The 57,671-nt window shown below is 74.7% G+C and carries 41 protein-coding genes (2 of these 41 only partly in view); 18 read left to right on the top strand and 23 right to left on the bottom strand.

Going from position 1 to position 57,671, the window contains the following annotated elements; translation table 11 throughout:
• From ACWEJX_RS01625 to ACWEJX_RS01700, 16 genes are all read left to right on the top strand, one after another.
• Positions 1-562, top strand: partial view of a hypothetical protein gene (locus ACWEJX_RS01625; RefSeq protein ID WP_451605547.1) — the final stretch only. It extends 836 nt beyond the left edge of the window; only the last 562 of its 1,398 coding nucleotides appear in the window; its start codon lies off the left edge, out of view; its stop codon occupies positions 560-562.
• 3 nt (positions 563-565) lie between these two features.
• Positions 566-2,434 carry an asparagine synthase (glutamine-hydrolyzing) gene (gene asnB, locus ACWEJX_RS01630; protein ID WP_451605548.1) on the top strand — a complete coding sequence of 623 codons (1,869 nt, stop codon included), beginning with the start codon at positions 566-568 and terminating at the stop codon, positions 2,432-2,434.
• A 98-nt stretch (positions 2,435-2,532) separates the two neighbouring features.
• Positions 2,533-3,564 carry an aspartyl/asparaginyl beta-hydroxylase domain-containing protein gene (locus ACWEJX_RS01635; RefSeq protein ID WP_451605549.1) on the top strand — a complete coding sequence of 344 codons (1,032 nt, stop codon included), beginning with the start codon at positions 2,533-2,535 and terminating at the stop codon, positions 3,562-3,564.
• A gap of 4 nt (positions 3,565-3,568) precedes the next feature.
• Positions 3,569-4,936: an ATP-grasp domain-containing protein gene (locus tag ACWEJX_RS01640; RefSeq protein ID WP_451605550.1), complete on the top strand. Its 1,368-nt coding sequence runs from the start codon at positions 3,569-3,571 to the stop codon at positions 4,934-4,936.
• Positions 4,933-6,318 carry a DUF1116 domain-containing protein gene (locus ACWEJX_RS01645; protein WP_451605551.1) on the top strand — a complete coding sequence of 462 codons (1,386 nt, stop codon included), beginning with the start codon at positions 4,933-4,935 and terminating at the stop codon, positions 6,316-6,318. Before ACWEJX_RS01640 ends, ACWEJX_RS01645 begins: the two co-directional genes overlap by 4 nt.
• Positions 6,315-7,541 carry an MFS transporter gene (locus tag ACWEJX_RS01650; protein ID WP_451605552.1) on the top strand — a complete coding sequence of 409 codons (1,227 nt, stop codon included), beginning with the start codon at positions 6,315-6,317 and terminating at the stop codon, positions 7,539-7,541. Before ACWEJX_RS01645 ends, ACWEJX_RS01650 begins: the two co-directional genes overlap by 4 nt.
• On the top strand, positions 7,538-8,665 hold the full coding sequence (locus ACWEJX_RS01655) for a thiamine pyrophosphate-dependent enzyme (protein WP_451605553.1): 1,128 nt from the start codon (positions 7,538-7,540) through the stop codon (positions 8,663-8,665). The genes ACWEJX_RS01650 and ACWEJX_RS01655 overlap by 4 nt, the downstream gene beginning before the upstream one ends.
• A 95-nt stretch (positions 8,666-8,760) precedes the next feature.
• Positions 8,761-9,729 (top strand): alpha-ketoacid dehydrogenase subunit beta, encoded by a 969-nt coding sequence (locus ACWEJX_RS01660; RefSeq protein ID WP_451605645.1) that lies wholly within the window; start codon positions 8,761-8,763, stop codon positions 9,727-9,729.
• Positions 9,726-11,024: a dihydrolipoamide acetyltransferase family protein gene (locus ACWEJX_RS01665; protein WP_451605554.1), complete on the top strand. Its 1,299-nt coding sequence runs from the start codon at positions 9,726-9,728 to the stop codon at positions 11,022-11,024. The genes ACWEJX_RS01660 and ACWEJX_RS01665 overlap by 4 nt, the downstream gene beginning before the upstream one ends.
• A gap of 109 nt (positions 11,025-11,133) precedes the next feature.
• Entirely contained in the window at positions 11,134-12,492 is a 1,359-nt protein-coding gene (locus tag ACWEJX_RS01670) for a phenylacetate--CoA ligase family protein (RefSeq protein WP_451605555.1), read from the top strand.
• Complete coding sequence (locus ACWEJX_RS01675) at positions 12,489-13,136, top strand: TetR/AcrR family transcriptional regulator (RefSeq protein ID WP_451605556.1); 648 nt, start codon at positions 12,489-12,491, stop codon at positions 13,134-13,136. The genes ACWEJX_RS01670 and ACWEJX_RS01675 overlap by 4 nt, the downstream gene beginning before the upstream one ends.
• Positions 13,137-13,184: 48 nt before the next feature.
• On the top strand, positions 13,185-14,219 hold the full coding sequence (locus ACWEJX_RS01680) for an alpha/beta fold hydrolase (protein ID WP_451605557.1): 1,035 nt from the start codon (positions 13,185-13,187) through the stop codon (positions 14,217-14,219).
• Positions 14,216-15,259 (top strand): threonine aldolase family protein, encoded by a 1,044-nt coding sequence (locus ACWEJX_RS01685; RefSeq protein WP_451605558.1) that lies wholly within the window; start codon positions 14,216-14,218, stop codon positions 15,257-15,259. The genes ACWEJX_RS01680 and ACWEJX_RS01685 overlap by 4 nt, the downstream gene beginning before the upstream one ends.
• A gap of 19 nt (positions 15,260-15,278) precedes the next feature.
• A complete protein-coding gene (locus tag ACWEJX_RS01690; protein WP_451605559.1) occupies positions 15,279-16,376 on the top strand; it encodes a DMT family transporter in 1,098 nt (365 codons plus the stop codon).
• Positions 16,376-17,257 (top strand): prephenate dehydratase, encoded by an 882-nt coding sequence (gene pheA, locus ACWEJX_RS01695; protein ID WP_451605560.1) that lies wholly within the window; start codon positions 16,376-16,378, stop codon positions 17,255-17,257. Before ACWEJX_RS01690 ends, pheA begins: the two co-directional genes overlap by 1 nt.
• A 323-nt stretch (positions 17,258-17,580) precedes the next feature.
• Positions 17,581-18,978 carry an APC family permease gene (locus tag ACWEJX_RS01700; protein WP_451605561.1) on the top strand — a complete coding sequence of 466 codons (1,398 nt, stop codon included), beginning with the start codon at positions 17,581-17,583 and terminating at the stop codon, positions 18,976-18,978.
• Positions 18,979-19,112: 134 nt separating this feature from the next.
• Here the strand turns inward: ACWEJX_RS01700 and ACWEJX_RS01705 are convergent, their stop codons facing one another.
• The 16 genes from ACWEJX_RS01705 to ACWEJX_RS01780 form a co-directional block, all read right to left on the bottom strand.
• The gene (locus ACWEJX_RS01705; RefSeq protein WP_451605562.1) at positions 19,113-20,033 is read right to left on the bottom strand and encodes an NAD-dependent epimerase/dehydratase family protein; all 921 of its coding nucleotides are present in this window, start codon (positions 20,031-20,033) and stop codon (positions 19,113-19,115) included.
• A gap of 33 nt (positions 20,034-20,066) precedes the next feature.
• Positions 20,067-21,239 (bottom strand): hypothetical protein, encoded by a 1,173-nt coding sequence (locus ACWEJX_RS01710; RefSeq protein ID WP_451605563.1) that lies wholly within the window; start codon positions 21,237-21,239, stop codon positions 20,067-20,069.
• A complete protein-coding gene (locus tag ACWEJX_RS01715) occupies positions 21,236-21,982 on the bottom strand; it encodes an HAD family hydrolase (RefSeq protein WP_451605564.1) in 747 nt (248 codons plus the stop codon). Before ACWEJX_RS01715 ends, ACWEJX_RS01710 begins: the two co-directional genes overlap by 4 nt.
• Positions 21,975-23,228: an ATP-grasp domain-containing protein gene (locus tag ACWEJX_RS01720; protein WP_451605565.1), complete on the bottom strand. Its 1,254-nt coding sequence runs from the start codon at positions 23,226-23,228 to the stop codon at positions 21,975-21,977. Before ACWEJX_RS01720 ends, ACWEJX_RS01715 begins: the two co-directional genes overlap by 8 nt.
• 132 nt (positions 23,229-23,360) lie before the next feature.
• Positions 23,361-25,886, bottom strand: coding sequence for a non-ribosomal peptide synthetase (locus ACWEJX_RS01725; protein ID WP_451605566.1), 2,526 nt, complete (start codon positions 25,884-25,886; stop codon positions 23,361-23,363).
• Positions 25,883-27,493 carry an AMP-binding protein gene (locus ACWEJX_RS01730; RefSeq protein WP_451605567.1) on the bottom strand — a complete coding sequence of 537 codons (1,611 nt, stop codon included), beginning with the start codon at positions 27,491-27,493 and terminating at the stop codon, positions 25,883-25,885. The genes ACWEJX_RS01725 and ACWEJX_RS01730 overlap by 4 nt, the downstream gene beginning before the upstream one ends.
• A complete protein-coding gene (locus ACWEJX_RS01735) occupies positions 27,490-28,779 on the bottom strand; it encodes an enoyl-CoA hydratase/isomerase family protein (protein WP_451605568.1) in 1,290 nt (429 codons plus the stop codon). The genes ACWEJX_RS01730 and ACWEJX_RS01735 overlap by 4 nt, the downstream gene beginning before the upstream one ends.
• The gene (locus ACWEJX_RS01740) at positions 28,776-32,000 is read right to left on the bottom strand and encodes a non-ribosomal peptide synthetase (protein ID WP_451605569.1); all 3,225 of its coding nucleotides are present in this window, start codon (positions 31,998-32,000) and stop codon (positions 28,776-28,778) included. The genes ACWEJX_RS01735 and ACWEJX_RS01740 overlap by 4 nt, the downstream gene beginning before the upstream one ends.
• Positions 31,997-33,241: an MFS transporter gene (locus ACWEJX_RS01745; protein ID WP_451605570.1), complete on the bottom strand. Its 1,245-nt coding sequence runs from the start codon at positions 33,239-33,241 to the stop codon at positions 31,997-31,999. The genes ACWEJX_RS01740 and ACWEJX_RS01745 overlap by 4 nt, the downstream gene beginning before the upstream one ends.
• The gene (locus ACWEJX_RS01750) at positions 33,234-37,349 is read right to left on the bottom strand and encodes a non-ribosomal peptide synthetase (RefSeq protein WP_451605571.1); all 4,116 of its coding nucleotides are present in this window, start codon (positions 37,347-37,349) and stop codon (positions 33,234-33,236) included. Before ACWEJX_RS01750 ends, ACWEJX_RS01745 begins: the two co-directional genes overlap by 8 nt.
• Positions 37,346-38,605 (bottom strand): MupA/Atu3671 family FMN-dependent luciferase-like monooxygenase, encoded by a 1,260-nt coding sequence (locus ACWEJX_RS01755; RefSeq protein ID WP_451605572.1) that lies wholly within the window; start codon positions 38,603-38,605, stop codon positions 37,346-37,348. Before ACWEJX_RS01755 ends, ACWEJX_RS01750 begins: the two co-directional genes overlap by 4 nt.
• A 2-nt stretch (positions 38,606-38,607) precedes the next feature.
• Positions 38,608-43,149, bottom strand: a complete 4,542-nt coding sequence (locus tag ACWEJX_RS01760) for a beta-ketoacyl synthase N-terminal-like domain-containing protein (protein ID WP_451605573.1) — start codon at positions 43,147-43,149, stop codon at positions 38,608-38,610.
• Positions 43,146-45,005: an amino acid adenylation domain-containing protein gene (locus ACWEJX_RS01765; RefSeq protein ID WP_451605574.1), complete on the bottom strand. Its 1,860-nt coding sequence runs from the start codon at positions 45,003-45,005 to the stop codon at positions 43,146-43,148. Before ACWEJX_RS01765 ends, ACWEJX_RS01760 begins: the two co-directional genes overlap by 4 nt.
• The gene (locus tag ACWEJX_RS01770; protein WP_451605575.1) at positions 45,002-46,708 is read right to left on the bottom strand and encodes a condensation domain-containing protein; all 1,707 of its coding nucleotides are present in this window, start codon (positions 46,706-46,708) and stop codon (positions 45,002-45,004) included. The genes ACWEJX_RS01765 and ACWEJX_RS01770 overlap by 4 nt, the downstream gene beginning before the upstream one ends.
• The gene (locus tag ACWEJX_RS01775) at positions 46,705-47,499 is read right to left on the bottom strand and encodes a thioesterase II family protein (RefSeq protein WP_451605576.1); all 795 of its coding nucleotides are present in this window, start codon (positions 47,497-47,499) and stop codon (positions 46,705-46,707) included. The genes ACWEJX_RS01770 and ACWEJX_RS01775 overlap by 4 nt, the downstream gene beginning before the upstream one ends.
• A gap of 181 nt (positions 47,500-47,680) precedes the next feature.
• The gene (locus ACWEJX_RS01780) at positions 47,681-48,292 is read right to left on the bottom strand and encodes an NADPH-dependent FMN reductase (RefSeq protein WP_451605577.1); all 612 of its coding nucleotides are present in this window, start codon (positions 48,290-48,292) and stop codon (positions 47,681-47,683) included.
• A gap of 229 nt (positions 48,293-48,521) precedes the next feature.
• Here ACWEJX_RS01780 and ACWEJX_RS01785 point away from each other — a divergent pair, with 229 nt between their 5' ends.
• Positions 48,522-49,694 carry an aspartate-semialdehyde dehydrogenase gene (locus ACWEJX_RS01785; protein ID WP_451605578.1) on the top strand — a complete coding sequence of 391 codons (1,173 nt, stop codon included), beginning with the start codon at positions 48,522-48,524 and terminating at the stop codon, positions 49,692-49,694.
• A gap of 33 nt (positions 49,695-49,727) precedes the next feature.
• Here ACWEJX_RS01785 and ACWEJX_RS01790 read toward each other — a convergent pair whose 3' ends face one another.
• Together ACWEJX_RS01790 and ACWEJX_RS01795 are read right to left on the bottom strand one after the other, a co-directional pair.
• On the bottom strand, positions 49,728-50,717 hold the full coding sequence (locus ACWEJX_RS01790) for a LysR family transcriptional regulator (RefSeq protein WP_451605579.1): 990 nt from the start codon (positions 50,715-50,717) through the stop codon (positions 49,728-49,730).
• Positions 50,718-50,752: 35 nt separating this feature from the next.
• Complete coding sequence (locus ACWEJX_RS01795) at positions 50,753-50,941, bottom strand: hypothetical protein (protein WP_451605580.1); 189 nt, start codon at positions 50,939-50,941, stop codon at positions 50,753-50,755.
• 229 nt (positions 50,942-51,170) lie between these two features.
• On the opposite strand from ACWEJX_RS01795, the gene ACWEJX_RS01800 reads away from it, so the two are divergent.
• Positions 51,171-52,214 carry a helix-turn-helix domain-containing protein gene (locus tag ACWEJX_RS01800; protein WP_451605581.1) on the top strand — a complete coding sequence of 348 codons (1,044 nt, stop codon included), beginning with the start codon at positions 51,171-51,173 and terminating at the stop codon, positions 52,212-52,214.
• 54 nt (positions 52,215-52,268) lie between these two features.
• Here the strand turns inward: ACWEJX_RS01800 and ACWEJX_RS01805 are convergent, their stop codons facing one another.
• The 5 genes from ACWEJX_RS01805 to ACWEJX_RS01825 form a co-directional block, all read right to left on the bottom strand.
• A complete protein-coding gene (locus tag ACWEJX_RS01805) occupies positions 52,269-52,472 on the bottom strand; it encodes an MbtH family protein (RefSeq protein ID WP_451605582.1) in 204 nt (67 codons plus the stop codon).
• 161 nt (positions 52,473-52,633) lie between these two features.
• Positions 52,634-53,929: an MFS transporter gene (locus tag ACWEJX_RS01810; protein ID WP_451605583.1), complete on the bottom strand. Its 1,296-nt coding sequence runs from the start codon at positions 53,927-53,929 to the stop codon at positions 52,634-52,636.
• Positions 53,926-55,236: a condensation domain-containing protein gene (locus tag ACWEJX_RS01815; protein WP_451605584.1), complete on the bottom strand. Its 1,311-nt coding sequence runs from the start codon at positions 55,234-55,236 to the stop codon at positions 53,926-53,928. The genes ACWEJX_RS01810 and ACWEJX_RS01815 overlap by 4 nt, the downstream gene beginning before the upstream one ends.
• Complete coding sequence (locus ACWEJX_RS01820; protein WP_451605585.1) at positions 55,233-57,014, bottom strand: amino acid adenylation domain-containing protein; 1,782 nt, start codon at positions 57,012-57,014, stop codon at positions 55,233-55,235. The genes ACWEJX_RS01815 and ACWEJX_RS01820 overlap by 4 nt, the downstream gene beginning before the upstream one ends.
• A protein-coding gene (locus ACWEJX_RS01825) for a class I SAM-dependent methyltransferase (RefSeq protein ID WP_451605586.1) crosses the window boundary here: on the bottom strand, positions 57,011-57,671 show its 3' portion. Its footprint extends 197 nt past the window's final position; 661 of the gene's 858 nt are visible here — the last part of the coding sequence; its start codon lies off the right edge, out of view; it ends in the stop codon at positions 57,011-57,013. Before ACWEJX_RS01825 ends, ACWEJX_RS01820 begins: the two co-directional genes overlap by 4 nt.

Below are 57,671 nucleotides of genomic sequence, written 5' to 3' on the forward strand. Positions count from 1 at the left end.
CCACGACGCGCGCACCGGCCTCTACCACTTCCACGACCACATCCTCCCGGAGGTCGTGCCGCCCCACGAGCTGTACGCGGACGCCGGCGCGGGCGGCCCGGCCGCGGGCGGCGGCAGCGGCGCCCTGCTCCTCACCTCCTTCACCCGCGCCTACTTCCCCGCCCTGCGCTACGTCACCGGCGACGTGATCACCGGACTGCAGGAGATCACCCTCGACGGCCGCACCGTCCACGCCTTCCGGCGCATCGACGGCCGGCTCGGCGGCGACTTCAAGCACGGCGAGCGGATCAGCAACCACGACGTCTGCGCCGCCATGGCCGAGGTGTTCCCGCGCCGGCCCTTCGAGGTCGCCGACGACGACGGGCTGCGCATCCGGGTCGTCACGGACCGCGTCACCGACCGCGAACTCAGCGCCGTGCGACGCCTGTTGCGAGAGGCGGCGCCGGACGTCGCGCAGATGATCGACTCCGGCCTGGTCGGCGAGATCGAGGTCGTCGCCGTGCCCGCCGACGGCATCCGGACCGACCACGCGAAGCGCCGCTTCGACGTGAAGGAGGGCTGAGCCGTGTGCGGCATCGCCGGAACCGTCTCCTTCGGCACGAGCGAACCCCTCGGCGGCTTCCCGGCCGCCGCCTGCGCCGCCATGGCGCACCGCGGCCCCGACGAGGAGGGCTACCACCACGACGAACGGGCCGCGCTCGGCATGTGCCGGCTCAAGGTCATCGGCCTCGCCGACGGCTCCCAGCCCGCGTACAGCGAGGACCGCGGCATCGTCGTCGTCCTCAACGGCGAGATCTACAACCACCGGGCGCTGCGCCGCTTCCTCGCCGACCGGGGCCGCCCGGTGCGCGGCGGCAGCGACGCGCACATCCTGCCCGCGCTGTACGAGGTGCTCGGCGAGGACTTCGTCGACCGGCTGCACGGCATGTACTCGATCGCCGTGCACGACACCCGTACCGGCCGGCTGCTGCTCGTCACCGACCGGGTCGGCAAGAAGCCGCTGTTCTACAGCCGGCTCGCGGACGGCACCGTGGTGTTCGCGTCCGAGCTCAACGCGCTGATGCGCCACCCGGGCATCGACCGGGCGATCGACCCGCTCGCCGTCGACCAGTACCTCTCCTACCGGGTCGTGCCCGCCCCGCACACCATCTACCGGGACGTGCGCAAGGTCGAGCCCGGCACCGTCCTCGACTTCGAGGCCGGCCGGCCAGAGAAGCACCGCCGCTACTGGCGCTTCGAGTTCACCGCCGACCCGGCCGAGGCCGCCGACCCGCGCCGCGCCGCCGACACCGTCGACGCGCTGATCCAGCGGGCCGTCGCCGACCGCCTGGAGTCGGAGGTGCCGCTGGGCGCCATGCTCAGCGGCGGCCTCGACTCCAGCCTCGTCGTCGCCGTCGCCTCCCGCCGGCTGGGCCGCCGGCTGCACACCTTCTCCGTCGGCTTCGAGCACGACGCCTTCGACGAGTCCGCGTACGCCCGGCTGGTCGCCGACCACTGCGGCACCGAGCACCACACGTACCGCATCGGCGTCGCGGACGCCCGCAGGTCCGTCGACCGGATCCTCGCGCACATGGGCGAGCCGTACGCCTTCCCGTCCGCGATCGCCGCCGACTGCATGTACCGGCTGGCCCGCGAGCACGTCACGGTCGTCCTCACCGGCGACGGCTCCGACGAGATCTTCGCCGGCTACCGGCGCTACCGCACCTTCCAGCAACTGCCGCACCTCGACCCGGCGTCGGCCGCGAGGGTCGACACCGAGGCGCTGGCCGCGGGCGACGGCTCCATCGCCGACCGCTACCAGGCCGTTCTCGTCGACGGCGTGCGCGGCGGACTCAAGCACCGGCTGTACGACCCCGCCTTCACCGCGCGGCTTCCCGAGTACCCCGTCAACCACCTGCGCGACCGCTTCGCCCGCACCGCCGCGCACCGGCCCGACCTCGACCGCGTCATGGAGGTCGACTGCGGCTTCTGGCTGCCCGACGCACAGCTCGTCAAGATCGACCGGATGGCCATGGCCCACTCCGTCGAGCCGCGCAGCCCGCTCCTCGACCACCGGCTCATCGACTACGTCACCCGCATACCGGCGTCCGCCAAACTCGTCGACGGCAACGAGAAGCTCCTGCTCAAGCAGGTCGCCGCCCGCTACGTACCGGACTCGGTGATCCACCGCCCCAAGCAGGAGCTGGCCGTCCCGCTGGAGAGCTGGCTCGGCACCGCGCTGCGCCCCGACATCCAGACCACGCTGCTGTCCGAAGCCTCCCTGGATCGCGGCTATTTCGCCCCGGACGCGCTGCGCGCCTTCGTCACCGCCTTCCGCCCCGAGCACACCTACGCCCTGTGGACGCTCTACATGCTCGAGCGCTGGCACCAGCAGCACACCGACACCCAGGCGGCCCCGGCCCCCGCGGCCTCCCTGCGCACCGCCGGCCGCTGACCCGCCGGCCGCTGACCCGCCGGCCACTGACTCGCCATCCGCTGACCGCCCGCCATCGGCCGAACTGCCCGCCGGCCCCTCTACCGAAAGGATCCGCCATGACCAGCGCCCCCGACCTCGCCGCCCCGGCCCGCGGCACGGCCATGCCCGCCGAGGCCGCCCGGCTCGCCGCGAGCTACGATCCCGAGCGCCTCCTCGCCGAACTCGACGCCGCCCGCACCCGCACCTGGGAGAAGCAGCGCGTCTACTCCGAGTCCGGGGTCGGCGCCGCCACCGACGTCGACTGGCGCTGCCTCGCGCTGCGCAGCCCCGGCGGCGACGGCACCCGCACCGACCCCGGCGGCCCCGGCCCGCGGGACTTCGCGCCCACCGAGTGGCTCGACGGCATGCCGTACGTCCGCGAGGTGCTCGACTCCATCCCGGCGCCGCTGCACGCCGTCCGCTTCATGGCACTCGGCACCGACACCGTCGGCATCGACCACACCGACCCCAAGTACGGCCCGCGCTGGGGCGTCGCCCGGCTGCACGTCCCCGTCACCACCAACCCGAAGGCGCTGCTCGTCCTCGACGGCGTCACGCACCGCTGGCAGCCCGGCGAGTTCTGGTTCGGCGACTTCAGCCGGGTCCACCACGTCGAGAACACCGGCCCGGAGCCGCGCGTCCACCTCGTGATCGACGCGCTCGTCACGCCCGGCCTGGCCCGCGTCTTCCCCGCCGGGTGGCAGGAGTACTTCGACTCCGGCGAGGTCCTCTACAACCGCCCCAGCTGCGGCCAGCGCGCCGAGGAACGCGCCCGCCTGGAGTGCTCGTTCGAGATCCCGGCGAGCTTCCCGCTGTGGGAGGAGGACGGCACCCTCGACGATGACCAGCCCTGGACCGAGGTCACCGTCCGCGACGACGGCACCCAGCTCGTCCTCCACCAGGGCGACCGGGCCACCGGCCAGCCGTACGCCCTCGTCCACATCGACGCCAACGAGTACCGGCTCGCCGGCTGGAGCGAGGAGCGCACCCTCCAGCTCTTCCTCGACGGCATGCAGCCGCACGCCGTGCTGCGGATCCGCGAGGGCCGCACCGTCACCGAGCGTTCCGTGCCGGCGGTGCCCGGCCCGCGGAACGGGAACGGACGGTGACCCGGTGAGCGAGAACACGCAGCCGCCCTGTCGGCCCCCCGCCCTGCTCCTCATCACCGACCTCGTGGTGATCTGCCGCCACCTCCAGCTGCTCACCGACGCCGAGCGGCGCGGCCTCGCCGTCCTCGCCGTCGTCGGCCCGGAGACCCCGGCCGACCGGCTCGCCGCGCACCGCGCCGACCCGGCGCACCCGCTGTCCCGGGCCACCGAGGTCGTCCATGTCCCCGACTGCACCCTCGACACCCTCGTCGGCGCCGTCCACGGACTGCTGCGCGCCTACGACGTGAAGGCCCTGCTCAACTGCGGCGAGGTGTTCGCCGAACCCGCCGGCACGCTCGCCGAGGCGCTGGGGCTGCCCGGCCCCGGCGCCCACGCCGCCCGCGTCTCCCGCAACAAGGTGCTCCAGCGGCTCGCCGCGCCCGCCCTCGCCCCACGCTGGGCCCTGGTGGGCGCCGAGGCCCGGGTGGCCGCCCGCGAGAACGACGACGACGGCGGGGCCGCGGAAGCCCTCGGGCGCCTGCTCGGTGACGTACCGCTGCCCGCCGTGCTCAAGCCCGCCGGCCGGATGTCCAGCTCCGGCGTACGGGCCGTCGACACCCTCGCCGAACTCCGCGCCGAACTCGCCCACTACCCCGATCACGAGACGCTGCTCCTGGAGGAGCGGGCCCGCGGCGCCGAGTACTCCGTCGAGGCCCTCGTCCACGCCGGCGAGACCGTCTGGGCGGGCGTCACCGCCAAGGACACCAACGAGTGCGCCACCCGCTGGTTCACCGAGACCGGCCACACCTCGCCCGCCCCGGCGCTCGGCGCCGCCGACGAGGCCAGGCTCCTGGCGGCCAACGCCCGGCTCCTGGACGCCATCGGCTTCGGGACCGGGATGAGCCACGCCGAGTTCCGGCTCGGCCCCGACGGCGTCGTCCTGATGGAGATCGCCGTCCGCCCGCCCGGCGACGCCATCACCAAGCTCTGGCACCTCGCCTCCGGCCGCCCCCTGGAGCCCGCGCTCCTCGACCTGGCCCTCGGGGAGCGGCCGCTGGTCGCGCCCGCCCGCCGCCGCGCCCGGCAGCTCTACCTCGACCACCCGCACGGCGTACTCGCCGACGTGACCTGCGACGAGACCGCCGCCTCCTGGATCACCCGGGACGGCGCCTGGCCCGAGTTCGTCCCCACCACGCCCGACGCCCCGCCCCGGCTCTGCGCCGTGATCGTCACCCGGGAGCCCGGCGACCCGCTCGGCGACCTCACCGACTCCGGCGGCCGCGCCGTGTCGATCGTCGTGGACGCCCCCGAGGGCGAGGACATCCACGCCGTCGCCGAACGCTTCGCCAAGACCGTCCGTGTCCGCACCCAGCCGAACAGGAGCACCCCATGACGCCCACCACGGACGCCGTCGCCGGCCCCGGCCGGACCGAGCGGCGGCAGCGCGCCAACGCGGAGGCCGTCCGCCGGATCGTCGCCTCCGAGCCGGTCCTGGTGGACGTCCGTCCCGCGGGCGAGGTCCTGCCCGGCATGACCCCGCGCACCATCCTCACCTCCGGCGCCCCGATGGACTGGGCCTCCTACGAGGGCGGGCAGCGCACCGCCATCATCGGCGCCGTCCTCTTCGAGGGGCTCGCCGCCACCCCCGAGGAGGCCGACGCCCGCCTCGCCTCCGGCGACATCCGCGTCGAGCCCTGCCACGACCACGGCGCGGTGGGCTCGGTCAGCGGCGTCTGCTCGGCCTCCATGCCGGTCCTGGTCGTCGAGGACCGGGCCAACGGCACCACCGGGCACTGCCGGATGAACGAGGGCATCGCCCGGGAGTCGCTCACCTTCGGCGTCAGCAACGACGCCGTCCTCAAGCAGATGGCGTACGTACGGGACGTCATCGCACCCACCCTCGCCGAGGCCGTCCGCTCGGTCGGCGGGATCCCGCTCCAGCCCATCATCCGGCGCGCCCTCAACATGGGCGACGACCTGCACAGCCGCAACATCGCGGCCTCGCTGATCTTCCGGGCCCGGATCCAGGAGGCGCTGCTCGCCGCGCGGGACCTCGTCGACGACCGGCGGGCGCTCGACCTGTCGGTCTTCCTCACCGAGTCCGAGTACTTCTTCCTGCACCTGTCGATGGCCGCCGGCAAGGCCGCCGCGGACGCCGCCTCCGGCATCGCCGGCAGCAGCGTCGTCACCGCGATGACCGTCAGCGGCAAGGAGTTCGCGCTGCGGCTCTCCGGCACCGGCGACCGGTGGTTCCGGCACCCGCTGCCGCCCATCACGAGCCTGCCCATCAAGCTCTTCGACGGCTTCACGCCGGACGACCTGGCGTTCATGGGCGGCGAGTCCACCATCACCGAGACCATCGGCCTCGGCGGGATGGCCGCGGCGGCCGCCATGCCCATGCAGGACTACTCGGCCGGCTCGCCCGAGGGCATGGTCGAGCAGACCCACCGGATGTACCGGATCACGCTCGCCGAACACCCGGTCTACCGCATCCCGTTCCTCCGCTTCCGCGGCACGCCCACCGGCATCGACGCCCGCCTGGTCGCCGACACCGGCATCCCGCCCGTGATCCACATGGGCGCCTCGCACCGCGACGGCGGACACATCGGCGCCGGGCTCTTCCTGCCCCCGCTCGCCCCCTTCCAGGCCGCGCTCGACGCCCTGGACACGCTCGACACCGGCCCCGCCGACACCGACGCCACCCCCGACCCGTACGCCCCCCAGGCCACCCCCGACCCGTACGTCCCCCACACCACCCCCGAGGACCACGCATGACCCACTCGACCGACCACCGGTCCACGGCCGCCACCGAGCCCGCCGGAGCCGCGGCCGCCCCCGCCGGACGCACCCCGGCGCGCTACTGGCTGGCCACCGTCTCCCTCTCCCTGGCCGTCTTCGCGTTCACCACGACCGAGATGGTCCCGATCGGCCTGCTCACCGCCATCGGCCCCGACCTCGACGTCTCCACCGGCACCACCGGCCTCGCCGTCACGCTCTTCGGCGGCATCGCGGGCCTCGCCGCCCCGTTCATGACCAGCTTCACCCGCACCGTCGACCGCCGGCTGCTCATGCTGGTGCTCGCCCTCGTGCTCATCGCGGGCAACGAACTCACCGCGCTCGCGCCGAACTTCGCGGTCCTGATGACGGCCCGCGTGGTGCTCGGCTTCGCCCACGGCCTGATGTGGTCCATCGCCGCCAGCATCGCGCTGCGCCTGGTCGCGCCCAAGGACGCCGTCCGCGCCACCTCCGTGGTCTTCGGCGGCATCTCCGTCGCCTCCGTCATCGGCGTGCCGCTCGGCACGTTCATCGGCGAACACACCGACTGGCGCACCGTGTTCCACGCCATCGCCGGCCTCGGCGTCGTCTTCCTGGTCGCCGCCGCCGTGCTGCTGCCCAAGCTGCCGTCCACCAACGCCGCCCGCGTCGCCGACCTGCCGCGGCTGCTGAAGAACGGCAACATCCTCACCGCCGTCGTCATCACCGTCCTGGTCGTCGCCGGGCACTTCGCCGCCTACACCTACCTCGCCCCCTATCTGGAGCAGCGGGCCGGCATCGACCCGAAGATGATCAGCACCATGCTGCTCGTGTACGGAGTCGCCGGCGTCGCCGGCAACTTCGTGGGCGGGGCCGCCGCGGCCCGCAACCTGCGCGGCACCCTGCTCGTCGCCATCGCCGTGCTCACCGCGACCCTGGTCGCCCTGCTCGCCGTCGGCCGCTTCCAGCCGGGCGTCTATCTGCTCCTGGTGCTGTGGGGCCTGTCCTTCACCGCCATCCCGGTCTGCGTCCAGACCGTGGTCTTCACCTACGCCGGCGACTCGCCCGAGGCGGCCACCTCGCTCTTCGTCCTCGGCTTCAACGTCTCGGTCGGCCTCGGCTCGCTCGTCGGCGGCCTCATCGTCGACAACGCCGGCCTCACGGCGGTCTTCGTCACCGGCGCCGTCCTGGCCGTACTCGCCCTGCTCAACGTGGCGCGGCTGAAGAAGGAGGCGACGGCATGAGCCCGGCCGCCGCGCCGGAGGCCGTACGGGATCCCGAGCTCGCGCTGCTCCCGTCCGCCCGGCCCGTCACCTTCGTCGACGCCGACGGCCGGGCCGTGCCGCCCGGGCCCCGGCCCTACCCCGTACCCGACGACACCGAACTGCTCGCCGCCCACCGCGCCCTCGTCACCGGCCGGCGCCTCGACCAGCAGGCCACCAACCTGGCCAAGCAGGGCGAACTCGCCGTCTACCCCTCGTCGGCCGGTCAGGAGGCCTGCCAGATCGGGGCCGCGCTCGCGCTCGGCCCGCGCGACTGGCTGTTCCCCACCTACCGCGACTGCGTGGCGGTCATGACCCGGGGCGTCGACCCCGTCGAGACCCTCACCCTCATGCGCGGCGACTGGCACTGCGGCTACGACCCCGTCGCCCACCGCGTCGCCCCCCAGTGCACCCCGCTCGCCACCCAGGCGCCGCACGCCGTCGGCCTCGCCCACGCCGCCCGGCTGCGCGGCGAGGACACCGTAGCCCTGGTGCTCATCGGCGACGGGGCCACCAGCGAGGGCGACTTCCACGAGGCGCTGAACTTCGCCGCCGTCTTCAAGGCGCCCGTCGTCTTCCTCGTCCAGAACAACGGCTACGCCATCTCGGTGCCGCTCGACCGCCAGACGGCCGCGCCCTCCCTCGCCCACAAGGGCATCGGCTACGGCATGCCAGGCGAACGCGTCGACGGCAACGACGTCGCCGCCGTCCTCGGCGTCCTGCGCCACGCCGTCGAGCGCGCCCGCGCCGGCGCCGGCCCCATGCTCGTCGAGGCGCACACCTACCGCATCGAGCCCCACTCCAACGCCGACGACGCCGGCCGCTACCGCGAGGCCGACGAGGTCGCCCGGTGGCGGCGCCGCGACCCGATCAGCCGCCTGGAGACCTACCTCACCGCCCGCGGACTGCTCGACGAAGCCGGCATCCGGGCCGCCGCCGACGCGGCCGAGGAACGCGCGGCGGCGCTGCGCACCGGCCTCGTCCGCTCCGGCCCGCCGTCCCCCGAGGCGCTGCTCAGCCAGGTGACGGCCGACGACTCCGCCCAACTCGCCCGCGACCTCGCCCTGGTGCGGCGCGAACTCCTTGACGAGGACGACACTCCATGACCCTTGTGACCGAGACCGGCGCCCGCCCCGCGATACCGACCGGGCCGCCCGCGCCGGCCGCCCCCACCGCCGTACCGGCCCTGCGCCCCACCTCCATGGCCGAGGCCCTCAACCGCGCCCTCGTCCACGCCATGGCCTCGGACGACTCGGTCGTCGTGTTCGGCGAGGACGTGGGCCGGCTCGGCGGCGTCTTCCGCATCACCGACGGCCTGCAGTCCGCCTTCGGCGCCGAACGCTGCTTCGACACCCCGCTCGCCGAGTCCGCCATCGTCGGCATGGCCGTCGGGATGGCGATGAACGGCTTCCGACCGGTGGTGGAGATGCAGTTCGACGCCTTCGCGCTGCCCGCCTTCGAGCAGGTCGTCGGCCATGTCGCCAAGATGCGCAACCGCACCCGCGGCCGGCTGCCGCTCCCCATGGTCATCCGGGTCCCGTACGGGGGCGGCATCGGCGGCGTCGAGCACCACAGCGACTCCTCCGAGAGCTACTACGCGCACACCGCCGGGCTCACCGTCGTCGCCCCCGCCACCGTCGCCGACGCCTACAGCCTGCTCCGGGACGCCGTCGACCACCCCGACCCGGTGGTCTTCCTGGAGCCCAAGCGGCTGTACTGGTCGCGCCAGGACGCCGCCCTGCCGGCCCGTACCGAACCCCTCGGAAAGGCCGCCGTGCGCAGGCAGGGCACCGACGCCACCCTGATCGCCTACGGGCCCGCCGTGCCGGTCGCCCTCGAAGCCGCCGAGACCGCCGCCGACGAGGGCCGCGAGCTCGAAGTCGTGGACCTGCGCAGCGTGGCGCCGCTCGACGAGGAGACGGTCGTGGAGAGCGTCCGGCGCACCGGCCGGGCCGTCGTGGTGGCCGAGGCGTCCGGCTTCGCGTCGATCGCCGCCGAGCTCGCCGCCCGCGTCACCGAACGCTGCTTCCACCATCTGCACGCCCCCGTGCGACGGGTGACGGGACTTCACATCCCGTACCCGCCGCCGAAGTTGGAGCGCCATCATCTTCCCGACGTCGACCGGATCCTCGACGCCGTCGACTCGCTGCAGTGGGAGGACGAGGCGTGAGCGCGCGCGAGTTCCGGCTGCCCGACCTGGGGGAGGGGCTGGTCGACGCGGAGATCGTCCGCTGGCTGGTCGCCGTCGGCGACACCGTCGCCGTCGACCAGCCGCTCGTCGAGGTGGAGACCGCCAAGTCCGTCGTCGAGGTGCCCTCCCCGTACGCCGGTGTCGTCGTCACCCTGCACGCCCCCGAGGGCGGCACCGTCGCCGTCGACGCGCCGCTCCTCACCGTCGGCGACACCGCCGGCGCGCCGGCCGGGCAGGGCTCCGGCAACGTGCTGGTCGGCTACGGGACCGCGCCCGACGCCGGTACGAAGGGCCGCCGGCGCCGGCGCGCGAAGCCCGCGCACGCCCCGCGGCAGGCCGTCGGGAGCCGCGCCCCGGCCCGTACCGCCGTCGCCCACCCGGCCGCCCCGGCCGTGCCCGCCGTGCTCTCGCCGGTCGTGCGCCGGCTCGCCGCCGACCGCGGCCTGGACCTGCGCGCCCTCCGTGGCACCGGGCCCGGCGGACTCATCACCCGCAGGGACGTCGAGTCCGCCGCCCCACCCGCCGGCACCGGCACCGCCTCCGTCTCCACGGCCGCCTCCGACACCGCCACGACCGTGTCCGGCGGCCCCGCCGTGGCCTCCCGCGTCCCCCTCACCGGAATCCGCCGGACCATCGCCGAGCGGCTCACCCGCTCCGCCGCCGTCCCCACCGCCACGGTGTGGGTCGACGCGGACGTCACCGAGCTCGTACGGCTCCGCGACACCCTGCGCGCCCGCGCCGCCGACGCCCCCGGGCTGCTCGCCCTGCTCGCCCGGATCACCGTCTCGGGCCTGCGGCGCTTCCCCGGCCTCAACGCCTCCGTCCACGGCGACGAGATCGTGCGCTACGCCGACGTCGACCTCGGCATCGCCGCCCAGACACCCCGCGGACTGCTCGTCCCCGTGGTCCGCGGGGCCGGCCGGCTGACCGCCACGGAGACCCAGCGCGAGATCACCCGGCTGGTGGCGGCCGCCCGGTCCGGCGAGCTGCCGCCGGCCGAACTCACCGGCTCGACCTTCACGTTGAACAACTACGGCGGATTCGGCGTCGACGGCAGCTCACCCCTGCTCAACCCGCCCGAGGCCGGGATCCTCGGCGTCGGCCGGATCCTGGCCCGGCCCTGGGTCGTCGACGGCGAGCTGACGGTACGGCAGATCTGCCAGTTCGCCCTCGTTTTCGACCACCGGGTCTGCGACGGCGAGACCGCCGGCGGCTTCCTCCGCCATGTCGCCGACCTCGCGGAGCACCCCGCCCTCGCCCTCGCCGACCACTGACAGCCGCACCCCCACCCAGCACGCACCCCCACCCAGCACGCACCCCCACCCAGCACGCACCTCCAGCCCGCCACCCCCCGTGCCGCCGCGTGCGGAGAACGGAGCCCCCATGACCCTCTCCCCGGCCTCGTCCGCCGACCGGGCGGGCCTCGTCCCCGAGCTCGCGGCCGACGAGCTCGCCGCCCTCCAGCTGCGCCGGCTGCGCCGGACCCTGCGCCACGCCTACGACCACGTGCCCTTCTACCGCAAGTCCTTCGACGCGGCCGGGGTCACCCCCGACGACTGCCGCACCCTCGCCGACCTCGCCCGCTTCCCCTTCACCACCAAGGCCGACCTGCGCGCCCACTACCCGCTCGGCCTCTGCGCGGTCCCCGACGAACGGATCAGCCGCATCCACGCCTCCAGCGGCACCACCGGACAGCCCACGATCGTCCCCTACACCGACGGCGACGTGGACCGCTGGTCCGACCTGGTGGCCCGGTGCCTGCGTGCGGCCGGCGTCCGCCCCGGCGACCGGGTCCACATCGCCTACGGCTACGGCCTGTTCACCGGCGGCCTCGGCGCCCACTACGGAGCCGAACGCCTCGGCTGCACGGTCGTCCCGGCGTCCGTCGCGATGACCGGCCGCCAGGTCGGCCTCATCCGCGACCTGCGCCCCACGGTGATCATGGCCACCCCCTCCTATCTGCTCACGCTGCTCGACGAGTGCGAGCGGCAGGGCATCGACCCTCGCTCCACCTCGCTGCGCGTCGGCCTCCTCGGCGCCGAGCCGTGGACCGAGTCCATGCGCGCCGAGATCGAGGAGCGGGCCGGCATCGACGCGCTCGACATCTACGGCCTGTCGGAGGCGCTCGGCCCCGGCGTCGCCGGCGAGAGCGTGCACACCAAGGACGGCGTGCACGTCTGGGAGGACCACTTCCTGCCCGAGGTCGTCGACCCGGCGAGCCTCGCCGCGCAGCCGGACGGCAGCCCCGGCGAACTCGTCCTGACCTCCCTCACCAAGGAGGCCATGCCCCTCATCCGCTACCGCACCCGCGACCTCACCCGGCTGCTGCCGGGCACCGCCTTCGGCACCTTCCGGCGCCTGGAACGGTTCCGCGGGCGCAGCGACGACATGCTCGTCGTGCGCGGAGTCAACCTCTTCCCGTCCCAGGTGGAGGAGGCGGTGCTGCGCACCGACGGCCTGGCCCCGCACTTCCGCGTCGAACTCACCCGCGAGGGACGCCTCGATCGCGTCACCGTACGGGCCGAGGCCCACTCCGCCGCCACCGGCGAGCAAGAACGCGACCAGGCGGGCCGGGCGCTGGTGCGCGCGCTGCGCGAGATCACCGGGCTCGGCATGGCCGTCGAGGTCTGCGAGCCCGGCAGCCTGGAGCGCTCGACGGGCAAGCTCGACCGGGTCCGGGACCGGCGCGGCACCGACCCCGCGGGAGCCGACGCCGCGGGCTCCGCCTGGCGGATACGGTGACCGCCGCCGCCCCGGCCCGCCCCCGCCGCCCGGGCCGGCTTCCGCGCAGCCGGGCGACGCTGCTCGACTGCGCCGTGCAGGCGTTCGTCGAGCGCGGCTACGAGGGCACCAGCATGGAGCACCTCGCCGCCCGCCTCAGCATCTCCAAGTCGTCCATCTACCACCACGTCCTGGGCAAGGCGGAGCTGTACGTCCAGGCCCTCGACGAGGCCGCCGCGCACTTCGCGCCCGTGCTCGACGCGGTGGCCGCGCCCCGCGCCGCCCACCGGGGCACGGACCGCCTCGCCCACTTCGTGCGGACGGCGCTCGAACTGCCGGCCGACGGGCGGGCGCGTCTCGAACTGCTCCTGAGCATCCGCGACGGCCGGGAGGAGGCCCCGGGCGCGCTCGCCCGCCGCCGGCGCCTCGAAGCGCGGGTCGCCGACCTCGTCGGACTCGCCGCCGGCGAGAGCGCCGCCGACGAGGGAGTACCCGGGCACGTGTCCGGACGCGTGTCCGAGCCCGTACCCGCCGGCGTCCGCACCCGGCTCCTCCTCGACCTGCTCTGCTCCCTCCTCGTGCAGCGCCGCCTGGGCCGGCTGCCGGACGGCGCCGCCGGGGACCCGGCCGCCCTCGCGCGGCTCGCCACCGGCTGCGTCCGCTGACCCCGTACCCCCGTACCCCGGTACCCCGCTAGGAGAAGAAGACCGACCATGACCCACGACGTGTACGAGATCGAGGACTTCGTCCTGGAGAGCGGCGCCACGCTGCGCCCCGCGCGGCTCGCCTACCGCACCTACGGCACGCTGAACGCGGACCGGTCCAACGCCGTGCTGTTCCCCACCTGGTTCGCCGGCACCCACGAGGCCAACGAGTGGCTCATCGGCCCCGGCCGGGCCCTGGACACCGACACGTACTTCGTCATCGTGCCCAACCTCTTCGGCAACGGCCTGTCCTCCTCGCCCTCCAACACCCCGCCGCCCTACGACCGGGCCCGCTTCCCCGCCGTCAGCGTCCGCGACAACGTGGCCGCACAGCACCGGCTCGTCACCGAGGGCCTCGGCGTCGAACGGCTCGCGCTGGTCACCGGCTGCTCCATGGGCGCACTGCAGACCTACCAGTGGGCCGTCAGCCACCCCGCGATGGTCGAGCGGGCGGCGCCCTACTGCGGCGCGGCCCGCACCTCCCCGCACAACCAGGTCTTCCTGGAGGGCGTACGGGCCGCGCTCACCACCGACCAGGACTGGCGGGACGGCTGGTACGAGCGCCCGCCGCGCGCCGGACTGCGTGCCTTCGCCCGGGTCTACGCCGGCTGGGGCTTCTCCCAGGCGTTCTACCGGACCCACGCCTACCGCGAACTCGGCGCCGCGTCCCTGGAGGACTTCCTCGCCCACTTCTGGGAGATGAACTTCCACCACGCCGACGCCAACGACCTGCTCGCCATGCTCGACACCTGGCAGCGCGCCGACGTCGGCACCACCCCCGGCTTCGACGGCGACACCGCGCGCGCCCTCGGCACGGTGCGGGCCCGGCTGCTCGCGCTGCCCTCGGAGACCGACCTCTACTTCCCGCCGGCCGACGAGGAGTGGTCCGTCTCCTTCGTCCCGAACGGCGAGGTGCGGGAGATCCCGGGCATCTGGGGGCATCTGGCGGGCGGGGGCGGCGAGCCGAAGGCGGCCGCCTTCATCGCGGACGCGCTGCGCGAACTGCTCGCCGCGCCGGCGGGGACCGAAGGGGCCTCGGCGTGACCGGCTCCGGCGCGATCGGGTCCGGCGTCCTCGACTTCCGCTCCGACACCGTCACCCGGCCCGACGCCCGGATGCGCGCCGCCATGGCGGCCGCCGAGGTCGGCGACGACGTCCTGGACGGCGACCCCACGCTGCGCGCCCTGGAGGAGAAGGCCGCCGAGCTGCTCGGGGTCGAGGCGACGCTGTGGGTGCCCAGCGGCTCCATGGGCAACCTCATCGCGCTCTTCCTGCACCTGCGGCCCGGCGACCGCTTCCTCGCCCCCGAGCGCGCGCACGTCCTGGAGAGCGAGGTCGGCACCGCCAGCTGGCTGGCCGGCGGCATGGCGCACGCCCTGCGCTGGCGGCCGGACCTGCCCGGCGCCGTGGCCGCCGACGACGTCCGGGCGGTCGCGGGCGAGGCCGGCCCGTACTTCGCGCTGCGGACCACGCTGCTCTGCCTGGAGAACACCCACAACGCGGCGGGCGGCACCGTCGTACCGCCCGAGGCGCACACGGAGCTGACGGACACCGCGCACGGGCTCGGGCTCGCCGTACACCTCGACGGGGCCCGGATCTGGCACGCCGCCGTCGCCCTCGGCGTCGAACCGGCCGAGCTGACCCGCGGCGCCGACACCGTCCAGGCATGCCTCAGCAAGGGCCTCGGCGCGCCCGTCGGCTCGGTCGTCGGCGGCAGTGCCGCGTTCGTCGCGGAGGCCCGGCGGGTGCGCAAGATGCTCGGCGGCGGCGTCCGCCAGGGCGGTGTGCTCGGCGCCGCCGGGCTCGTCGCCCTCGACGGGATCGACCGGCTCGCCGACGACCACGAGCACGCCCGGCTCCTCGCCGACGGCCTCGCCGCGCTCGGCTGGGACGTCACGGAGCCGCGGACCAACATCGTCCTGGCCCGCGTCCCCGACGTCACCGCCACCGTCGACGCGCTCACCCGCGCCGGCGTCCTGACCGTGCCCGTCGGCGGCCGCGTCCGCCTGACGACCCACCGCGACCTCGGCCGCGACGACGTCCAGCGCGCCCTGGAGCGCATCGCACGGCTGCCCCTCTCGTGAGCGTCCGGACGGAGGACCCATGCCCACCCCACCCGCACCCGCCGACACGACCGGCATACGCCCGCCCCTGGCGGCGACCGGCCCCGTTCCCCGGCCCGCGCGCGCCCGGCCGCGCCCGCTGCCCCTCCTCGCGGCCCTCGGCACCGGCGCGGCGCTGACCCTGGAGTCCGTCGTCAACGGGCGCCTCGGCACCGGCATCAGACCCGTGCCCGCCGCCGCCTTCTCCGACGTGCTCAGCCTGCTCGTCATGGTGTGCGTCGCGCCGCTGCTGCCCGGCCTGCGGCCCGCGTTCCGCCGGATCCGCCCCGCCCTGCGCGACCGGAGGCTGCGGCCCTGGCACCTCATGGGCGGCGTGGCCGGCGGCTGCATGGTGCTGACCCAGGCCGCCGTCGCCGCCGACCTCGGGCCCGCGCTGTACGCCCTGGCCCTGGTGTCCGGCCAGACGCTCGCCGGACTGCTCGTCGACCACTACGGGCTCGGCCCCGGCGGCGCGCTGAGCGTCTCCGTGCGCCGCGGGCTCGGCGCCGCCCTCACGGTGGTGGCCGTCGTCGCCCCGGTCGTCCTGGAGCCGGGCGACCGGGGCACGGTCTGGCTGGCGGCCGTGCCGTTCCTCGCCGGGGTGGGCCTGTCGCTGCAGATGGCCGCCAACGGGCGCACCGACGAGGTCGCGGGCAACGCCTACCCCTCGGTGATCCTCAGCTTCCTCACCGGCGCGGTGATCCTGCTGCTCGCCCTCGCGGCCGACCTGGCCGCACACGGCGCGCCCGCCGACTGGCCGGACAACCCGCTCGACTACACCGGCGGCACGCTCGGCGTGATCGTCGTCCTCGGCTCGGTCCTGGCCGTCCGCCGCATCGGGGTCCTGGCCGCGGGCCTCGGCATGATCGCCGGGCAGGTGGCGAGCTCGGTGCTGCTGGGCGCCGTCCTGCACACGGGCGCGGCGCAGGGCTGGGTCACGGCCGCGTCGGCGGGCCTGCTGCTCGCCGCGGTGACCCTCGCCTCGACCGGCGAGCGCGGGAGCACCCCCGCTTCCTCCGCCCCGTCCCCTTCTTCCCCTTCTTCTTCCTCTTCTGCTTCCTCCGCTGCCACCGATCCCTCCGAGAAAGGGAGTCTCTGATGCAGGTCGCCTATCTGGGCCCCGTCGGATCGTTCACGGAACTCGCCGCGCGGACCCTCGTCGGACCGGGCGAGGAGCTCACGGCCGCCGCCTCCGTGCCCGCGGCCCTCGCGGCGGTCCGCTCCGGCGCCGCGGGCGCGGCGGTGGTGCCGCTGGAGAACTCCGTGGAGGGCGTCGTCCCCACCACGGTCGACGGGCTGGTCCGCGGCGGACCGCTGCTGATCACCGGCGAGGCACTGCTCCGCGTGACCTTCGCGCTGGCCGCCCCGCCGGGCGCCACGCCGGCCACGGTCCGCCGGGTCCTCACCCATCCGCACGCCCACAGCCAGTGCCGCGACTGGCTCGCCCGCGAACTCCCCGGGGCGGAGTTCGTGCCTGCGGGCTCCACCTCCAAGGCCGCTTCGGCCGTGGCCCGGGACGCCGATCGGGCGACGGCCGCCGTCTGCGCCCCCGCCACGGCCGAGCGGTACGGGCTCGACGTCCTCGCCACCGACATCGGCGCGCGCCGTGACGCCGTGACCCGTTTCGTGCGGGTCGCGGGTGCCGACGCCGTCACACCGGGGCCCACCGGCCACGACCGCACCTCCGTGGTGCTCCCGCTCCTCGACCAGGTGGGCGCCCTGCACCGCGTCCTCGGGGCCTTCGCCCGCAACGGCGCCAACCTCACGGCCATCAACTCGCGCCCCACCGGGGACGCGCTCGGCCGCTACTGCTTCTTCCTGGAGTGCGACGGCCACATCGCCGACCCGGCGGTCTCCGGCGCGTTCACCGAACTGCGCCGCCACGCCCCCCGGGCCCTGCTCCTCGGCAGCTACCCGCAGGCCCCGAACCCGGTCCCCGTTCCCGGGCTCGCGCCCGCCCCGCTCCTGGCCCGCACGTGACCCCGACGGGGACCCCGGACGCGCCGCGGGGCCGTCCGGATGCCGGAGGCTCGGTAAAGCGCGGTAAAAGTCCTGCCGGAGCGGCTGCGGTTCCCGTACGGAGCGTTTACGCCGCCTTATCGCGCCCTTAACGTCACACAGCCCTCGCGCGGACCCACCGGAACGACGGATTCCGCAGTGGGTGGGGCATTGACCTGCGGTTCTGCCCAGGCTTCCATTCAGCCCGGGAGCCACGGACCCATCTCATCACCGGACGCCTCGGAGGCGATACCGCTCCCGCTCAGTAACACCGCTCGCACCGCACCGATCGGAACCGCAGCCTGATGACCGACACCCTCAGCGCACCGCACGCACTCGCTCCCGAGATCGAGCCCGTGCCGCAGAAACTCAAGCGTTCCATCGGAATCGTGGGCGGCACATTGCTCACGCTGTCGTGCGTGACACCCGCCTCGACGCTCTTCGTGGTCGTACCGGACCTGTTCTCCGGAGTCGGCACCTACGCGGCGCTGACCATCGCGATCGGCTCGCTGCTCTGTATCGGCGTGGCGTTCTGCTACTCCGAGCTGGGCACCCTGATCCCGAGCGCGGGCGGCGAGTACGCCATCGTCTCCACGCTCGCGGGCCGCCTGGCCGGCTGGCTGGTGTTCGTACTGTCGCTGCTGGTGGTGCTGATCGTGCCACCGGTGATCGCGATGGGAACCGCCGACTACCTGGCCCCGCTCGTGCACATCCCGGCTCCGATCGCCGGCGCCGGCGTCATGCTGCTCGCGACCCTGGCCGGCCTGCTCGACCTGCGCGCCAACGCCTGGATCACCGGCATCTTCCTCGTCCTGGAGGTCGTCGCGGCGGGCGTCGTCGCGGTCCTCGGCTTCGCCCACTCGCAGCGCGGCGTCGGCGCCCTGGTCCACGGCGAGGTCGCCACCGCGGGCGGCGGCCACTCGCTGGTCACCGGCGCCCTGGTCGTCTCCGGACTCGCCATCGCGCTCTTCGTCACCCAGGGCTTCTCCACGGCCGTCTACCTCTCCGAGGAGCTGGAGAACCCGCGCAAGAACGTGGCCCGCACCGTGCTCGCCACCCTGGCCATCTCCACCGCCGTCATCCTGGTCCCGGTCATCGCCATCACGCTCGGCGCCGGCGACCTGCAGACGCTGACCGGCGGCGACATCAGCGGCATGATCGCGGCCTGGTCGAACTCCGCCGTCGGCACCTTCATCAGCCTCTGCGTCGCGCTGGCCATCATCAACGCCGGCATCGTGATGGTCATCCAGAACTCCCGCGTGCTCTTCGCCTCCGCCCGTGACAAGGCGTGGCCCGAGCCCGTCAACAACGCCCTGTCCCGCCTCGGCCGCTTCGGCTCCCCGTGGGTCGCCACCCTGGTCGTCGGCGTGCCGGGCGCGGCGCTCTGCTTCGTCAACCTGGACACCCTCTACGGCGTCACCGGCGTCTCCGTCACCGGCATGTACCTGCTCGTCGCGGTGGCCGCGCTGTTCAGCCGCAAGGGCGCGCACCGCGAGGTCGCGGCCTGGCGCATGCCGCTGTGGCCGGTGGTCCCGGTGCTGCTCATCGCCGTCATGGCGTACATCCTGTACATGCAGGAGCCCGAGTACCTGAAGTGGACCGGCGGCATCACGGCCGTCGCCACCCTCTACTGGGCCTTCTACCTGCGACCGCGCCAGGACACCCGCTGGCTGGTCAGCATCCCCGAGGACGAGCAGGTCTGATCCCCCACCTGCTCGACCCCCGAGGGCCGGGGCGGTTCCGACCGCCCCGGCCCTCGGCGCGTTCCATCCGCTCAGGATCGTGCGACTCCCCGTCCGTCCTCGGATGTTGCCCCGACTGGAGATTCTGCGGCGGGTCAGGCGCCGTCGGTGCCACTCAGCTGCGCCCAGGTGTCCTCGACCGTCTCCGCCACCGGGCGGCAGCGCAGGCCCGTGGACCGGGCGCGGACCGTGTCGCCGCAGTGCAGGGCGTCGTGCAGCTCGCTGCCCGGCGGGCACCAGATGGGCAGGTCGGACCAGCCGGAGACCTCGGCCTCGGCCAGGGCGTCCGGGCCGACCCAGACCAGCTTGGTCTCCGCGCCGGTCGCGGTGACGCAGGCGTCGAGGAGCTCGCCGACCGTGGTGTGGCCGGGCGCGCTGACCATGTCGTACGGGCCGCTGAGCCCCGCCTCCAGGGCGTCCAGGATCCACACCGCCATGTCCCGCACGTCCACGTACTGCAGCGGGGTGTCCCGGGGCGCGGGGGCGAGCAGCGGGCCGCCGAGCGCGATCCGCTTCAGCCACCAGGGCAGCCGGCCGGAGTTCTCCCGGGGGCCGAGCAGCAGACCCGCGCGGACCAGCAGGGAGCGCTTGTCGCCGAACTCGCGGAGGACGGCCAGTTCGGCGCCCCGCTTGTCGGCGGCGTAGTCCGTGGCGTCCGCGTCCGGATCGGCGTCCACCACCGGGCCGTCCTCGTCCAGGCCGGCCGGGATGGGCCAGGTGTAGACGGAACGGCTCGACACGAAGACGTACCGCTCGGCGCGGCCCGCGAGCAGCCGGGCGGAGTCCCGGACGATCCGGGGCGCCGCCGACCAGGTGTCCACGACGGCGTCCCAGGTGCCCTCCGCGAGCGCGGCGAGCCCGTCGGGCTCCGTACGGTCCCCGTTCAGGACCGTCACGCCGGGCGGCGCTGGGTGCTCGCCCCGGTGGAAGACCGTCACGTCCCAGCCCCGGTCCCGCGCCGCCTCCGCGACCGCGCGGCCCGCGAAGTCGGTGCCGCCGAGCAGCAGTAGCCTCACTGTGTCCGTCCCTCCTCGTGCTGTTCGCCGTGCTCAGGCGACCGCTGCGGTCGCCGACGTGCGCTCCCGGTAGACGGCGAACCGGTCGGCGATCTCCTGCGCCCGGTCCTCCGCCTCCGACAGCTTCATCTCCTGGCAGTCGTACCCGAGTTCCTCGGTCATGATCGCCATCGCGGATGGTTCGAAGACCACGGTGCCGTCGTCGCGGATCTCGCTGATGCCGTCCTGCACCTGACCGGAGAGGCCGATCGCGTCGGCCCGCTCCATGGTCATCCCGTCGGGCAGCACGATCTCGTACGAGCCGTCCGCGGCGATCGCCACCGGGTGACCGCCCACCACGCCGCCCGCACCGGGCGCGTGGACCAGGGCCGCCCGGCCGTCCGCCAGCGGTTCGAGCACGGAGAGCGCCGACGCGGCCGTCATCACCTGGCCGGGCATGCCGCCGGTGCGCCGGTAGCGCTCGGGCAGCCGGTTGAGGAGCGCCGGCACGTCGAGTTCGGCGGTGACGTCCCGGCCGTCCACCCGGATGCCCAGGCCCATCTCCGCCGGGCCGCTGTTGCCGGTGCGGGACAGACGGTGCGAGACGTAGTGGTGGGCGACGAGCCGCACCTCCACGTCGCCGACCGGGCGGCCGAGCTCGTCGGCGACGGCCGCGGTGATGCCGGGCACGTTGTTGGCGACGTTGCCGATGCCGAGGTCCGGGGAGAGCCCGACCGCGGCGAGCGCCGGGTGCACGGCGTCCGGGTAGGCGGCGTTCACGACGACCGGGTCCACCCCGGACAGCCGGACCGCCTCCATCGCCTTCATCGCCGGCACCAGGTGCATCGGCAGCCACGGGCCGTAGTTCGCCGCGTACAGGCGCTGGAAGGCCGACTGCTCCAGGGTCGAGATGACCCACCACGACTGGTAGCTCGCCGCCAGGAAGAGGACGTCCGGCCGGAACTCGGCGATCGCCTCGGCCGTGCGCGCCACGTCGCGCAGATCGGTCAGCGCATGGCTCACCCGGGGCTCGTAGCCGCGCTGGATCGCGCAGAACCGGGCCAGATTGGTGGCGCGGAGCACCGCCTCCCCGTCCCGGCCGACCAGCCGCAGCTCGCGCGCCGGGTCGCTCTGCGCCAGCGCGTGGAAGGCCTGGCGGCCGATGTCGCCGGCGCCCAGCACCATCACCTTGCGCGCCTCGCGCGCGGAGTTCGCAGGGGTGTTCATCGGATCCCTCCAGAGGTCAGGGCGGCGGAAGCGGCGAAGACGTGCGCCGCGGTGGGTACGGCACGCCGGGCGACCGTGGCCGCCACCAGGCCGGGCAGGTCCCGCATCGAGCGGAACACCTCCGCGCCCGCCCGGTGCGGCCCGAGCGCCGGGTCCGCGGTGTACTGCAGGACCCGCATCCCGGCGTCGAGCCCGGCGTCGACACCGACCGGGCTGTCCTCGATCACCAGGCAGTCCTCGACGGCGCCGCCGCACCGCTCGGCCGCCCAGAGGAACAGCTTCGGGTCCGGCTTCCAGGCGTCCACGTCGTACGCGGAGAACAGTCGTCCGCCGAAGTGGTGCAGGATGCCCGCCTTGGCGAGCCGGCGCTCGATCAGTTCGAGGGGGCTGTTGGACGCCACGCACATCCCGGCCACGCCCGGCAGGGCGGCGAGGCGCTCCAGCGCGTAGGCGACGCCGTCGATGGGTTCGAGGTGGTCGCCGATGAGCTCCTCGCACTTCGCCCGTGCGATCGGCATGGCGTCCGCGGGCGGCGGCGTGCCCGTCAGCTCCGCCATCAGGTCGAGGCACTCCTGCATCTTCTTGCCGGAGAACAGCTCGTCCCGACGCTCCTTGTCGAGCGTCAGCCCCATCAGCTCGCCGACGTAGGCGAGCCCGCCGTTCTCGGCGTCCTGGGTGTCCACGAGGACCCCGTCCAGGTCGAAGACCAGCAGCAGGCCCTGGGGTTCGTACGGCTCACTCATATGCGTACTCGATCCACTCGACGCTCTCGATCGCGGCCACGGTCGCGGCCAGTTCCTCGTGGGTGGCGGCGGAGCCGATGACCGCCGCCGTGTTGCCGCGCGCTCCGATCCGCCAGTCCACCGAGGCACCGGGCTCGATGAGCACGGCCACCCGGTCGACGTTGGGCAGCCGGCGCAGCGCGGTGACGTTGCGGATGCCCCGCACGCTGCGGGCGCCGGCGGGCGGCACGATCAGATAGTGGAAGGCGATCGGCCCGTCCTTCTTGATGTCCGGCGTCTCGTACGGCAGACCGAGCGCGGCCGCCACCGCCACGTACGCCGGGTCGGAGGTGCCGGAGCGGACCGCGAGGTCGTCCACCCAGGCGCCGAGCCGGCCGTTGACCTCGATGACCCGAGGCCCGTCGGCGGTCAGCTTGATCTCGACGTCGGCCACGCCGTGGATGTTCAGGGCGCGCACGGCCCGGCAGGCCAGATCCCGTACCGCCTGCTCGTCCTCCTCGGACACGACGGAGAAGCCGCCGTAGCCGCCGCGCTCGCGGAACGGCTCGGCCAGCGCGAACTTGCTGGTGACGAAGACCGGGCGGACGTCGTCGCCGTCGGCCACGCAGTCCACCGCGATGTAGTCGCCCCACGGGGCCTCGGTGGGCCGGCCGACCAGCAGCTCCTCGATCATCACCGCCGTCTCGACGGGACCGCCGCCGGCGGCGTCGAAGCACGCGGCGATGGCCGCCCGGCACTCCTCCTCCGTCGTCACGGCCTGCGTGTTGCGGCTGGAGGCGCCGACCACGGGCTTGATGATGGCGGGCAGTCCCACGTACGCCAGGGCCTCGTCGGTCTGCTCGGGCGACGTGACGGTGCGGAAGCGCACCGCGTCCACGCCCGCCGCGGCGAAGCGCTCGCGCTGGAGGTCCTTGTGGGTGATCGCGGCCACGTCGGCGGGGGCGTGGTAGCGCAGCCCGAGCGCGGCGGCCAGCCGGACCGTGCGGGCGATCTGGAACTCGCTGAAGGTGATGATGCCGGTGGGACCGAGGGCCTTGAGGGCCGTGACGGTCTCCTCCTCGGTCCGGCCGGCCGTGTCGACGACGGTGCCGACGGTCTCCAGGGTCGGGATCATCTCCCGGGCGTGCTCGGTGTCGGCGGTGACGAACACCAGGGCGCAGTCCGCCTGCCGCGCGGCCTCGGCCAGCCGGGTCGGGGCCAGGCTGCCGGTGTCGTAGACCACCAGCAGAACCGGTTGGTCACTCATGTCTGTACCTCTGTGATCGGAAGGAGAGGAAAGCAAGGGGGAGGGGCCGGGACCGGGACGGGGCGTGGGGACCCGTCCCGGCCGTACGGCATCGGGGCGCGCGGGTGGCTCGGGCCCCGCTCAGGGCCCGGCCTAGGCGGCCGGCCAGTCGCCGCCGCGGCGCACGGCCATCACGGCCTGCGCGAGGGACTCCACGGTCGTACGGGTGAAGAGCACCCGCACCGGGATCTCCAGGCCGAACTCCTCCTGGAGCTTCAGAGCGACCCGGGTGGCGACCAGCGAGTCGCCGCCGAGCTCGAAGAAGTCGTCGTGCGCGCCGACCTCGTCCGCCCACAGCGCCTCGGCCCAGGCCCGGGCCACCGCGCGCTCGGCCGCGTTGCGCGGCGCCACGAACTCCGCCTCCAGGCCCGACCGGTCGCCGTCCGGCGCGGGCAGCGCCGTGCGGTCGGTCTTGCCGCTGCCGGTCAGCGGCAGCGCGTCGAGGAAGACGAAGACGGCGGGCACCATGTAGCCGGGCAGGGTGCGCCCGCACCACTCGCGCAGCGCCGTCACACCGGGCGCCCGCCCGGCGGCCGGCACGCAGTACGCGACGAGCGCCCGCTCGCCCGGCACGGCGTCGTCCCGCACCGTCACCACGGCCGCGGCGACGTCCTCGTGCGCCACCAACGCCGCCTCGATCTCGCCGAGTTCGATGCGGAAGCCGCGCACCTTCACCTGGTGGTCGAGCCGGCCCAGGAAGTCGAGGCTGCCGTCGGGCAGCCAGCGCACCAGGTCACCGGTGCGGTAGACGCCGTCGGCGAAGCGCTCCGCCGTCAGGTCCGGGCGGCCCAGGTAGCCGCGGGCCACGCCCGCGCCGCCGACGAGGAGTTCGCCCGGCACGCCGGCCGGGACGGGCCGGCCGTGCTCGTCCACGACCGAGAGCTCGGTGTTCGGGGACGGCCGGCCGATCGGGACCGGGCCGGCCCCCTCGGTGATCTCGGCGAGCGTGGCGTACACGGTGGTCTCCGTCGGACCGTACCCGTTGACCACCCGGCGGCCCGCGCGCAGCATCCGCGCCGCCAGCTCGGCCGGCAGCGCCTCACCGGCGGTGAAGACCGTCAGCTCGCGCCGGGTGTCGCCGAGGGCGTCGAGCAGCGGCCGCCAGGCGGACGGGGTGGCCTGGGCCAGCGTCACCGCGTGCCCGTCGATCAGCTCGGCGAGCGCACGCGGGGTGTGCACCTGCTCGCGGGTGGCGCCGATGATCCGGCCGCCGGTGATCAGCGGCAGGAACACCTCGACGCCCGCGATGTCGAAGGTGGCGGAGGTGGTGAAGAGCACCCGCTCGCTCTGCGGCGCCGGGAAGGTGTCCCGCATGCCGTACAGCAGGTTGACCAGCGAACCGACCGTGACGGCCACGCCCTTGGGGGTGCCGGTGGAGCCGGAGGTGTAGAGGACGTACGCGAGGTCGTCCGGGCCCGCGCCGGTGAGCGGGGCCCCGTCGGGCTCGTGCCCGTCGATCGCCGCCCGGTCCGTGTCCACCGCGACCAGGACCCGGCCCTCGCCGGCCAGGCGGCCGCGCAGCGACTCCTGCGTGACGACCACCGGCGCCGCCGTGTCCGCGAGCACGAACGCCAGCCGCTCCACCGGGTGTTCGGGGTCGAGCGGCACGTACGCCCCGCCCGCCTTCAGCACGGCGAGCAGCGCCACGACCAGCTCCGTACCGCGCTCCAGACACACGGCGACCGGCACGTCCCGGTCCACGCCGAGGCCCCGCAGATGCCGGGCGAGCCGCCCGGACCTGGCGTCGAGCTCCCGGTACGTGACCTCCTCGGCGCCGAAGACGACGGCGACCGCGTCCGGGGTCCGGGCCGCCTGCACGGCGAACAGGCCCGCGACGGTGCCGCCCTTCGGGTAGGCGGCGGGGTTGCGGCCCCAGGCGCGCAGGGTCTCCAGCTCCTGCGCCGGGACGATGTCCAGCTCGGCGAGGGCGGCGCCCGGCCGGTCGCCGACGGCGGCGAGCAGGGTCAGCAGACCGCCCGCGAACCGCTCGGCCGTCGCGCGGTCGAGGACCGCGGTCCGGTAGTGGAGGTGGAGCGAGAGACCCGACTCGGCGTCGTCGCCGCCTTCGGCCCAGGAGAGCGCCAGGTCGGGCGGGAACAGGCCGGCCGGGGCCACGTAACCGCCGTGGGCCTCGCCGAACACCGCCTGCACCAGCGGGTGGTGGCCGCTCGTCTGCTCCGGGCCGGCGCCGAGCGCCGCCGCGAGCTCCGCGAACGGCGTCCCGGCGTGCGCCCGGGCCTCCCGGACGGCGGCGGCGACGCGCGCGGCCGACTCGGCGAAGGTCTCGCCCCCGGGGCCGGGACGGACCACGACCAGGTTCCCGTCGACCGGCAGCCCGACGGCCACGTCCCGCTTCCGGGCCCACCGGCCGAGCACCGTGCCGTACGCGGCCAGCAGCGCGTCCGGCAGCCCGACGCCGAGCTCGGCCGCGGCCTTGCGCAGCGCGTCCACGGTCGTGGCTGGGACGGCGACGGGGTGCCCGGCCATCGGCGGGCCCGCCTCGGGCGCCGCCGGTCGCGGCCGGTCGAGCGGCAGGTCCAGCGGCTCCAGGCCGTCCAGCGCGGCCCGCCAGAAATCCGTGTCGGCGGCTCCGCCCGTCTCGTCCTGCACCTGCGTCATGACCCCTCCCGGGTCCCGAGGATCCGCGCCAGTGCGATGCGGTCCGTCTTTCCGTTGTCGTTCAGCGGCAGCCCGTCGAGCAGCCGGATCCGCGCCGGCACCATGTGCAGCGGCATCTGGTCGCGCAGCCAGGCGTCGAACGCCGCCGGCTCCACCTCGCGCCCGGCGTAGGCGGCGGCCAGCTCGGTCTCGCCGTCCTCGGCGGTCACCGCGACCACGGCCACGTCCACCACGTACGGGTGGCGGCGCAGCACCGCCTCCACCTCGCCGATCTCCACCCGGTGGCCGCGCAGCTTGACCTGCTGGTCGAGCCGGCCGCAGTGGATCAGCACGCCGTCCTCGCGGCGGATCCGGTCACCGGTGCGGTACCAGTGGCGGTCGGTGAGCGGCCCGGAGCCGTCGTAGACGACGGCGGGGCCCTCGCCCTCCTCGTACGAGAGGAAGCGGCCCGCGTTCTCCCGCGGGTCCAGGTAGCCGTCGAAGCGCTGCGGACCGCGCACGCACAACTCGCCCTGCTCGGCGGGGAGTCCGTCCTCGTCGAGGAGCACCCCCTCCATGTGCGGGTAGATCACACCGATCGGCACCGTGCCGCCCGCGTACTCCGGCCAGTCGGAACTCGGCCCCGTGAGCAGGTGGTTGGTGCAGCACAGGGCCAGCTCGGTGGGCCCGTACACGTTGTGGATCTCGGTGTGCGGTGCCACCTCGCGCCACAGCTCGACGTGCTGCCGGGTGACCGGCTCGGCGCCGAAGATGCTGTGCCGCAGGGTGACCGCGCGGCCCAGCGGCATGTTGCCGAGCCGCTGCGCCTCGCGGATCACCGACGGCACCGAGAACCAGTGGGTCAGCTCGCGCTCCACGATGAACTCGACCGGCCGGTACAGCTCCGCGGCCGTCGGCACGACCAGCGTGCCGCCGCCGCCCCAGGTGGCGAACAGATCGAAGGCGTGGGCGTCGAAGGTCAGCCCGAAGACCCCGGAGAGCCGGGAGCCCGGCTGGATCCCGAAGCGCGGGATGTTGTGGTTGAGGAACGGCGAGAAGTTCCGCTGCAGGATCGGCACGCCCTTCGGCTGGCCGGTCGAGCCCGAGGTGAACAGGATGTACGCCTCGGCGTCCAGGTCGTCCGGCACCGGCGGCAGGCCGTCACCGAGCGGCGCCGTGGCGGCCCGCTCGGCGTCGTCCAGCTCCAGGACCGTCGGCCGGTACCGCTCGGGCAGCGCCTGGAAGAGCCCCGCCGAGCGGGAGTCGACCAGCGCGGCCTCGACGCCGGCCCGCTGGGCCACGTCCAGGTTGCGCTGCTGAGGGTGATCCGGGTTGAGCGGCAGCACACCCGCGCCGAGCCGCTGGATCGCCAGATAACCGGCGTACGCGGCGACGGACCGCGAGGCGACGAGCGCCACCCGGCGCGGCACGCCGCCGTGCTTCCGGACGATCCGCTCGGCCAGCGTCAGGGCCAGGGCGCGCAGTTCGGCGTACGTGAGGACCTCGGCGCCGATCTCCAGGGCCGGCCGGTCGGGCAGTCGTAGCGCCGAGTTCTCGAACCGCTGGTAGAAGGTGAGCTGACGCGCGGGGTCGCCCGGGTCGAGGGTGGTGGCTTCGGTGGTGGTCATCGGTTCCTCGATATCCATGTGCGCTCCAGGTTCTCGACGAGGTCGGGGCTGTGGAGGCGCCGGCACTGCTCGATGGCGTAGGCCGCCATGTAGCGGCGCAGTTCGTCCTCGGACTCCTCGTGGGCGTGCATCACCCGGCGGTTGTTGATCACGGCCGGGGCGGCGAGCGTCGCGGCCGCCGCCGCGACGGCCTCGTCCATCCGCTCGCCGGGCACGACGTCGTCGCACAGCAGCAGGCCCTCGGGGGAGGCCGCCTCGATCCGCCGGTCCGCGATGATCATCTGGCGGGCGAGCCGGTTGCCGCCGACCCGCGGCAGCCGCAGGTTGGCGACGCCCGGGATGATGCCCTCGCGCAGCGCGGGCAGCGTCAGATACGCCTCCTCGGTGGCGATCACCCGGTCGAAGACCAGCAGGATCTGCGCCCCGCCGCCGATCGCGAACGTGTCCACGGCCGCCACCCACGGCTTCTCCACCGGCTCCGGCCACCAGTCGCGGCCGTCGTCCGGCACGCTCAGACCGCGCAGGATCTTGTGGATGTAGCCGAGCTCCCGCGTCAGGAAGAAGTCGATCAGCGAGATCCGGCCCTCGTACAGGCGCGTGAGGTTGATGCCGGCGCTGAACACCCGGCGGCCGGCGTAGCGCGGGTGCGTCATCGGCGCGCCGCGCAGCACGCCGACCCGCACCGAGTCGTCGAGCAGCACCAGGTCCACGGCCGCCTCCAGGGCAGCGACCAGCAGGTCGTCCTCGGCGTTGAGGAAGGCCGTGTTGGTCACGGTCACCTCGCCGACGTCACCGCGCCGCTCCACCGTGACCACGCCGAAGTCGGCGCGGCCCGTGGCCCGGAAGCCGCTGAGGGCCGCCAGCGCCCGCTCGGTCGGCCGGCGCATCGCGTCGAGCAGGTGCCGCCCCGACAGCTCCGACGCCAGCAGGGCGTGGAACAGGATCCCGTGATCGATCTCCAGGCCCAGCTTCTCGCGCTGCGAACGCCGCCGCTCCGCCTCCAGCTCGGCCTTCGTCGGAACCAGCCCGGGCACCAGCTGCGCCGCCGCCGTCGCCAGGTCGTCGAGCCGGTGGTACGCCCGCCGCCCGTCGGTCAGCTCCTCGTACAGCCGGTCCGCGTGCCGTTCCATGAACCGCCGCCGCGCGAGACGCGCCGCCGTGCGCAGCGGCCCGTGCACCGGCTCGCCGGCCGACCGCTCCGCCAGATCGGCCAGGAAGCGGGTCAGCGTCGTGGAGTCGGCCTCGAAGTCCCCGGTGAGCCCGGGTGCCGGCGTCGCCGTCATCATGATCCCCCTTGAATACGTGTCGTGCGTGTCGTACGGGCCCGGGCGCGCCCGGCGCGGGCCTTCAGCGCCTGCTGCCGGGCCTGGCCGCGGTCCGAGGCGGCGGCGCCCGCCGCGGCGTCCTCGCCGTTGCCGAAGTAGGCGGCCATCGCCCGGATCGTGGAGTGCCGGAAGAGGTCGATCACGTCGACCTCGCGGCCCAGCGCCGTCCGCAGCCGGTCCCGCAGCCGGACCAGGAGCAGCGAGTTCCCGCCCACGTCGAAGAACCCGCTCTCCGCGCCGACGGCCCGCCCGAGCACCTGCTCCCAGGCGTCCGCCACCAGCCGCTCCACCTCGCTCACCGGCCGCTCCGCCGCCTCGGCCGCGGCCCGCGTCGCCCGCCGCTCGGCCGCCTCGGCGACCGCCTTGAGCAGCGCGGTCCGGTCGGCGCGGCCGCTGGGCAGCAGCGGCAGCCGGTCCAGCACCTCAAGGCGGTACGGGCGGAGGTAGCCGGGCAGGATCCCGCCGAGGTGCGCGCGCAGGGCGTCGGCGGTGAGGTCGGCGCCGGGCCGTGCGGTGACGGCGGCGACGAGGACCGGTCCGCCGGCGGCGGCCGCGTCGCCCGCGACCACCTCGGCCCGGGCCACGCCCGGGTGCGTGAGCAGCGCCACCTGGACGTCCACCGCCGCCACCCGGACGCCGGAGACGACGGCCCGGTCGACGGCCCGCCCCGCGAACTCCAGGCGTCCGTCGGGCGTCCAGCGCGCCAGGTCGCCCGTCGCGAACAGCCGCCCGCCCGGCTCGCCGCCGTACGGGTCGGGCCGGAACCGCTCGGCGGTCAGCCCCGGCTGCCCGAGGTAACCGCGCGCGACGGCGGCGCCGCCGACGTGCAACTCGCCGACGACACCGGGCGGGACGAGGTGACCGGCGCGGTCGAGGACGTACACGGTGGCGTCGGCGGGAACGCCGAGCGCTGCCGCGTCGCCGTCGGCGCCCGCGAGCGCGGGTCCGGCCGTTTCGGCCGCGGCGTACACCTGCCGCACGCCCGCCGCTCCGGCCTCGTACGCGTCCCGGACGTGAGCCGCGGCCGGCGGCTCGCCCACCGCGAGGACGTACGTGGGGGCGACTCCGGCCCCAGCGGGCGAGGCGAACACCGACGGCGCCGCGACCACCGTTCCGGACGCGTTCCCGGCGGGGACCACGACCCGCCCGCCGTGCACCAGCGGTGCGAACAGCTCGAAGATCGCACTCGTCCCGTCCGGTGCGCCCACGGGCACGACGGCGTCGAGCGCCTCGGCGGGCAGTTCGCGCGCCGCCCACCGCAGTCGGGAGGCCAACTGCCGGTGTTCGAGGACCACGGGCAGCGGCTCTCCGGTGGCGCCGGAGGTGCGCAGCACGACGGCGGCGTTACGGGGCCGGGCGGCCGTGACGACCGTGGTGGCCGGCGCGCTGTGCGCGGGGCCGGGGTTGTCGACGTCCACCTCCACCACCCGCACCTGCGTGTGGTCGAAGAACGGCATCGCCACCGGGTCCGCCAGGACCACCTCCAGCTCCGCGTCGGCCACCGCGAGGCGCATCAGGAAGGCCGGGAGGTCCGAGGCCAGGGGGACGCAGGCGCCGCCCGCCTTCCAGACGGCGAGTTCGGCGGCGACGAGGGCGAAGGAGGGCGGGGCGCAGACGCCGACGCGGTTCTCCGGGCCGACGCCCAGGTCGCGCAGGCGCGCGGCCAGGTCGTCGGAGACGGAGTCCAGTTCGCGGTAGGTCCAGGTGCGCGGCCCGGCGGCCACGGCGACCGCGTCCGGCGTGCGCGCGGCCTGGGCGGCGAAGAGGGCGTGGACGCACTCCTCCGGCAGGGAGGTCCCGGCCGCCGGGTTCCTCTCCGTCAGGAGGAGGTGCCGCTGGGCCTCGTCGGGGCGGAGCAGGGACGAGACCCGCTGGGCCGGGTCCGTGCCGACGCGTTCGAGGACGGTCCGCAGCCGGGCGAGGAGCAGCTCGGCGGTGGCGGCGTCGAAGAGGTCGGCGCGGTAGTCGGCCAGCGCGTGCAGGCCGCCGTCGGGCGTCTCCAGGGTGTCGATCGCCAGGTCGGCCTTGGTCGTGGGGAGCCGCAGCTCGCCCGCGCGGAAGACCGCGCCGCCCGCCCGGTGCTCGGGTGCGGCCGGCTGGTGGGTGTACATGACCTGGTAGAGCGGGTGGTGGCTGGGGTCGCGGGGGACGTCCAGCGCGTCGATGACCTCGTCGACCGGGAGGTCGGGGTGGTCGAGGGCGTCGAGGAGGTCGCCGCGGACCCGGCCGAGGAGGCCGGTGAACTCCGGGTCGTCGGAGAGGTCCGCCCGCAGGACGACCGGGCGGGTCAGGTAACCGACGACGCCGGCGGACTCGACGGTGTCGCGGCCCGACACGGCCATGCCGGTGAGGACGTCGGTGGTGCCGTACGCGCAGAGCACGACGTCCACGGCGGCCTTGAGCACCATGTACAGCGTGCACCGCTTCTTCCGCGCGAGCGCCCGCAACGGCTCCACGACATCGGCCGGTATGTGCGCGGTGCGCCGGTCCCCGGCGTGCCCGGCGGCCGGGCCGCGCGGGGCCCGTACCGGCAGCTCCGTGACCTGGGGCGCCCCGGCGAGGCGGGCGGTCCAGTAGCGGAGGTTCTCGGCGCGGTCCTGCTCGTCGCGCTCGGTGCGGGCGGCGAGGAAGTCCCCGTACGCCACGGCGGGCTCCGGCAGCGGCACCGGCCGGCCCTCGGCGAACGCCCCGTACAGCTCGGTCAGTTCGGAGACGAACAGGGTGAGCGAGGCGCCGTCGAAGACGATGTGGTGGACGCCCACGAGCAGCCGGTGTGCGGTGGCCGCGGAGTCGGTGAGCCGGAGCAGCCGCAGCCGGAGCAGCGGACCGCCGTCGACGTCGAAGGGCTCCGCCGCGAACTCCTCGGCGATCCTGGCGGCTTCCGCCGCGTCGGCCGGCTCGGCGACGGGCAGGGCCGGGGCGCCGGACGCGGCGTCGAGGACCGACTGCACGGGCTCGCCGTCCGCGCCCCGCACGATCCGGACGCGCAGCGCCGGGTGGCGGCGCACCAGTTCGGCGAGGGCGCGGCCCAGCGCGTCCTCGTCCAGCGGGCCCTCGACGTCGACGGCGAAGGGCACGCTGAAGAAGGGGTCGCGCGGGCGCAGGTGCGCCAGGGTCCAGAGTCGGCTCTGGGCGCGGGTGAGCGGGAGCCGCAGCTCCTCGGTGACGCTGGGGGCGGTCACGAGACGACCTCCGATTCGGCGGCCGTGCGGGCCCGGCCGAGCGGGGAGAGGGCGAGGAGCAGGGCGACGGGCAGCAGCACGGCGCCGGTGAGGACGATCGACCGGGAGATGCCGGCCAGGTCGGCGACGACGCCGCCGAGCACCACGCCGAGGACCATGAAGTTGACCATGAGGGCGTTGAGCAGGCCGACGCCCCGGCCGCGCAGCTCCTCGGGCAGGTCGCTGAGCAGGGTGTTGGCCACGGGCACCTGGAAGAGGCCCGAGCCGAGCCCGGCGACCAGACACCACCCGAGCACGACCGACACGCCCAGCGCGTCGCGCAGCCGCCCGGTGGGGGCGAGCAGCAGCAGCGACCCGGCGAACAGCGCGATCGACCAGATCAGCAGCCTGCGGTCGCCGGCCCGGCGCACCAGCGGCGGGCCGATGAGCGCTCCGACGACCGAGCCGGCGCCGAACGCCGCCTGCGCGAGGCCGTAGTCGAACGCCCCGAGGTGGAATCCGGAGAGCAGCTGGGTGTTGAGGTTGGTGGTGAACAGGCCGAGCGCCAGCATCACCGGCACGAGCACGACGGCGAGGAAGCGCAGCGACGGCACGGCCATCACCCCGCCGAGCCCGACGCGCAGCGACTGCCAGTACGACTCGCGCTTCACGCCCGCCGCGGCCGGCACCGGCACCTCCTTCAGGACGGCCATGCTGCCGAGCAGCAGCGCCGAGACCACGAAGGTCGCCGCGTCGATGACGAAGACCGCCGGGACGCTGCCGAGGGCGAGCAGCACACCGCCCATGGCGGGGCCGACCAGGCTCAGGGTGTGGTTGGTCGACTGGAACAGCGCCACGGCCGTGGGGATGCTGTGGCCGCGCACGATCAGCGGGACGGCGCTGATCCGCGCGGTCTCGAAGAACGCCTTGCCGATGCCGCTCAGCAGGATCAGCGCCAGCAGCGGCAGCGGCGAGTCCCGCACGACGATCATCAGCAGGGCCAGCACGGCCCGGACCAGGTCCGAGCCGACCATCAGGACCCGGGCCGGCACCCGGTCGGCCAGCGGGCCGACGAAGGCGCCGAGCACACCGGACGGCAGCAGCTGGGCGATGACGACGAGGGAGACGTACAGGACCGGGTTCGACGTCCCCGTGGCCACCACGTAGATCAGGGTGATCTTGGTGATGGCGTCACCGAGGAAGGACGCGACGACCGCCAGCCAGTAGCGGATGTACGTGCGGTCCCTGAGCAGCTCAAGCATCCGCGCCACCGTCCGTCTCCGACGCGCCGCGCAGCACGTCGTTGAGGACGTCCGCGAGCCCCTCCACGTACGGGTGGCGCATCATCGTGTAGTGGTTGCCGGCCACCGTGCGGACGTCGATGTCCCGGCCCGTCAGCTCCCGCCAGGAGTCGGACGGGTCGTGCTCCTCCTCCGCCGCGCGGATCAGCGTGACCCGGCCCTTGACGGCGTCGGGGCGGAAGTTCCACAGCAGGCGCAGGTTGGCCACCCACAGGTCGAGCACGTCCGCGATCTGCTCGCGGCCGGCGTCCGGCGGCAGGTAGTCCGAGGCCCGGGCCAGGCCGAGCAGATAGTCGAGGTGCTCGTCCGGGGTCATCCCGCGCAGCTCCTCGACCGGCTTCAGCCGGTCGCCGTAGTCCCACTGGAGGTTGGCGGCGACGGCCTCCACGATGTCGGCCCGGTCCGGCTCGTCGCCCTCCGGGACGACCGCCGGGGCGTGCGCGTCCATCATGATCACGGACACCTCCGCGCCGGTCTTCTCCAGCTCGGCGGCGACCGCGTAGGCGTTGGAGCCGCCGTAGCACCAGCCGGCCACGGTGTACGGGCCCTCGGGCTGCGTCTCGCGGATCAGCTCCGCGTAGGCCGCGGCCCGCTCGCCGAAGCCCTCGAAGGGCAGCCGCCCGTCCACCGGAGGCGGCGAGGCCAGCGCGTACACCGGCCGGCCGCCCTCGACGAGGCCGGCGAACGGCATGTAGCAGACGACCTCGCTGCCCGCGGGGTGCGCGAAGAAGACGGGGGCCGCCGAGCCGCCCTCCCCGGCGCCGAGTTCGATGAGATGGACGCTTTCCTCGTCCGCGTACCCCTCGCGCAGCATCCGCGCGAAGCGCTCCACGGTCGCGCCGCGGAAGATCGCCGCCATCGGCAGCCGCCGGTCGTAGCGGCGCTCGATCTCCGCCATCAGCCGCAGCACGAGCAGCGAGTGCCCGCCGAGTTCGAAGAAGCCGTCGTGCAGCCCGACCGGCGAGACGCCCAGGACCTCCTCCCAGATGTGCGCGACCTCCAGCTCCAGGGCGTCGCGCGGCGGGACGTAGCTGCCGGCCGTGCGCTCGATCACCGGCGCGGGCAGCGCACGGCGGTCGATCTTGCCGCTGGTGTTGAGCGGGAAGGAGTCCAGGCGGACGATCACCGACGGGACCATGTAGTCCGGCAGGAAGCCGCGCAGCAGCTCGCGCAGCTCCTCCTGGGACGGCGCCGCGTCGCCCTCGCCCTCCACGTAGCCGACGAGGCGCTTGTCACCGGGCCGGTCCTCGCGGACGAGGGCCACCGCGCGCCGCACGCCCGGGTGCTGTTCGAGGCGGGCCTCGATCTCGCCCAGCTCGATGCGGAAGCCGCGCAGCTTCACCTGGCCGTCGTCGCGGCCCAGGAAGACCAGCGTGCCGTCCTCGCGCAGCCGGGCCTTGTCGCCGGTGGCGTACATCCGCGCGCCCGGGCGGCCGGAGAACGGGTCGGGCACGAACCGCTCCGCCGTGAGCGCCGGCCGGCCGCGGTAGCCGCGGGCCACGCCGGTGCCGCCCAGGTACAGGTCGCCCGGCATGCCCACCGGCACCGGGGCGAGCCGCTCGTCGAGCACGTACACCTGGGTGTTGGCGAGCGGGCGGCCGATGGAGATCTGCTCGGTGCCGCTGTCGAGGCGGTGCGCGGTCGACCAGATGGTGGTCTCGGTCGGTCCGTACACGTTCCAGGTGCGGCCCGGCTCGCGGACCAGCTTCTCGGCGAGCGACGGCGGCAGCGCCTCGCCGCCCACCAGGGCGCGCAGCGAGCCGTCGTTCTCCCAGCCGGCCTCGACCAGCAGGTGCCAGGTCGCCGGGGTCGCCTGCAGGACGGTCGCGCCGGTCTCGGCGAGCACCTCGGCGAGCCTGCGCCCGTCGACGGCCTCCTCCTTGCGCACGATGTGCGTACGGGCTCCGCTGATCAGCGGCGCGTACAGCTCGAGGCCCGCGATGTCGAAGGTCACCGGCGTGACGGCGGCGAGCGTGTCACCGGGCCGCAGGCCCACCTCGCCGGCCATCGAGAGCAGCAGGTTGACCAGGTTCCGGTGGGTGACCTCGACGCCCTTGGGACGGCCCGTCGAGCCGGAGGTGTAGATGACGTACGCGAGCCGGTCCTCGGCCGACGCCGTCGCGAGCCGCACCGGCTCGGGCGAGGCGGCGGCGATGTCCGCCGCGTCGGTGTCCAGGCAGACCCGCTCGCCCGGGCAGTCCGCGAGGACGTCGAGGTGAGCGGAGCGGGTCAGCACCAGAGCGGCGCCGGCGTCGCCGGTCATGTCGGCGAGGCGGGCGGCCGGGTAGCCGGCGTCCAGCGGCAGATAGGCGCCGCCGGCCATCAGCACGCCGAGCAGTCCGGTGAGCAGGTCCACCGACCGGTCGAGGCACACCCCGACCACCGTTTCCTCGCCGACACCGCGGCCGCGCAGATAGGAGGCGAGCCGCCCGGCCCGCTCCACCAGCTCCGCGTACGTGAGCGACTCGCCGCCCGAGGAGACGGCCACCGCGTCCGGGGTGGCCGCGGCCTGACGCCGTACCAGGACGTCGAGAGCCGCGCCGGGCTCCCGCTCGGCCTCGGTGCGGTTCCACTCGACGAGCATCCGGTGGGCGTCGTCCGGGCCGACGAGCGAGAGGTCCGCCACGGCCGTGCCCGGGTCGGCGACGATCTGCTCGACGAGCCGCGTGTACTGGCGGGCGAAGCGCGCCATCGTGCTGTCGTCGAACAGGTCGGTGTTGTACTCGAAGAGGCAGTGGAAGTGGTCCTCGGCGATGCCCGGGTCGTCGAAGACGCCCAGCATCACGTCGTCCTTCGCCGTCTCGTTGTCGAGGGTCAGCTCCTCCACCCGCAGGCCCGCCATCGGCGCCTGCTCCTCGTAGTGGAAGTCCACGAGGATGAACGACGACTGGTACAGCGGCGTCCGGCTCGGGTCCCGGTCCAGGGCCAGCTCGTCGAGGAGCGTGCCGAACGGGATGTCGTTGTGGTCGAAGGCGCCCATCATCGTGGTGCGGGTCGCCGCCAGCAGCTCCCGCACGGTCATCCCGGGCCGCAGCGTGGAGCGCAGCGGCAGGACCGTGAGGAAGTAGCCCACCATCGGCTCGATCTCGGGCCGGCCGCGGGTCGACGAGGTGGTGCCGACGAGGATGTCGTCCTGCCCGGACAACCGGTGAAGGAGCACCTCCCAGGCGGCGAGGAGGAGGACGAAGACCGACACGCCCTCCCGCTTCGCCAGCTCCTTCACCGCGCTGGTCAGCTCCGGGGTGAACGGGAACTGGTGGCGGGCGCCGTTCGACGTCATCACCGGCGGACGGGGCCGGTCCGTGGGCAGTTCGAGGACCGCGTCGGCGCCGGCGAGCTGCTTCTTCCAGTACGGCACGTGCCGGCGCGCGACCTCCTCGCGCAGCCACTCCGGCTGCCACAGCGCGTAGTCCGGGTAGTGGACCTCGATCTCCGGCAGCTTCGGCTCGCGGCCGGTGGCGTACGCGGAGTAGAACTCGGCGATCTCGGCGTTGAAGATGCCCATCGAGCCGCGGTCCCAGACCAGGTGGTCCACCGCGCCGACGAGCACGTGCTCCTCCTCGGCCAGCTTGATCAGCGTCACCCGCAGCAGCGGGCCGGCGACGATGTCGAAGGGCGCGCGCAGCTCGGCCGTGGCGAGCCGCTCCATCTCCGACTCGCGCTGCTCCGCCGCCACGTCCCGCAGGTCCACGTGCCGGATCGGCACCTCCATCGCCGGGTGCACCACCTGCACCGGCTTGTCGCCGTCCTGCGCGAAGGTGGTGCGCATGGCCTCGTGCCGCGCCACGAAGGAGTCCACCGCCCGCTGCAGCGCGGCCACGTCGAGGTCGCCGAGCAGCCGGGACGTGAAGTGCACGGTGTAGACGGGGTCCTCGGGGTCGAACTGGTGGATGAGCCAGATGCGCTCCTGGTCCACCGTGAGCGGCACCGGGTCCGTGGTGGTGCGCCGGGTGACGGGGCCGAGGGCCGGCACGGCCGCGGCCTGCGAGGCCCGCTCGCGCATCTTGCGGTCCAGCAGGGCGCGCTGGGCCGGGGTGAGTCCGGCGAGCCGGTCTGCGAAGTCGGTCACGACTGCTGCCCTTCCGCGGACCGGTAGCGGTCCTTCAGTTCGGTGAGGTGTTCCAGGCCCTTGAGCACCACGTCCGGCTCCAGGCCGAAGTCGACGAGGCAGGCCACCTCATTCACCCCGATGTCCACCAGGTCCTCGATCAGCGACTCGCACTTGTCGGGCGTGCCGAGCAGCGCCAGGGAGTCGAAGTAGCGCTCGAAGGTGGCGTTCAGCATGGCCTCCTGCCCCTCCTCGCCCAGCTTGGAGAACTCGCTGCCGAAGCTGTCCTGCTGCGCCAGGAACGTCTTCAGATAGCCCGTCAGCGGGCCGCGGACCAGCTCTCGCGCCTCCTCCTCGTCCTGCCACAGGAAGGTGTGCACCATGGCGGTGACGATGCCGGTGTCCGGGTCGAACCCGGCCTTCGCGCGGGCCTCGCGGTACGCGGCGGTCTTCTCCTTCAGGTCCGCGGGACGCTGCGCCACGAGGCCGGTCAGCAGGTTCGCGCCGATCTCGCCGGCCCTGACGAACGTCTCCGGGCTGCCCTGCGCCGACACCCACACCGGCAGCTCCGGCTGGATCGGCCGGGGCAGCGAACGCACGCTCTGCAGCGAACCGTCGGCGCGCGCCACCTCGACGCTCTCGCCCGCCCACAGCCGGCGGATCGTGGCGATCGCCTCGAACATCTCCTCCTTGCGGTGCGGATAGCGCGCCTGCCCGTCGCCGGGCGCCAGGACGAAGTCGTCCGGGTGCCAGCCGGAGGCCGCCGAGATCGCGGCCCGCCCGCCGGACAGGTTGTCCACGACCGCCCACTCCTCGGCCGACCGCACCGGGTGGTGCAGCGGCAGCACCGTGCTGCCCGCGCGGAGCTGGATCCGCTCGGTCACCATGGCGAGGGCCGCCGCGAGCACCGACGGGTTCGGGTACAGGCCGCCGAAGTCGACGAAGTGCCGCTCCGGTACGGAGATGCCGCTGAAGCCGTTGCGGTCGGCGAACCGGGCGCTGTCGAGCAGCAGCTGGTACTTGCCCGGGCCGGCCGCCGTGCCGTCACCGGAGAAGAAGAACAGGCTGAAGTCCATCCGGCTGTCCGCGCGCCGCTCCCGGCGCGGCGCGGCGGCCTTCGCCGTCCGCTCCTTCTCCCCGCCGCCCAGCTCCTCGGGCGCCTTCTGCCCGCGTGCCCGCAACTGCTTCTCCAGGACCGCGCGCTGCTCCGGCGAGAGCGAGGCAAGGCGCTCCTGGAGCCGCCGCGCGGTCTCCGACTCGTTCGTCTGATCCGCCATGGTCACGCGTCACCCTTCAGCTTCGCCTCGGCCTCGTCCGTCGACAGGCCCTCGATCTCGCGCAGCAGCGCCTCGAACTCGTCCAGGCCGATCGCCTCCGCCTGGTGCGACCGGATCGCCGCCGCGAGACCGTCCACGGTCGGCGCCTCGAAGACGGCGCTCATCGGGAAGTCGCCGTGCAGCGCGCGCAGCCGGCTCACGATCTGGATGGCGAACAGCGAGTTGCCGCCCAGCTCGTAGAAGTCGTCGTCCGGGCCGATCGGCGAGGCGCCGAGCATGTCCCGCCACACCCGCGCCACCGACTGGGCCAGTTCGTCGTCCGGCCACACCGTCGCCGGGTCCCAGCCGTCGTCCGCGGCCTGCCGGCCACCGCCCAGCGAGTCGGTGAACGAGGACGCCGTCAGACCGGCCTGGTCGGCCAGCACGTCCTGGAAGTCCGCCCGCGACACCACGACCTGCGGAAGGCCGCCGGCCAGCGCCGCCCGGGCCAGGCCCAGGCCCTCGGCGACCGGCACGCCCTGTTCGTGACGCAGCCGCTCGTACACGGCCCGCACCTCCGGCAGGCCCGCCATCTGCTGCTCGAACCAGTCGTCCCACGCCCACTGGGCCACGTCGAACGCCACGACCGTGCGTCCGGCGCCCGCCGCGGCCTGCGCGCAGGCGTCGGTGAACGCGGCGGCGGCGGTGTTCTCCGACTGGCCGAAGCCACCGATGACACCCGTCGTCGACGAACCCGCGAGCAGGAAGACCTCCGGCTCGTCCGCGAGCAGTTCGTCGAGCAGCAGCGTGGAGCGCACCCGCGCCGCGAGGACCGCGTCGAAGTCCTCCCGGCCCTTCAGCGCGACGAGGCCGGAGCCCCGCGCCTCCGGGAAGTGCAGCACACCGCGCAGCCCGCCCGCGCCGAACAGCTCCCGTGCCTGACGCAGGACTTCGCGCGTCTGCTCGGCGTCGCTCAGGTCCGCGGCGCGGTACGTGACGCCGTCGCCCGCGAGCAGCGCCGCGAGACGCTCACCGGACGGCGCCTCGGCCTCACCGACGAGGAGCAGCCGCGCTCCGGACTCCGCCAGGTGCTCGGCGAAGCTCAGACCGGCCTCGCCGGGCAGCCCGGTCACCACGAACCCGGCACCCTCGGGCCAGGCCCGCTCCGCCGGTACGGGGGCCAGCTCGACCGGCGCGAACGCGCGCAGCAGCCGTCGCCCGCCCCGGTACGCCACGAGCGACTCGCCGCCCGGGCCCGCCAGTTCGGCGACGAGCCGGCCGGCGACCGCACGAGGTCCTCCGGAGAGGCTCACGTCCACGGCCCGGCAGGTCAGCCAGGTGTACTCCTGCGGCAGCACCGTCACCGCGCCGTACACGGTGGCCCGCTCCGGCCGCAGCACGGCCGTGCCGTAGGCGTCCTGGAGGTCGTCGGTGACGACGTCGAAGCGCACCGGCCGGTCCTCGCCGGACTCGCCGAGGGCCTGCGCGAGAGCCACCAGGGTGTGGAAGCCGCTGTCCAGGGCCTCCGTGTAACGCGCGGCCGCGTCCGTGGGGTCGGCGTCGTCCGTGACCGACCAGGAGTGCAGCACCCGGTCGGGCGCGACGCCCTCGCCGCGCAGTTCCCGTACGACCTGCGGCAGATCGCCCGCGGCCGCCGGTGCGGCGGTGAACTCGTGCTCGGCGGTACGGGCATAGCCGGCGCCCTTGCGCACGGTGACGACCGTGTGGCCGGCCCCGCGCAGCCCGGCCGCGACCTCGTCGGCGAGCCCGCGCCCGTCGGCGAGCACCAGCCACGTCAGAGGAGTCTCGTCATCCCCCTGAGGAAGCGGCGCGGGGTGCCACACCGGGGCGTACGTCCAGCGCGCCGCGTCCTTGCGGACGCCGACCGTGCCGTTCGCGTCCGGCTTCGGCAGGAGATGGCTCGGCCCCTGGAACGGGTAGGCGGGCAGCGGCACCCGGCGCCGGGCGCGGCCCGTGTGCAGCGCCGTCCAGTCGACGGCCACGCCGTGCCGCCACAGCTCGCCGAGGCCCTCGCGCAGCGCGCGGTCCTCGGCCGGGGCGGCGGCCTCGCCGCGCGGGCGGCGCAGCAGCGTCACCACCGGCTGCGGCACCTCGTGGGTGCGGACCAGTCCGCTGAGCTGGCTGCCGGGGCCGGCCTCGACGAGGACGGCCGGGCCGCGGCGGGCCAGTGTGGCGATGCCGTCGGCGAAGCGCACCGGCTGCCGGGTGTGCGCCACCCAGTACTCCGGGTCGGTGGCCTGCTCGTCGGTGATCCAGCCGCCGGTCACATTGGACAGGAACGGGATCGACGGCTTGTTCAGGGTCACCGAGCGCAGCACCTCGGCGAGCCCGGGCAGCGCCGGCTCGACCAGGCGGGTGTGGAAGGCGTGGGAGGTCTCCAGCTCCTTCACGGAGATCCCGCGGTCCTCCAGGACCCGGCGGGCCGCGGCGACCTCCTCGGGGGTGCCGGCGACGACGCAGGAGCCGGGCGCGTTGACGGCGGCGACCACGGCGCCGGTGCCCTCGACGGCCTCGGCGACGGCCTGCTCGTCGAGCAGCACGGACAGCATCCGGCCGGGCGCGAGCTCCTGCATCAGCTCGGCGCGCCGCGCCACCACCTTCAGCGCGTCCGCCAGGCTGAACACGCCCGCCAGGCAGGCCGCGACCAGCTCGCCCAGGCTGTGCCCGGTCATCGCGTCCGGGCGCACGCCCCACGACATCAGGAGCCGCGCGACCGCGTAGTCCACGCAGAAGACGGCCGGCTGGGTCCAGCGGGTCTGCCGCAGCCGCTCGCCGGCGGTCTCGTCATCGGTCGCGAACACGAGCTCGCGCAGGTCCGCGCCGGTCAGCGGCGCCAGGATGTCGGCGCAGGCGTCGAACGCCTCGCGGAACACCGGCTCGGTGCGGTAGAGCTCCGCGCCCATGCCCGCGTACTGGGCACCCTGCCCGGGGAACAGGAAGACCGTGGCGGGCGCCTCCGCGTCCTCGGCGACCGGCTCGGTCGCGGGGACGGTCCGGCGCAGCGCGGCGGCGGCCTCGGCGCGGTCGGCGGCGACGACGGCGCGGCGGTGGGGGAGCGCGGCGCGGCCGAGCTGGAGGGTGTAGGCGACGTCCGCGAGGCCCGCCTCGGGCTCGGCCTCCAGGGCGTCGGCGAGCCGCTCGGCGGCGGCCTGGAGGTCCTCGGGGGTGCGCGCCGACAGCGGCAGCACCTGCCGGCTGTCGTCGGTGTCCCCGGCCTCGATGGCGGGCGCGGCCTCCAGGACGACGTGCGCGTTGGTGCCGCCGATGCCGAAGGCGCTCACACCGGCGCGCGGCGGCTCGTCGGTCTCGGGCCACGGCAGGCCCTCGGCGTCCACCCGGAACGGGCCCTTGTCGAGGGCGAGTCGCGGGTTCGGTGCGGTGAAGTGGGCGGTCGGCGGGATGTGCCGGTGCTCCAGGGCGAGCGCCGCCTTGATCAGACCGGTCACACCGGCCGCCGCGTCCAGGTGGCCGATGTTCGACTTCACCGAGCCCAGGTGCACCGATCCGGCGGGCAGTCCGTCGCCGAACACCTCGGTGAGCGCCTGCACCTCGATCGGGTCGCCGAGCGGCGTCGCCGTGCCGTGCGCCTCGACGTACTGGATCGAGCCCGGCTCGACGCCGGCGACCGCCAGGGCCTCGGAGACGACCTCGGCCTGTCCGCGCGCCGACGGGGCGGTGAAGCCGATCTTGGCGGCGCCGTCGTTGTTGACCGCCGAGCCGCGGATCACCGCGTGCACGTGGTCGCCGTCAGCGAGCGCGTCCTCCAGGCGCTTCAGCACGACCACGGCCACGCCGTCGCCGGACACGGTGCCGGTCGCCTCGGCGTCGAACGGGCGGCAGTGCCCGTCCTCGGCGAGGATCGCGCCCTCCTCGTAGCGGTAGCCGCGCGGCTCGAACTCCCGCACCGCCACGCCGCCCGCGAGCGCCATGTCGCACTCCTGGGACAACAGCGACTGCACCGCCAGGTGCACGCTCACCAGCGACGACGAGCAGGCGCTCTGCACGGTGAAGCTCGGCCCGGTCAGGCCCAGCTTGTACGAGACGCGCAGCGCCAGCATGCCCGGGTCGTTGCCGACGGCGACCTGGATCTCGTCCGAGACCCGGCCGTCCGGGCCGCCCTGCGGGATCCGCTCGCGCAGGTAGCCGCTGCCCGAGACGCCCGCGAACACACCCGTACGGGTGTCGTGGGAGCCCGCCGGATAGCCGGCCCGCTCAAGGGCCTGCCACGCGGTCTCCAGGAGCAGCCGGTGCTGCGGGTCCATCAGCTCCGCCTCGGAGCGGGTGATCCCGAAGAAGGCCGCGTCGAACCGGTCGTAACCCTCCAGCGGGAAGCCCGACTTGACGAGCGCCGGGTCCGCGAGCAGAGCCTCGGGGACGCCTGCGGCGGTCAGCTCCTCGTCGGTGTAGTGGGTGGCTCCCTCGGCGCCGGCCACGACCAGTCGCCACAGCGCCTCGACGTCGGGGGCCCCCGGGAAGCGCCCGCTCATCCCGATGATGGCGACGGACTGCTCCGGCAGCTCCGTCCCGTGCGTCTGCGCGGTCATGCGTTCCCCTCGTTGGTGTCGTCGTTGCGGGCGGCGAGCAAGTCCTCCAGCTCACCCGCGAGTTCGCGTACGGTCGGCAGGTCGAAGAACATCCGCAGCGTCACGGGAACCCCGAGCCGCTCCTTGGCCACGGCCACGGCCTGGGTGGCGAGCATCGAGTGCCCGCCCAGTTCGAAGAAGTCGTCGTCGAGACCCACCCGGTCGACGGAGAGCAGCCCGGCCCAGATGTCCGCCAGGGTCTTCTCCACGGGCGTGACCGGCGCCGCGAAGTCCGCGTCGAGATCCGGCCGTACGGCCTCCGGCGCCGGCAGCGCCCGCCGGTCAACCTTGCCGTTGATGGTCAGCGGCAGCCGGTCCAGGGTCACGAACACGTTCGGCACCATGTACTCGGGCAGCGTCCGCCCGAGGTGCTCGCGCAGCTCCGAAGGACCGGCCGCCGCGGCAGCGCCCGCCGGGACCCAGTAGGCCACCAGACGAGGGTCGCCGGCCGCGTCCTCGTCCACGACCACCACGGTGTCGCGGACCTCCGGGTGAGCGGTGAGCGCGTTCTCGATCTCGCCCAGCTCGATCCGGTAGCCGCGGATCTTCACCTGGTGGTCGAGCCGCCCCAGGTACTCGTGGTCACCCGCCGGCAGCTCCCGCGCGCTGTCGCCCGAGCGGTAGCGGCGGGCGCCCGGCACGGCCGCGTCCGGGTCCGGCAGGAACCGCTCGGCGGTCAGCGCCGGACGGCCCAGATAGCCGCGGGCCACGCCCGCGCCGCCCACGTACAGCTCACCGGCCGTCCCGGGAGCGGCCGGCAGTCCGTCGGCCCCGACCACCCGCATCGACCAGCCCTCGAACGCCTCGCCGATCACGCTGGCCGAACCGGCCAGGTCGGCTGCGCTCATCCGGCGGTACGTGGAGTGCACCGTCGTCTCGGTGATGCCGTACATGTTCACCAGCTCCGGACGGTCCGCGCCGTGCCGCGCGAGCCACGGCCGCAGCATCTCCGGCGGCAGCGCCTCACCGGCGAACACCACGACCCGCAGCGCCAGCCCGGCGGGAGTGCCGCCGCGCTCGGCCAGCTCCTCCTCGTACCGGACGAGCTGGCGGAAGGCGGCCGGCGTCTGGTTGAGGACCGTGACGCCCTCGCGGTGCAGCAGCCCGTGGAAGTCCTGCGGCGACCGGCGCACGTCGTCGGGGACGACCACCAGACGCCCGCCGTGCAGCAGCGCGCCCCACATCTCCCACACCGACACGTCGAACGCGGCCGACGAGAACATCGACCACACGTCGTCCGGGCCGAAGCCGAAGTGCGACCGGGTGCCGGTGAGCAGCGCCGTCACCTGGCGGTGCTCGACCATGACGCCCTTCGGGGTGCCGGTCGAACCGCTGGTGTAGATCACGTACGCGAGGTTCGCGGCGACCGCGCCCCCGCCGTGCTCCGGCGCCTCGTCCGGGCAGCCGGACAGATCGGTGCCGCCGGGGCCGGTGAGCACCGTGTGCGCGGTGCCGCGGACGCCGTCCGCCCGGTCGGTGACGAGGACCGCCGCACCGGCGTCGGCGAGCATGAACTCCTGCCGCTCGGCCGGGCTCGCCGGGTCCACCGGCACGTACGCCCCGCCCGCCTTCAGCACCGCGAGCAGCGCCGTGATCAGCGTCGTGGTCCGCTCCAGGCGCACCGCCACCGGCACCTCCGGGCCGACGCCCAGGGACCGCAGGTGGTGGGCGAGCCGGTTGGCGTCCCGCTCCAGCTCCCGGTAGGTCAGCCGGCCGTCCGGGCCCGACACGGCGACGGCGTCGCCGCGCAGCCGCGCCTGCCGCTCGAACCAGGTGTGCAGGGTCCCCGGAGCGGAGCCCCGTCCGTCAACGGTCAAGGTCGTGCTTCCTCTCGGTGCGTGGCGCCTCGGTGCGCGGCGGTGAAGGACAGGACGGCCGGCAGCCGGCCGACCGGGGTGTCCGGGGAGGCGACGGCCTCCGCCAGGGTCCGCTCGTACGCGGCGAGCAGCGCGGCCGGCGTGTCCGGCCCGTACAGATCGGTGTCGTACTCGAGGGTCAGCTCCACGGCGTCGCGGCCGCGCTCCTCCACGTACAGACTGAGGTCGTACTTCGCGGTGTCCTGAGGGCCCGTCAGGTCCAGGGCGCAGCCGTCGAGTCCGGCGAAGACCGGCGCGCGCCGCTCGCCCAGATAGCTGAACATCACCCGGAACACCGGCATGAAGTCCCGGCCGCGCCGGGCGACCAGCGCCTCGACCAGCTTGTCGAAGGGCAGCTCCTGGTGCGCGGCCGCGTCCAGGACCGCCGTGCGCACCCGGCCGACCAGGGCCCGGAAGCCGGGGTCACCGCCGAGCCCGGTCCGCACCGGCACCATGTTGATCAGACAGCCGACCAGCTCCTGGAGCTCCGGCCGGGTGCGCCCGGCGGCCGGAATGCCCACCGTCACGTCCTCGGTCCCGGACCAGCCCGCGAGCAGCGCGTACAGCGCCGCCAGGTGCGTCATGTTGGCCGTCGCCCGCTCGGCGCGCCCGAACGCCCGTACCGATGCGACCAGTTCGGCCGGGAGCAGCCGGGTGGCGACGGCGCCCCGGAAGCTCTTCGAGCGGGGCCGCGGCCGGTCCGTCGGCAGCTCAAGGGCCCGCGGGTTCTCGCCGAGGACCGCACGCCAGTGGCCGACCAGGGCGTCGAGCGTGCCGCCGGTGAGCCGCGCCCGCTGCCACTCGGCGAGGTCCGCGTACTGCAGCGCGGCCTCGGGCAGCCCCTCGGGCGAGCCGTAGAGCAGCCCCAGCTCCCGGTAGAAGACCTCCACCGAGCCGCCGTCGATGGCGACGTGGTGGAACGTCACCACCAGCCGGTGGTCGTCCGCCGCGACCCGCACGAGCCGGGCCGCCAGCGGGGGAGCGGCGGCCAGGTCGAAGACCCGCCGGGCCTCCTCGTCGGCGATCCGCCGCGCCTCCGCCTCCGGATCGCCGGCCGCGGACACATCGGTGTACGGCAGCGGTACGGGCCCGGGCGCGGCGATCACCTGGTGCGGTACGCCGGCCGGCGCCGCGTACGTCGTGCGCAGCACCTCGTGGCGGGCCACCACCGCGTCGAGCGCGCGGCCGAGCGCCGCCCGGTCGAGCGCGCCGCGCAGCCGCAGCACCGTCGGCACGTTGTAGAGCGTGGTCTCCGGGTCGATCTGCTGCATGAACCACAGCCGCGCTTGCGCGAAGGACAGCGCGGGCCGCGCGTCCGCGTCGCGCGGCAGCGCCCGCGGCGCGTCCGACGCCGGGAACGGTGCCGGGGCCGGGCCGGGGAGCGCGGCCGACGTACCGGTGCCGGAGGTGGTGGGCCCGGCCGGCGGGGCCTTCATGGCGGCGTCCACGACCTCGGCCATCTCCGCGAGCGTGCCCGCCCCGAGCAGCTCCGCGGGCGACACCGTCAGGCCCAGCTCCTCGTCGATCAGCGCGGCGAGCCGCGCCGCCGCCTCCGGGCCGCCGCCGAGCGCGGCGAACTCCGCGCCGGGCGCCGGCTCGTCCACACCGAGCAGCTCCGACCAGAGCCGGGCCAGCTCCTCCGTCACGAATCCGCTCGCGGTCATGCGAACGCCACCCCCTTGCGCGCCGAGCGCACCGTGCGGTGCAGCAGGTCCAGGAACGGCTTCGGCCGCGCCCGGAAGTAGAAGTGGTCGCCCTCGAAGAGATGCACGTCGGCGGGGCCTGCGGCCGAATGGCGGCCCCACAGACCGGCCTCCGCCGCCGGCACGTTCGGGTCGCCGTCGGCGGCGAACACGGTGATCGGACAGGGCACGGTCACGTCAGGCGCCACCCGGTACCGCTCCAGGGCCCCGAAGTCGGCGCGCAGCGCGGGCAGACAGAGCCGGATCAGCTCCTCGTGCTCCGCGACGTCCAGATCCGTACCGCCCAGGCCCATGATCCGGGCCAGCACCTCGGTGTCCGTCTCCTCGCCGGCCCCGTCGAGGCGCTCGGCGCGGGCCTCGTGGTGCGAGGGCGCGGCACAGGCCGAGGCGACGAGCGCGGCCGGCCGGGAGACCGTCCGGGCCAGGCGGCGGGCCGTCTCGAAGGCGACGATCGCTCCCATGCTGTGCCCGAAGAACACCGGACGGTCGAGCTCGCGCGCGGTCAGCGCCCGCGCCACCGCGTCCGCGAGCGCCTCCACCGACCGCGCCGGCTCGTCGAAGAGCCGGTTCTCGCGCCCGGGGTACTGGATGACGAGCAGCTCGACGTCGGGGTCGAGCGCCGCCGAGAGCGCGTGGTAGTAGCTGGCGGCGCCGCCCGCGTGCGGGAAACAGACCAGGGTGTGCTCCGCCGCCGGCTTGGGATGGAAGCCGCGGATCCAGCGGTCCGTGGCCCTGTCGGTGTCGTGTGTCAACGTGAATCCCTGTCGGAGCGCGTGCGTGCGTGGCGTGCGTGGCGTGCGAGGACGCCGGGGCGTCGGGGGTGGTTCGGGTACGGGAAGGGGCGCGCGGCCGTCTCGTACCGCGGCTTGCGCGGCCGGAGCCGGGCGGCCCGGCCCGCGGCGTACCGTCGGGGGCCGGGCCGGCCCCGGCCCGTCAGCCCGCCTGGAGCGCCGGCTCGGCCGGCCGCAGCCCCTGTCCCAGCGCCCGCCGGGCCGTCGCGAACTCGACCACCTGCCGGGCCATCGTGGCCAGTTGGGCCTGGACGTGCGGATCGGTACAGCCGCCGTCGGGGGTGATGTCGGTGACCGTGGTGTTCACGGCCACGCCCAGCGGGGTGTTCCAGCCGCGCAGCGCGTGCACGGTGTCGCGCAGCGCCGACAGCGTCGTCATCGCGCCCTGCCAGCCCTCGCCGACCGCGAGGGAGCCGACAGCCCGCCCGCTCAGATAGGGCCGCTCGTCGTCGCGCAGCCCCTCCAGGTGGTCCAGGGCGTTCTTCAGGAGGCCCGACACCGCGCCGTGGTAGACCGGGCTGGCGAGCACGATCCCGTCGGCCGCGGCCACTTCGGCGAGCAGCCGCTCCGCCGCGGCCGGTCGCACGTCCCCGCGCGGGTCGAGGAGCGGGAGGACCAGCTCCTCGCCCGGCACGAGCCGGGTCTCGGCGCCCAGCCGCTCGGCCTCGTCGAGCACCAGGCGCAGCGCCCGTTCCGCCCGCGAACCGGGCCGGCGGGAACCGCCGATGCCCACCACTCTCACTGTCTGCCGCATGAGGAGCCCCCGAAGCCGTGTGCGGTCGAAATCCCTGCCTGTGCGGTCCCTCGTCGTCCGCGTCGTGTGCGTCGCCCCGGTGACCGGAACTCAGCGTTGACCACGGAAACTTGCAGGTCAAATGTTCGCCGACGGCGATTCCGATGGGAGATATCGAGGAATTCGATGCGCCTGGACAAGGGGGTGCGAAGCGGCCCGCCGGGGTGCGCCGGCGGCATCGGCGCCGCCGATGAGCGACATCGAAAGGACGGTGCCGCCGCTCCTTGATCCCTCCGGGCGCCCGGACCGATCATCGGACGATGCACCTCCGGCCCGGACGAACCGGATCCAGCAGATCGGCGACGCGATGACGGCGGTCGACGAACCCACCGCCCCGCGGATCGCCGTCGTGGGCGCGACCGGTGCGGTCGGCGGCACCCTCCTGGAACTCGTGGAGGACCACGGGCTGCGCTACCGCGCCCTCCATCTGATCGCCTCCGCGCGCTCGGCGGGCCGTGAGATCCGCGTCGACGGGCGCGACCATCCGGTGCACGACGTCGCCGGCTTCGACTTCTCCCGGGCCGACGTGGCGTTCTTCTTCGCGGGCGCCGAGGTGAGCCGCCGCTGGGCGCCGCTCGCGGCCGCCGCAGGCGCCCTGGTCGTCGACGGCAGCCGCGCCTTCCGGCTCGCCGAGGACGTGCCCCTGGTCGTCCCGGGGGTCAACGACGCGCTGCTGAGGCGCCGTCCGGTCCGCGGGATCGTCGCCGGCCCCGGAGCGGCCACCGTGGCCCTGGTCCGGGTCCTCGCGCCGATCGTCCGCCGCTGGGCCGTCCGCAGGGTCGTGGTGAGCACCTACCAACCCGCCTCCGGGGCCGGGCACCCGGGCATCGAGGAGCTCCAGGAGGGCACCCGGGCCCGCCTCCAGGACCCGCAGACCGCGCTGCCCGCCGAGACGTTCTCGCCGCCGCTGGCCTTCGACGTGCTGACGGGCGAAGGCGACGGCGACGGTGACGGTGACGTTGACGGTGAGTTCACCGCACAGGAGCGCGGGCTGCGCGACGAGACGCGGCGGGTCCTCGGCCTGCCGGAGCTCGACCTGACCGCCACCTGCGTCCGGGTGCCCGTGGTGAACGGCCAGTGCGCGGCCGTGTGGGTCGACTGCGCCGCCGCCGTGGACCGTACGGAACTGATCGCGCTGCTGCGCTCCGCGCCCGGCGTCACCGTCCACGACGGCGCTACGGGCGCCGCGCCGACCCCCGCCACGCTCGCCGATCCCGACCGGGTGCACGTGGGCCGGATCCGGGTCCCGTCGGCCGACCCGACGGGCTTCTGGCTGTGGCTGGTCGCCGACAACCTCCGGGGCGGGGCGGCGCTGAACGCGGTCCAGGTCCTGGGCGGGCTCACGGCACGCGGCACGCTCTGAGCCCGTCCAGGACCTGGTTCCTCCCGCTCCGGGTCAGCCCACGAGCTGGAGCTCGGGGCGTTCCTCCCGTACCGGGAAGCCGCCGGGATCGACCTGCGCGTCCGGCGCGTGCGGCGCGTGCGGCACATCCGGCGCGTCCTGTGCGGCGAAGCGCACCGTCTGGTCGATGAACGCCCGCATCTCGCGGGTGACCTGCTGGCCGCGCCGCCAGGCGATCTGGGTGTGCACCTCGAACGGCGGCCGCCAGTCGAGCACCACCAGGGCGCCCGCCGCGACCGCGTCGGCCACCGCGACCTCCGGCAGCACGCTCACCCCGAGCCCCGCGGCGACCCCGCGCTTCACGGACTCGACGGTGCCGAACTCCAGCAGCGCCGGCCCGGGACCGGCGGCCGCGTCGGCGAGTTCGGCCTCCAGCAGCTCCCGGTAGCAGTCGCCCGCCTCGGGCACCAGGAGCGGCACGGCGGCCAGGTCCCCGGAGCCGAGGCCGCGCAGCCCGGCGAGCCGGTGGCCCGGCGCGGCGACCGCGACGAGCGGTTCGGACCACAGGCGCTCGGTGCGCAGGCCCGCGTGCTCGGTGCACGCGTCCATGAAGAAGCCCATGTCCAGGGCGCCCTGCCGCAGCGCCTCGCAGGTGCGGTCGGCGGAGCCGGTCCGCAGCGAGATCCGCAGCCGCGGATAGCGGTGGTGGAAGAACTCCAGGACCGGCGGCATGCGGTACGAGGTGAGGCTCTCGCTCGTCCCGATGGTGAGCAGCCCCGTGGGCTCGGCCCAGCCGGTCGTCTTGTCCCGCGCCTCGTCGACGAGGGACAGGATGCGTTCCGCGTACGGCAGCAGCCGCTCGCCCGCCGGGGTGAGCCGGATCCTGCCCCGCAGGCGTTCGAAGAGTTCCACGCCGAGGGCCACTTCCAGGCTCTTCACCTGGGCGGTCACGCTCGACTGTGCGTAGTTCAGGTCGGCCGCCGCCTTGGTGAAGCTGAGCAGCGTGGCGACACGGTGAAACGTGGTGAGCTGTCTGAGATCCAACGGGCCTCCCCCTCGGGCTCTGCCGGATTCCTGCGTCACTGCCAGCCCATGTCCTCCTGGACACCCGTGGTGGTGTCCGGGGTGGCGGCGGGCTGCTGCGCGGTTCCGGTGGCGGACGACCCGGTGAGCGGGGTCGTGGCCGAGGCGGTCAGGGCGGGTCCGAGGACGGTTGCGGCGGCAAGGGCGGTGACGGCTGCGGCCTTGACGACACGGGCGCGGAGCATGGAGAACATCCTTCCGGTTCTGGTTCGCACGGTGGGCGGGATGCATCGGTGCCTTGGTGGGGTGTCCACCGCGCATTAGCATCACCGGACGGGGCGCCGAGGGGGAAGAAGATCAGCTGGACCCTTTGGGCCTTGGCCGAAAACGGCCACAGAGCAAGGAGCACGGACCGCTCGTCCCCGGGCCTTCGGGCCGGTGACGGTGCGGTGAACCACGAGGAACGGGGGCCTCATGCTGGAAGCGCTGGGACTCGACACAGCGACCGAAGCCGTCTACCGGGCCATGCTCGCGGAGCCCCGGGACGGGGCCGCGGACATCGCCCGTCGGCTCGGCACCACGGAGGAGGCCGTGCGGAGGGCCTGGGAGCGGCTGGCCGGCCTCTCCCTGGTCCGGTACGCCGACACGGACGGCGACGGCGACCGCGACGGCGACCGGGACTGCGGCCACCCGACCGGCCGGCCCGAGCCGGTGAGCCCGGCACTGGGCCTCGATCATCTGGTCGCCCGGGCCCAGACGGAGCTGGAGGAGCACCGCAGACGGGTCGCCGCCGCCCGGGTCACCGCCTCCCGGCTGGCCTCCGAGTACGCCGAACTGAGCGCCCGCACCACCCCGGTGACCGTGGAGCACCTGCCCGACGTGGCGCAGATACGGGCCAGGCTGGCGGCGCTCACCGACAGCGTGCGCGGCGAGGTGATGGTCTTCGCGCCGGGCGGCGCGCAGACCGAGGCCAACCGGCAGGCCGCCCGGCCGCTCAACGAACGCCTCCTGGGCCGCGGTGTGGTCATGCGGACCGTCTATCTGGACAGCGTCCGCAACGACCCGGCGACCGTCGCCCACGCCCGCGACCTCACCGGACTCGGCGGCCAGGTGCGCACGGTGGCCACGCTGCCGATCCGGATGACCCTGGTCGACCGCGAGGCCGCCGTGATCCCGGTGGACAGCGAGGACTCCAGCGCGGGCGCGGTCGTCCTGACCGGCCAGGGCCCGCTGACCGCCCTGTGCAGCCTCTTCGAGACGGTCTGGGAGACCGCCCGGCCGCTCGGCGACACCGCCCGCCGCGCCGACGACGGCGACGAACTGGACCGCCAGGAGGCGGCCGCGCTTCGCCTCCTCGCGGAAGGCCACACGGACGAGGGCATCGCCAAGCGCATGGGCCTGTCCCACCGGACCGCCCGGCGCATCGCGACCGTCCTCATGGAGCGCCTCGGCGCCCGCAGCCGCTTCGAGGCGGGCGTACGGGCGGTCCAGCGCGGCTGGCTGCCGAGCGACCTGTGACGGGGCGGCGGGCGGCCGGCGGGCGCCCGCCGGGTCAGGCGGCGTCAGGCGGCGTCAGGCGGCGGCGTTCCGGCGGACGCTCAGCGGGCGCTGGTCCGTCCAGACCTCCTCGACGTGCGCGAGGCACTCCGCCTTGGTGCCGGCGAAGCCGGCCGTCCGCCATCCGGCCGGCAGCTCGCGCTGCTCGGCCCACAGGGAGTACTGCTCCTCGTCGTTCACCACGACCACGAACCGCTCGTCCACACCCGCGTCCTGCACGCCGTTCTCCTCCACGACTGACCATCGGCCGACTCGTCGGCTGACTCGTCGGTGCAACGCTCTCAGCCTCCGTGCCGCCCGCCGTCCGCGGCAAGATCCCCGCGATGGAACGTGCTGAACACCCGCATCGGCTGCACCGATGCAGGTGTCGGCACGGCGGCTCACGCCGTGGTGGCCGAGGCCGGGTCCGGGGCCACGTCGCGCAGTCCGCGCAGCGGCGAGAAGAGGACCCAGAGCCCGCCGAGGCTCGCCCCGACGAGGCCGATCCACAAGGTGGGGCGCAGACCGAGCCAGGTCGCGAGCGCGCCGCCCAGGAGCGCGCCCAGCGGGATGGTGCCCCAGACGATCCAGCGCACCGCCGCGTTCATCCGGCCGAGCAGCTCCGGCGGGCAGATCTGCTGCCGGTAGGTGACCTGCGCGGTGTTGTAGACGATGGCGCCGAAGGTGAAGGCGAACCAGCCGATGCCGTAGAGCACCACCCGCCAGCCCGGGTAGGCGAGCGGGGCGAGGTACGAGGGCAGGCCGAGGAGCAGCGGCGCCAGCCAGATGATCCGGGCGGACCCGATCGTCCGGGCGAGCCGGCTCGCGAGCAGTCCGCCGAGGACGCCGCCGACGGGCCCGAGGGCGAGCAGCAGACCGGCCTGGCCGGCGGAAAGCCCCAGTTCGCGGACGAGGAACGGCATCTCCATCGCCGAGGCCATGTGCGAGAACAGGTTGACCGTGCCCGTGCAGGCCACGATCCGGCGCAGCACCGGGTGCCGGACGACGAAGCCGAGCCCCTCGCCCATCTGCTTGCGGAAGGGCGGCCGAGGACCGTCCGGGCGGGCCGGCTTCGGCTCCGGGGTCCGGATCAGGAACAGCGACGCGGCGCTGACGAGGAACGACAGCGCGTCGGCGGCCAGCGCCCGGGCCCCGCCGATCGCCGCGACGAGCACGCCCGCGACCGTCGGCCCGAGCGTCGCGGCGGCCGCGCCCGTCGTGCCCAGCTTGCCGTTGGCGTCGATCAGCGCGTCCTTGTCGACGAGGACCGGCACATAGCTCTGGTACGCCACGTCGAAGAACACCGTCAGCGAGCCGGTGACGAGCGCCACCGCGCACAGATGGGTCAGCGTCAGCGAGCCCAGGTACCAGGCCACCGGCACCGTGGCGACGACCGCCGCGCGCAGCACGTCGCACCACATCATCAGCCGGTGCCGGGCGACCCGGTCCACCACCACGCCCGCCGGCAGCGCGACGAGGAGGAAGGCCAGCGAGCCGAGCGCCGTGAGGAGACCGACCTGGAAGTTCGAGGCGTCCAGCGCGGTGACGGCGACGAACGGCAGCGCGAACGGGGTGATCATCGAGCCGAGCTCGCTGACCGTCTGGCCGCTCCACAGGAGCATGAAGTCGCGGTGGCGCAGCAGGGACGGGCGTCCGCCGCCGGCGGGTTCGGTCGTCTCGGATCCGGTCTCGGTCACGGCATCGTTCCGATGGGTCGTAGGGGCTCGGCGGCGGCTCCGGCGAGCAGGGTCACGTACCGCGCGGCGAGCCGCCGCGCGGTGGTCTCCTCGAAGAGGTCCTCGCTGTACTCCAGGCGCCCGGTGCACCCCGCGCCGTCGCGGGTCAGCGACAGCGACAGGTCGACCTTCGCGGTCCGGGTGTCGCCGAACTCCCGGGCCACCCGGCAGCCTTCGAGCCGCAGGCCGGGCGCGGCCGCCGGCTGATGGCTGAACATCAACTGGAACAGCGGATTGGCGCCCGGGTCCCGCGGCGGGTTCAGCTCCTCCACCAGGAGTTCGAACGGCAGCGCCTGATGGACCAGCGCCGCCCGGCTCTCGTCGCGCGCCCGCAGCACCAGGTCGCGGAAGCTCGTCCCGTCCGGCACGTCGAGCCGCTGGACGACCGTGTTGCCGAACATGCCGATCAGCGCGAAGTGGCTCTCGCGTTCCCGCAGGGCCACGGGCGCGCCGACCACGACCTCCGGGCCGCCGCCCTCCTCCCGTACCAGCGCGGCGAACGCCGCCAGCAGCACGGCGTACGGGGTGGTGCCGCAGGCCCGGGCCAGCAGGTCGACCTGTCCGACGACGTCCGGACCGACCGTGAACGGCACATGGGCGCCGGCGAAGCTCCACACCGCCGGCCGGGGCCGGTCGGACGCGATGGTCGAAAGGGCCGGTACGCCGGCGAGGTGCTTGGTCCAGTAGTCGCGCGCCCGGTCGAGGGCGGTGCCCGCGACCCGGTCGGCCTGCCACCGGGCGAAGTCGGCGTACTGCTCGGTCAGCGGCGGCAGTCCGGGCGCACGGCCGGCCGCGAGCGCCTCGTACAGGGCCGAGAGCTCGTTCTCCAGGACGGCGAGCGACCAGCCGTCGCACACGATGTGATGGAGCGTCAGGCAGAGCAGGTGCCGACCGGGCGCCGTCGTGAGGAGCAGCGGCCGCAGCACCGCGCCGCCGCCCAGGTCGAACGGCCGCCGCGCCTCGGCGGCGGCCAGCCGCTCCGCCTCCGCCGCCGGCTCCGGGTGCCCGGTCAGGTCGACGCGGGGGACCGGCACCGGTCCGGCGGGCCGGACGACCTGGCGCAGCGCGCCCTTGGCCATCCGGTAGCCGGTCCGCAGCACCTCGTGCCGCCCGACCAGCTCGGTCAGCGCCCCTTCGAGGGCCGGGACGTCCGGATCGCCGTCGATCCGGTAGACGACCGGGACGGTGTAGGCCGGGGTGTCCGGATAGAGCCGGTCGAGGATCCACAGCCGCTTCTGCGCGAAGGAGACCGGGTGGTCACCGGTCACGGGGACACCTCGCCCGGCACCCCGGCGGTCAGCCCGGCGGACACCTCCGCCGCGAGCCGCTCGATCGTCGGGTCGTAGAGGTACTCACCCAGGTCCACCCGCACCCCGAAGGCCGCGTTGACCCGGGAGAGGAGCCGCATCGCGAGCAGCGAGTGGCCGCCCAGCGCGAAGAAGTCGTCGGTGACGCCGACCGAGGCCAGGCCGAGCAGCTCGGCGGCGATCGCCGCCAGCTCCCGCTCCAGATCCGTACGCGGCGACACCGCGGCACCGTCCTCGCCGTCCGCCGGGACCGGCGGCAGCGCCGCCCGGTCCAGCTTGCCGCTGGGCGTCAGCGGCAGCGCCGGCACCACCACGAAGGCGGACGGGACCATCCACTCCGGCAGCCGCCCGGCCAGGAACTCCCGCAGACCGGTGGGCGCCGCCCCGGGCACGGCCGGGGACAGGTGGGCCACGAGCCGCCGCTCGCCCGCCGAGTCGTCGGCGACCACCGCCACCTCGCGGACCTCCGGGTGCAGGCTCAGAACGGCCTCCACCTCGCCCGGCTCGACCCGGTAGCCCCGGATCTTCACCTGGTCGTCGGCCCGCCCGAGGAAGTCGAGCCGCCCGTCCGACAGGAGCCTCACCAGGTCCCCGGTCCGGTACATCCGGGCGTCCGGCTCCGTCGCGTACGGATCCGGCAGGAAGCGCTCGCCGGTCAGGTCCGGCTGCCCCGCGTAGCCCCGGGCCACGCCGGGACCGCCGATGAACAGCTCGCCCGGCTCCCCGGCCGCGACCGGCTCCAGGTCCTCGCCGAGCACATAGCAGTCGGTGTTCGCGATGGGCCGGCCGATCGGCACCGAGCGGGCGTCCGCCGGGAGCGCGGTCACCTCGCCGCAGACGGCGAAGGTGGTGGTCTCCGTCGGGCCGTAGCCGTTCACCAGCCGGGCCGGGCGGGCGGAGGGATCCAGGTCGAGCAGTCGGCGCACGGCCGCGACGTTCAGCACGTCGCCGCCGACCAGCAGGTTGCGCAGCCCGGCGAAGCTGTCCGGCCGGTCGGCCATCACCGTGGTGAAGAGCGCGGAGGTCAGGAACATGGTGGTGATCCGGTGCTCCGCGAGCGCCGTGGCCAGCGCCCTCGGGGCCAGCACCGTCCGGGTGGGGATCACGACGACCGTGCCGCCGTTCAGGAGCGCGCCCCAGACCTCGAAGGTGAAGGCGTCGAAGGAGGAGTCGGCCACCTGGGCGATGCGCTCGTCGGCGCCGAACTCCACGTAGTCGGTGTCGCGGACGAGCCGCAGCACCGAGCGGTGCTCGACGACGACGCCCTTCGGCCGGCCCGTGGACCCCGAGGTGAACAGGATGTACGCGGGGACGCGGGAGCCGGTGGCGGGCCGCGGCAGCTCGGTCGCGTCCTCGGCCCGCTCGGCCTGGCGCAGCTCCTCGGCGGTGACCGTCACGGCCGCCTCGGCGGCGGCCAGCATGTGCTCCTGGCGCTCCCGCGGGTAGGCCGGGTTGACCGGCACATAGGCGCCGCCGGCCTTGAGGATCGCGAGCAGCGCCGTCACCAGGCCGTGGCCGCGCTCCAGGAGCACGCCCACCCGGGAGCCGTCGGTCACGCCCCGGCCGCGCAGCAGCCGGGCGAGGCGGTCGGAGCGGGCGTCGAGCTCCGCGTACGTGAGGGTGTGCTCGCCGTCCACGACGGCGGGCGCCTCCGGCCGGGCCCGCACCTGTGCGGCGAAGACCGCGGGTATGGACGCGTCGGCGGGGTAGGGGGTCACGGCCCCGCGCAGGATGCTCACTTGTCGTTCTCCCGTTCGCTGTCGAAGGACTCGGCGTGCGCCGTGGCGCGCTCGCGCAGCTCGCCGTCGTACCGGATGCGGCCGCCAGGACCGGCGAGGCGGGGCGAGGGCACGGCGGTCCGGCGGATCATCGTGACGCTGTTCTGCCGGAGCTTGTGGGACTCCAGGAGGTTCAGGACCTCCAGCTCGCCCGGCCGCGCCCGTTGCAGTCCGGCCAGATAGCGCAGGATCGCCTCGCCCTCCGGATAGGTCATCAGATAGTGCAGGACCACCACGCCGCCGGCCGGGTCGATCCGGTCGAGGAAGTGGTCCAGGAAGTACAGGCAGTCCCACGCGTCGACCCAGGCGAAGTCGATCGGCTCGAAGCCGTCCGGCAGCGCGCCGTCGGCCTCGCGCAGCGGCGCGTCCACGACGGTGACCTGCCCGGCGAGCCCCAGCTCGGCGAGGACCTCCTCGACCTGCCCGGCCGAGGACTCGGGGATCGACAGGTCGTCGAGGGCCACGAACTGCGGCCGGTACGGCTCCAGATACGCGGCCGGGGCCGCGAGTGCGGGCTCGGCGCGCAGCCAGTCGTCGTCCAGCGGGGCGCCGGAGCTCAGGTACGGCCGGGTCTTGGCCGCGAGCAGCCGCGACTCCTCGTCGGCCTGCTCCCGGGCC

The sequence above is a fragment of the Streptomyces sp. NPDC004788 genome (assembly GCF_053601115.1).

Excerpts from the sequence above, each read along its gene's own strand:
- ACWEJX_RS01635 (WP_451605549.1), top strand. The coding sequence starts at position 2,533 with ATGACCAGCGCCCCCGACCTCGCCGCCCCGGCCCGCGGCACGGCCATG.
- ACWEJX_RS01645 (WP_451605551.1), top strand. The coding sequence starts at position 4,933 with ATGACGCCCACCACGGACGCCGTCGCCGGCCCCGGCCGGACCGAGCGG.
- ACWEJX_RS01650 (WP_451605552.1), top strand. The coding sequence starts at position 6,315 with ATGACCCACTCGACCGACCACCGGTCCACGGCCGCCACCGAGCCCGCC.
- ACWEJX_RS01655 (WP_451605553.1), top strand. The coding sequence starts at position 7,538 with ATGAGCCCGGCCGCCGCGCCGGAGGCCGTACGGGATCCCGAGCTCGCG.
- ACWEJX_RS01660 (WP_451605645.1), top strand. The coding sequence starts at position 8,761 with ATGGCCGAGGCCCTCAACCGCGCCCTCGTCCACGCCATGGCCTCGGAC.
- ACWEJX_RS01670 (WP_451605555.1), top strand. The coding sequence starts at position 11,134 with ATGACCCTCTCCCCGGCCTCGTCCGCCGACCGGGCGGGCCTCGTCCCC.
- ACWEJX_RS01680 (WP_451605557.1), top strand. The coding sequence starts at position 13,185 with ATGACCCACGACGTGTACGAGATCGAGGACTTCGTCCTGGAGAGCGGC.
- ACWEJX_RS01690 (WP_451605559.1), top strand. The coding sequence starts at position 15,279 with ATGCCCACCCCACCCGCACCCGCCGACACGACCGGCATACGCCCGCCC.
- pheA (WP_451605560.1), top strand. The coding sequence starts at position 16,376 with ATGCAGGTCGCCTATCTGGGCCCCGTCGGATCGTTCACGGAACTCGCC.
- ACWEJX_RS01700 (WP_451605561.1), top strand. The coding sequence starts at position 17,581 with ATGACCGACACCCTCAGCGCACCGCACGCACTCGCTCCCGAGATCGAG.
- ACWEJX_RS01710 (WP_451605563.1), bottom strand. The coding sequence starts at position 21,239 with ATGAACACCCCTGCGAACTCCGCGCGCGAGGCGCGCAAGGTGATGGTG.
- ACWEJX_RS01715 (WP_451605564.1), bottom strand. The coding sequence starts at position 21,982 with ATGAGTGAGCCGTACGAACCCCAGGGCCTGCTGCTGGTCTTCGACCTG.
- ACWEJX_RS01720 (WP_451605565.1), bottom strand. The coding sequence starts at position 23,228 with ATGAGTGACCAACCGGTTCTGCTGGTGGTCTACGACACCGGCAGCCTG.
- ACWEJX_RS01725 (WP_451605566.1), bottom strand. The coding sequence starts at position 25,886 with ATGACGCAGGTGCAGGACGAGACGGGCGGAGCCGCCGACACGGATTTC.
- ACWEJX_RS01730 (WP_451605567.1), bottom strand. The coding sequence starts at position 27,493 with ATGACCACCACCGAAGCCACCACCCTCGACCCGGGCGACCCCGCGCGT.
- ACWEJX_RS01735 (WP_451605568.1), bottom strand. The coding sequence starts at position 28,779 with ATGATGACGGCGACGCCGGCACCCGGGCTCACCGGGGACTTCGAGGCC.
- ACWEJX_RS01745 (WP_451605570.1), bottom strand. The coding sequence starts at position 33,241 with ATGCTTGAGCTGCTCAGGGACCGCACGTACATCCGCTACTGGCTGGCG.
- ACWEJX_RS01755 (WP_451605572.1), bottom strand. The coding sequence starts at position 38,605 with ATGGCGGATCAGACGAACGAGTCGGAGACCGCGCGGCGGCTCCAGGAG.
- ACWEJX_RS01760 (WP_451605573.1), bottom strand. The coding sequence starts at position 43,149 with ATGACCGCGCAGACGCACGGGACGGAGCTGCCGGAGCAGTCCGTCGCC.
- ACWEJX_RS01770 (WP_451605575.1), bottom strand. The coding sequence starts at position 46,708 with ATGACCGCGAGCGGATTCGTGACGGAGGAGCTGGCCCGGCTCTGGTCG.
- ACWEJX_RS01780 (WP_451605577.1), bottom strand. The coding sequence starts at position 48,292 with ATGCGGCAGACAGTGAGAGTGGTGGGCATCGGCGGTTCCCGCCGGCCC.
- ACWEJX_RS01785 (WP_451605578.1), top strand. The coding sequence starts at position 48,522 with ATGAGCGACATCGAAAGGACGGTGCCGCCGCTCCTTGATCCCTCCGGG.
- ACWEJX_RS01795 (WP_451605580.1), bottom strand. The coding sequence starts at position 50,941 with ATGCTCCGCGCCCGTGTCGTCAAGGCCGCAGCCGTCACCGCCCTTGCC.
- ACWEJX_RS01800 (WP_451605581.1), top strand. The coding sequence starts at position 51,171 with ATGCTGGAAGCGCTGGGACTCGACACAGCGACCGAAGCCGTCTACCGG.